The 42,519-nt window shown below is 71.0% G+C and carries 37 protein-coding genes, 2 pseudogenes and 1 riboswitch; of the genes and pseudogenes, 13 read left to right on the top strand and 26 right to left on the bottom strand.

The window, feature by feature from the left end; genetic code table 11:
• Positions 1–137 precede the first annotated feature (137 nt).
• Positions 138–2,288, bottom strand: coding sequence for a SpoIIE family protein phosphatase (locus ACFVXA_RS22285; protein ID WP_390026172.1), 2,151 nt, complete (start codon positions 2,286–2,288; stop codon positions 138–140).
• 118 nt (positions 2,289–2,406) lie between these two features.
• Between ACFVXA_RS22285 and ACFVXA_RS22280 the strand changes: the two are divergent.
• A pseudogene (locus ACFVXA_RS22280) lies at positions 2,407–3,093 on the top strand (LuxR C-terminal-related transcriptional regulator); the annotation flags it as partial.
• Here ACFVXA_RS22280 and ACFVXA_RS22275 read toward each other — a convergent pair.
• From ACFVXA_RS22275 to lanKC, 4 genes are all read right to left on the bottom strand, one after another.
• The gene (locus ACFVXA_RS22275; RefSeq protein WP_390026267.1) at positions 3,016–4,986 is read right to left on the bottom strand and encodes an ATP-binding cassette domain-containing protein; all 1,971 of its coding nucleotides are present in this window, start codon (positions 4,984–4,986) and stop codon (positions 3,016–3,018) included. The pseudogene ACFVXA_RS22280 and the gene ACFVXA_RS22275 overlap by 78 nt on opposite strands.
• Positions 4,987–4,988: 2 nt before the next feature.
• Positions 4,989–6,767: an ABC transporter ATP-binding protein gene (locus ACFVXA_RS22270; RefSeq protein ID WP_390026169.1), complete on the bottom strand. Its 1,779-nt coding sequence runs from the start codon at positions 6,765–6,767 to the stop codon at positions 4,989–4,991.
• A 100-nt stretch (positions 6,768–6,867) separates the two neighbouring features.
• Positions 6,868–6,984 carry a SapB/AmfS family lanthipeptide gene (locus ACFVXA_RS22265; RefSeq protein ID WP_028798592.1) on the bottom strand — a complete coding sequence of 39 codons (117 nt, stop codon included), beginning with the start codon at positions 6,982–6,984 and terminating at the stop codon, positions 6,868–6,870.
• Between the two features lie 40 nt (positions 6,985–7,024).
• Positions 7,025–10,114 carry a class III lanthionine synthetase LanKC gene (gene lanKC, locus ACFVXA_RS22260; RefSeq protein WP_390026166.1) on the bottom strand — a complete coding sequence of 1,030 codons (3,090 nt, stop codon included), beginning with the start codon at positions 10,112–10,114 and terminating at the stop codon, positions 7,025–7,027.
• Between the two features lie 198 nt (positions 10,115–10,312).
• Between lanKC and ACFVXA_RS22255 the strand changes: the two genes are divergently transcribed.
• From ACFVXA_RS22255 to ACFVXA_RS22245, 3 genes and pseudogenes are all read left to right on the top strand, one after another.
• Positions 10,313–12,757: a SpoIIE family protein phosphatase gene (locus tag ACFVXA_RS22255; protein ID WP_390026265.1), complete on the top strand. Its 2,445-nt coding sequence runs from the start codon at positions 10,313–10,315 to the stop codon at positions 12,755–12,757.
• Between the two features lie 87 nt (positions 12,758–12,844).
• Positions 12,845–13,351 (top strand): metallophosphoesterase, encoded by a 507-nt coding sequence (locus ACFVXA_RS22250; protein WP_362023999.1) that lies wholly within the window; start codon positions 12,845–12,847, stop codon positions 13,349–13,351.
• A 33-nt stretch (positions 13,352–13,384) separates the two neighbouring features.
• Positions 13,385–14,301, top strand: a pseudogene (locus tag ACFVXA_RS22245) (aminoglycoside phosphotransferase family protein).
• A gap of 50 nt (positions 14,302–14,351) precedes the next feature.
• On the opposite strand, the gene ACFVXA_RS22240 reads toward ACFVXA_RS22245, so the two are convergent.
• The 7 genes from ACFVXA_RS22240 to ACFVXA_RS22210 form a co-directional block, all read right to left on the bottom strand.
• The gene (locus ACFVXA_RS22240) at positions 14,352–15,275 is read right to left on the bottom strand and encodes an SRPBCC domain-containing protein (protein ID WP_390026164.1); all 924 of its coding nucleotides are present in this window, start codon (positions 15,273–15,275) and stop codon (positions 14,352–14,354) included.
• A complete protein-coding gene (locus tag ACFVXA_RS22235) occupies positions 15,259–16,416 on the bottom strand; it encodes an XdhC family protein (RefSeq protein ID WP_383905466.1) in 1,158 nt (385 codons plus the stop codon). The genes ACFVXA_RS22240 and ACFVXA_RS22235 overlap by 17 nt, the downstream gene beginning before the upstream one ends.
• Positions 16,417–16,579: 163 nt before the next feature.
• On the bottom strand, positions 16,580–17,692 hold the full coding sequence (locus ACFVXA_RS22230) for a VWA domain-containing protein (protein ID WP_389938983.1): 1,113 nt from the start codon (positions 17,690–17,692) through the stop codon (positions 16,580–16,582).
• A 3-nt stretch (positions 17,693–17,695) separates the two neighbouring features.
• The gene (locus tag ACFVXA_RS22225) at positions 17,696–18,553 is read right to left on the bottom strand and encodes an AAA family ATPase (protein ID WP_383747117.1); all 858 of its coding nucleotides are present in this window, start codon (positions 18,551–18,553) and stop codon (positions 17,696–17,698) included.
• Between the two features lie 49 nt (positions 18,554–18,602).
• On the bottom strand, positions 18,603–19,457 hold the full coding sequence (locus tag ACFVXA_RS22220; protein WP_390026162.1) for an FAD binding domain-containing protein: 855 nt from the start codon (positions 19,455–19,457) through the stop codon (positions 18,603–18,605).
• Positions 19,454–21,844, bottom strand: coding sequence for a xanthine dehydrogenase family protein molybdopterin-binding subunit (locus ACFVXA_RS22215; RefSeq protein ID WP_389748763.1), 2,391 nt, complete (start codon positions 21,842–21,844; stop codon positions 19,454–19,456). Before ACFVXA_RS22215 ends, ACFVXA_RS22220 begins: the two co-directional genes overlap by 4 nt.
• Positions 21,841–22,335, bottom strand: a complete 495-nt coding sequence (locus tag ACFVXA_RS22210; RefSeq protein ID WP_390026160.1) for a (2Fe-2S)-binding protein — start codon at positions 22,333–22,335, stop codon at positions 21,841–21,843. The genes ACFVXA_RS22215 and ACFVXA_RS22210 overlap by 4 nt, the downstream gene beginning before the upstream one ends.
• A 247-nt stretch (positions 22,336–22,582) precedes the next feature.
• Here ACFVXA_RS22210 and ACFVXA_RS22205 point away from each other — a divergent pair, with 247 nt between their 5' ends.
• Positions 22,583–24,568, top strand: a complete 1,986-nt coding sequence (locus ACFVXA_RS22205) for a GTP-binding protein (protein WP_390026157.1) — start codon at positions 22,583–22,585, stop codon at positions 24,566–24,568.
• A 67-nt stretch (positions 24,569–24,635) separates the two neighbouring features.
• Positions 24,636–26,507 (top strand): endoglycosylceramidase, encoded by a 1,872-nt coding sequence (locus tag ACFVXA_RS22200; RefSeq protein ID WP_383905452.1) that lies wholly within the window; start codon positions 24,636–24,638, stop codon positions 26,505–26,507.
• Here ACFVXA_RS22200 and ACFVXA_RS22195 read toward each other — a convergent pair.
• Positions 26,500–27,756: a YncE family protein gene (locus ACFVXA_RS22195; RefSeq protein ID WP_383747091.1), complete on the bottom strand. Its 1,257-nt coding sequence runs from the start codon at positions 27,754–27,756 to the stop codon at positions 26,500–26,502. The two genes, ACFVXA_RS22200 and ACFVXA_RS22195, sit on opposite strands and share 8 nt — an antisense overlap.
• Positions 27,757–27,970: 214 nt before the next feature.
• Here ACFVXA_RS22195 and ACFVXA_RS22190 point away from each other — a divergent pair, with 214 nt between their 5' ends.
• Together ACFVXA_RS22190 and ACFVXA_RS22185 are read left to right on the top strand one after the other, a co-directional pair.
• On the top strand, positions 27,971–28,630 hold the full coding sequence (locus ACFVXA_RS22190) for a TetR/AcrR family transcriptional regulator (protein WP_383747089.1): 660 nt from the start codon (positions 27,971–27,973) through the stop codon (positions 28,628–28,630).
• 235 nt (positions 28,631–28,865) lie between these two features.
• Positions 28,866–29,846, top strand: a complete 981-nt coding sequence (locus tag ACFVXA_RS22185; protein ID WP_390026155.1) for a polyprenyl synthetase family protein — start codon at positions 28,866–28,868, stop codon at positions 29,844–29,846.
• Positions 29,847–29,881: 35 nt separating this feature from the next.
• Here ACFVXA_RS22185 and ACFVXA_RS22180 read toward each other — a convergent pair whose 3' ends face one another.
• The 8 genes from ACFVXA_RS22180 to ACFVXA_RS22145 are packed head-to-tail and all read right to left on the bottom strand — an operon-like array spanning position 29,882 to position 33,759.
• Complete coding sequence (locus ACFVXA_RS22180; RefSeq protein WP_390026152.1) at positions 29,882–30,298, bottom strand: gas vesicle protein K; 417 nt, start codon at positions 30,296–30,298, stop codon at positions 29,882–29,884.
• Positions 30,288–30,542, bottom strand: a complete 255-nt coding sequence (locus tag ACFVXA_RS22175; protein ID WP_389470504.1) for a gas vesicle protein — start codon at positions 30,540–30,542, stop codon at positions 30,288–30,290. Before ACFVXA_RS22175 ends, ACFVXA_RS22180 begins: the two co-directional genes overlap by 11 nt.
• Positions 30,539–31,447 carry a GvpL/GvpF family gas vesicle protein gene (locus ACFVXA_RS22170; RefSeq protein ID WP_390026149.1) on the bottom strand — a complete coding sequence of 303 codons (909 nt, stop codon included), beginning with the start codon at positions 31,445–31,447 and terminating at the stop codon, positions 30,539–30,541. The genes ACFVXA_RS22175 and ACFVXA_RS22170 overlap by 4 nt, the downstream gene beginning before the upstream one ends.
• Positions 31,440–31,871 carry a gas vesicle protein gene (locus tag ACFVXA_RS22165; RefSeq protein ID WP_362024046.1) on the bottom strand — a complete coding sequence of 144 codons (432 nt, stop codon included), beginning with the start codon at positions 31,869–31,871 and terminating at the stop codon, positions 31,440–31,442. The genes ACFVXA_RS22170 and ACFVXA_RS22165 overlap by 8 nt, the downstream gene beginning before the upstream one ends.
• 15 nt (positions 31,872–31,886) lie before the next feature.
• On the bottom strand, positions 31,887–32,129 hold the full coding sequence (locus tag ACFVXA_RS22160) for a gas vesicle protein GvpG (protein ID WP_390026146.1): 243 nt from the start codon (positions 32,127–32,129) through the stop codon (positions 31,887–31,889).
• Between the two features lie 29 nt (positions 32,130–32,158).
• A complete protein-coding gene (locus tag ACFVXA_RS22155; RefSeq protein ID WP_362024052.1) occupies positions 32,159–32,872 on the bottom strand; it encodes a GvpL/GvpF family gas vesicle protein in 714 nt (237 codons plus the stop codon).
• 3 nt (positions 32,873–32,875) lie between these two features.
• Positions 32,876–33,379: a gas vesicle protein GvpJ gene (gene gvpJ / locus ACFVXA_RS22150; RefSeq protein ID WP_383905437.1), complete on the bottom strand. Its 504-nt coding sequence runs from the start codon at positions 33,377–33,379 to the stop codon at positions 32,876–32,878.
• Positions 33,380–33,408: 29 nt separating this feature from the next.
• Positions 33,409–33,759: a gas vesicle protein gene (locus ACFVXA_RS22145; protein WP_362024058.1), complete on the bottom strand. Its 351-nt coding sequence runs from the start codon at positions 33,757–33,759 to the stop codon at positions 33,409–33,411.
• Positions 33,760–34,015: 256 nt separating this feature from the next.
• On the opposite strand from ACFVXA_RS22145, the gene ACFVXA_RS22140 reads away from it, so the two are divergent.
• Positions 34,016–34,927, top strand: coding sequence for a histone protein (locus ACFVXA_RS22140; RefSeq protein ID WP_383747078.1), 912 nt, complete (start codon positions 34,016–34,018; stop codon positions 34,925–34,927).
• A gap of 3 nt (positions 34,928–34,930) precedes the next feature.
• Positions 34,931–35,923, top strand: a complete 993-nt coding sequence (locus ACFVXA_RS22135) for an SRPBCC family protein (RefSeq protein WP_390026143.1) — start codon at positions 34,931–34,933, stop codon at positions 35,921–35,923.
• A 160-nt stretch (positions 35,924–36,083) separates the two neighbouring features.
• Here the strand turns inward: ACFVXA_RS22135 and ACFVXA_RS22130 are convergent, their stop codons facing one another.
• The 3 genes from ACFVXA_RS22130 to ctaD all read right to left on the bottom strand — a co-directional run bounded on the left by ACFVXA_RS22130 (position 36,084) and on the right by ctaD (position 38,503).
• Positions 36,084–36,368: a CsbD family protein gene (locus tag ACFVXA_RS22130; protein ID WP_362024066.1), complete on the bottom strand. Its 285-nt coding sequence runs from the start codon at positions 36,366–36,368 to the stop codon at positions 36,084–36,086.
• Between the two features lie 99 nt (positions 36,369–36,467).
• Complete coding sequence (locus ACFVXA_RS22125) at positions 36,468–36,812, bottom strand: hypothetical protein (protein ID WP_384025271.1); 345 nt, start codon at positions 36,810–36,812, stop codon at positions 36,468–36,470.
• 5 nt (positions 36,813–36,817) lie between these two features.
• A complete protein-coding gene (gene ctaD, locus ACFVXA_RS22120; protein WP_390026141.1) occupies positions 36,818–38,503 on the bottom strand; it encodes a cytochrome c oxidase subunit I in 1,686 nt (561 codons plus the stop codon).
• 105 nt (positions 38,504–38,608) lie between these two features.
• On the opposite strand from ctaD, the gene ACFVXA_RS22115 reads away from it, so the two are divergent.
• Complete coding sequence (locus ACFVXA_RS22115; RefSeq protein ID WP_390026138.1) at positions 38,609–39,172, top strand: RNA polymerase sigma factor; 564 nt, start codon at positions 38,609–38,611, stop codon at positions 39,170–39,172.
• A complete protein-coding gene (locus ACFVXA_RS22110) occupies positions 39,165–40,139 on the top strand; it encodes a CU044_5270 family protein (RefSeq protein ID WP_362024074.1) in 975 nt (324 codons plus the stop codon). The genes ACFVXA_RS22115 and ACFVXA_RS22110 overlap by 8 nt, the downstream gene beginning before the upstream one ends.
• 19 nt (positions 40,140–40,158) lie before the next feature.
• Here ACFVXA_RS22110 and ACFVXA_RS22105 read toward each other — a convergent pair whose 3' ends face one another.
• Both ACFVXA_RS22105 and ACFVXA_RS22100 read right to left on the bottom strand, forming a co-directional pair.
• A complete protein-coding gene (locus ACFVXA_RS22105) occupies positions 40,159–41,043 on the bottom strand; it encodes a bifunctional 5,10-methylenetetrahydrofolate dehydrogenase/5,10-methenyltetrahydrofolate cyclohydrolase (RefSeq protein ID WP_383747069.1) in 885 nt (294 codons plus the stop codon).
• Between the two features lie 24 nt (positions 41,044–41,067).
• Positions 41,068–41,154, bottom strand: a riboswitch (ZMP/ZTP riboswitch).
• Positions 41,155–41,628: 474 nt separating this feature from the next.
• Entirely contained in the window at positions 41,629–41,994 is a 366-nt protein-coding gene (locus ACFVXA_RS22100; RefSeq protein WP_362024080.1) for a nuclear transport factor 2 family protein, read from the bottom strand.
• A 173-nt stretch (positions 41,995–42,167) separates the two neighbouring features.
• Here ACFVXA_RS22100 and ACFVXA_RS22095 point away from each other — a divergent pair, with 173 nt between their 5' ends.
• A complete protein-coding gene (locus tag ACFVXA_RS22095) occupies positions 42,168–42,461 on the top strand; it encodes a hypothetical protein (RefSeq protein WP_362024083.1) in 294 nt (97 codons plus the stop codon).
• Positions 42,462–42,519 lie beyond the last annotated feature (58 nt).

The raw sequence follows: 42,519 nt of genomic DNA, 5'->3' as shown, positions 1-42,519 counted from the left end.
GGGCCCTGGTAAACACCCCCCCCTTACAGGTGGTCACCTGGAGCCGCTGCCCGGGCCGGGAACCCCGGGTCCGGGGGGCCCGCGTATGGGACCGCCCCCCCGGGGGGTGGGCCGGACCCTTCCGCTCCCGGTACCCCTCAGCCCCGCACCCGCAGCAGAAGCAGCGCGACATCGTCGAGCCGTTCCCGGGTCGCCGTCTCCCCGTGCTGTACGAGACTGTCGGCGAGCGCGTCCAGGGGCTGGTCGCCGGTCTCGGCGAGCCGTCGCCCCAGGTCGGCGAGGGCATCCTCGATGTCGACGCCCGGCGACTCGATCAGACCGTCGGTGTACAGGGCGAGCACGGACCCGGGGAGCAGCGATACCTCGGTCGTCGGATAGGTGGCCGAGGCGTCGATCCCGAGCAGGGGGCCACCGGCGAGGTCGAGCACACGGACGTTGCCGTCCGGCCGCCGCAGCAGGGGCGGCGGGTGCCCCGCGCGGGACATGACGGCCACCTCGCGTGCCGGGTCGAGGCGCAGATACAGACAGCTGGCGAAGAGATCGGTGCCCAGGTCGATCAACAGCCGGTTGGTGCTCCGCATCACCTCCTCCGGCGCCTGACCGACGGTCGTGTACGCCCGTACGGCGGTCCGCAGCTGACCCATCAGGCCCGCCGCCGTCACGTTGTGCCCCTGCACATCGCCGATCACCGCCACGGCCCGGCCGTGTGAGGGAACCAGGTCGTAGAAGTCCCCGCCGATCTCCATCCCTTGGGTGGCCGGCAGATAGCGCGCGGCCGCCTCGATCAAGGGAAGCGACGGCAGGGAGTGCGGCAGCAGCGCGGCCTGCAGGCCGTGCGCCAGCTGGAACTTGGCGTCGTAGAGGAGGGCACGTTCCAGCGCCTGCGCGATCAGACCGCTCAGACTCGTCAGCACGGCACGCTCGTCCGCGGGGAAGGGATGCGGTTGCGCGTACGCGAGGACGCAGGTGCCCACCGGACGCCCGGAGGCGATGAGCGGCAGATACGCCCACGCGGCCATGCCCTCGGGGGTCGTGCTCCTGGACGGGTAGAGGTGCTCCAACTGCTCACGCGACTCGAAGAAGGCGGGCACACCGGAGTTGAGCGCATGGGTTCCCGGGGTCTGGGCGCTGAGCGGCACCCCGTCGAAGCGCTCCACGATGTGCGCGTCCGGATACCCCCGGTGCCCCAGCACATGGAGGCGCCCGGCCTGTGTGCCGAGGACGACCAAGGCCTGGCTGCCGACGGCGGGCGCGATCTCGTCCGCGACCAGCTGCACCACGTCCTGCACGCCCGCCGCCGTGGTGAGCGCACTCGCCAGGCTCAGTATCTGGGAGATGGTCACCAGGCTCGGGGCGTCGTCGCCCGACCGCGGCTCGGCGCGGGTCATCTCGGACACCGCCCGGGCCCGTGAGATGCGCACACTCAACCCGTTCGTGCTGGGATACAGACGAAACGACAGCCATTCACCCGGTGGCCGCAGCGCCACGAACGAGGTCACGTGCTGGCTGAGCAGCGCCGCTCGGTAGCGGTCCTCGTACAGGGGATCGTTGAGCCAGGGCACCGACGCCCACAGCTGGGTGCCCAGCAGCCTGCTGGCCGGGACGCCGAGCAGCTCCGCCGTCGCCGCGTTGGCGTAGCTGAGCCGGCCGTGCAGATCCAGCGCGCACAGTCCGTACGGCAGCCGCGCCACCATCCGAGCGGCCTCCATCGTGCCCAAGGTGCCGGCCCCCGTAGGCGCTGCGGCCGGGGCGAGCAGGTCCGGCTCGGGGCGGACCGGACGCTGCTCCTCGGAGGCCCGTTCCAGGCGCAGCGCGAGCCGGTCGCAGGCGGCGCTGAGATGTTCGCGTTCCCGGTCGGACAGCTCCGGCGGATGCGCGCCGGGCCAGGTCACATAGACCGCGCCGTACAGCTTGTGCTGGGTCGCCAGGGGGAGCGCGGCCAGTGCGAAGGGATAGGGGAGCACCACTGCGACGCGCGGATAGCGCGCCGCCATCTGCTCCTCCCCGTTGACCCAGATCAGCCGCCTCTCCCGTGCCGCGTCGGCGACCGGGATCGGCGCACTCAGCCCCACCCGCTCCCACGGGGCGGCGAAGGCCCGGGGCAGCCCCGCCGTGACCACCATCTCCAGGACCGGTTCGCGGGGTGCCAGCAGATACACCGCGCCGGAGTGGGCGTGCACCTCGTCGAGCAGCGAGGCCAGCGTCATCGACAGCAGCGGCCGTCCGACCGGCGCGGCGGTGGCGGCCGGTGCCTGAACGTGTCCCTGCCAGTCGGCCACGCCGACCACCTCCTCGCAGGGCCGCGCGACAGCTCCCAGAGATCAAGGCTCTCTCCTGGCCGCCCTTCCCGCACGGCGAGCCCGGCCATGGACCGGGCCGACACGAGTACCCCGCGTGTGCGAAGCCATGCCCCCTAGGTCGAAGCGCGGCGCGGCGCACGGGCGCTGCCCATGCGCCCCCGCGCACCCTCTTGGCCGGTTCTTCGCGCCCAGGAACGGTCGCATGCGCCAACAATGGGCACGCGCTCAGGACCAGAGCGTCATCGAACGGTCACCTGGAGGAGCCGACGTGATCCGGGTACTACTGGTGCACGATGCGTGTCTCGTGCGAAAAGTGCTGGCGGAGTGGCTGCGCGGCACGCCTGACCTCGGGGTGTACGACACCCCGTGGCGTGGCGCGCCCGGCCGCGCCCGGTCGATCGGGCCGGACGTCTGCGCGGTGGACTTGGAGTGCGCCGACTCCTACGGCATCCCGCCGCTCGCCGAGTTGTGCGGCCGGGGCGCGGGCAGTCCGCGGCCCCGGCTTCTCGTGCTTGCCAGTGCGAACAGACCGGGGCTGCTCAGGCGAGCAGCGGAGGCCGGTGCGCTCGGGTACGTCGACAAGGAGGGCTCGCCGGACCGGCTGCTGTTCGGGATACGCCGGGTCGCCCAGGGGGAACGTTTCGTCGACGACTCGCTCGGCTTCGGATTCCTCAAGGCCGCCGAGATGCCGCTGACCCGCCGCGAGCTGAGCGTGTTATCCCTGGCCGCCGGGGGCGCCTCCGTCGCCGAGATCGCCGGCAGCCTCCATCTGTCCCACGGCACCGTGCGCAACTACATGGCGTCGATCACCCGCAAGACCGGGGCCCGCAACCGCGTCGACGCCATCCGCATCTCGCAGGGGGAGGGGTGGCTGTGAACCCACTCGCGACCAGCCGCCGATCAGGTCGCGATAGAGCGACGACCGCTCCACCAGCTCCTCGTGACCTCCGAGGTCGACGCGCTGCCCGTCCATGACCAGGACCTGCGCCGCCCGGCGCGCCGAGCTGATGCGGTGGGCGACGACCACGAGGGTGCCGCCGGGGCGTGCGGCGAAGGCGCGCTCCGCGCGCTCCTCCGCCTCCGGATCGAGGTGACAGGTCGCCTCGTCGAGCAGTGCGAGGGGGGCGGACGAGAGATACGCCCTGGTCAGCGCGATCAGCTGCCGCTCACCTGCGGACAGCGTCCCCGGATCGACCTCCGCCGCCGGGCCGCCCAGCCGGTCCAGCAGCCCGTCGAGTCCGATGGCCTCGGCGGCCGCCCACACCTCCGCCTGCGGTACCGGATCCGGCCGCAGCTGGCCCAGGTTCTCGGCGAGCGTGCCCGTGAAGACGTACGCCTCCTGCGGGATGAGCACCCGGTGCGCGGCGGCCGCGTGGCCGGGCACCGGGTGGCCGTACACCTGGATCACGCCGTTTCCCGGGCGGAGCAGCCCCGCGACGAGTCCCGCGAGCGTGGACTTGCCGATCCCACTGGGGCCCACGACGGCCAGATGGGCGCCCGGGGCGAGGCGCAGGTCGAGACCGCTGATGACCGGGAGGCTGGTGGGTCCGTAGGCGAAGGTGAGACCGGTGACGGAAAGGGCGGGGGGTGCGGGTGGCGGCGCGGCCGTGGGGGTGGTGTCGGGGGTGGGTTGCTGTGCAAGCAGTTGTACGGCGGCTCTTGAGGTGTCGGGCGGGTTCGTGACCGGTCCTCGTACGGTGGCTCTTGGCGGGTCGGGCGCGTGGTCGGTCGGCGTCGCCTCCGTCCACGCGATGCCGGTGGCGGCACTCGGCGCCGTGTCCGGTGCCAGGCGACGCAGGACCACTGCCAGCCGGGCGCCGCTCGTGCCCAGGCCGTGGACCAGGTTCTGCAAGGCGGGGAGCAGGGACTGGGTGACGTAGGCGAGGGCGCCGACCAGCGCGCCCGCGGTGACGCCGTGGTCCAGGAGCCAGGGGGCGGTCGCGAGGAGCAGGACGAGGGGGAGTTGCCCGCCGACGGCGAGGGACGCCACGCGCACGACGCCCCAACGGGCCAGCGAGCGCGCCGCCCGCAGCTCGGCGGCGATGCGTGCTCCCGCGTCGGCGGCCACCCGCTCCTCAGCGCCGCCCGCCGTGATGTCCCGCAACCCCGGGCACACGCGGCCCAGTTGGGCGGCGATGCCCTCGTCGGCGACGAGGAACGCCTCCTGCCTGCGCGCCAACGGCCGCAGCGTCGCGGCGAACAGCGCCACCCCGGCCGCCAGCGGAGGCGCGACCACCAGCAGGAGCAACGGGTCGAGCGAGCACAGCCCGATCAGGGCGCCCGCGGCGGTGAACAGGAACGAGCGCGACACCATCACCAGACCGGCGAAGGTGTCGCGGGCGATCTCCACCTGCTGGGTGAGCCCGGACAGTGCCCCGCCGTCCCCCTCTCGCACTCCGCGCGCGACCACGCGCCGCACCAGCCGGTCCCGCACCGGCTCCACCAGCGCGGCGACAGCCCCGTACACCCGCCCCGTCCCGTACGCCCCGACGGCCACGGCGAGTGCCGCGACTCCGAGCCAGCCGAGGCCGACGTCCGCCCGACCGGCCAGGAACCCCTGGTCCAGGGCCCGCGCCAGGGCGTACCCCATGAGGAAGGTCTGTCCCGTCTCCAGCACCGACCAGGCGGCCAGCGTCACGACCGCACGCCACCGGTCGGCCAGGAAGCGCAGCCCGCGCCGGCGCACCGTCACGAGCCGTCTCCGTCCTCCGCCGTACCGGCGTTCTCCGCCGTACTGCCGTCCTCCTCCGTACCGGCGCCCGCGCCGAACACAGCCCGGTACTCGGCCGTGCGCCACAGCTCCGCGTGCGGCCCGAGGGCCCGCGCCCGCCCTTCGTCCAGCCACAGCACGGCATCGGCCCGCGCCGCCGTGGACACCCGGTGGGCGACGATCAGACGGCTGCTTCCGGGGGTGGGACGAAAGAGGGTTTCGGCGATGTGGTGCTCGGTGACCGTGTCCAGACTGGACAGGGCGTCGTCGAGGATCAGCAGCCGGCCGCCGTGGGCGAATGCCCGTGCGAGACCGAGGCGTTGGGCCTCGCCGCCGGAGAGCGGGGCGCGGGTGCACGGGGTGGCGTACCCCTTGGGCAACCGGCGGACGAAGGTGTCGGCGCGGGCCGTGCGGGCGGCCGCCACGACGCGGTCGTGGGACGGCGCGGCCACACCGAAGCCGATGGTGTCCTCAATGGTGTCACCGAGCAGGGCGGGCCGCTCGAAGGCGCAGCCGATCGCGCGGCGCACCTCGCTCCGCTCCAGCTCGCGCAGCGGCACCCCGTCGAGCAGGACCTCGCCGCCGTCCGGATCGGCCAGGCGTCCCGCGAGTGCCGCGAGCAGTGACTTGCCGGAGCCCGAGCGCCCGACCACGGCGAGCGTGGTGCCGCCAGGGACGACCAGGTCTATTCCGTCGAGCACGGCGCGTCCGCCGCGCCGGACGGTCGCGCCACGCAGCTCCAACCGCCCCTGTCCGGGCGGCAGTCGGCGTGTTCCGTACGACGTCGGCGGCTCGTCCAGCAGTTCGCCGAGCCGCCGGGCCGCCGCCCGCGCGCGGACCAGCCCGGACAACTGCCCGACCAGGACGCCGACACCCGTCGCCAGCACCGCGTACCGGGAGGCCGCGAGGACATCACCGACGGACAGCCGGTGGTGCACGAGCAGGACGCCCGCGACGGACAGGACCCCGATCTGCAGGAGCGGCGCCACGGCGACCGCCTGTGCGGCGGCGCGCCCCTGGACCCGCCACATCCGGTGGCCCTCGCGGGACAGTTCGGGCAGCGGACGCAGGATCCGCGCCACCTCACGGTCGGCGGTCCCGCCGGCCGCGATCGTGCGGAACCCGCCGATCGCCTCCGCCAGCGCGCCCGCGATCCGGCCCTGCGCGTCCTGGTAACGCGCCACGCACCGCGAGGAGTCGCGCGCGAAGGCGCGCAGCAGCAGGGTGAGCACCGGTGCGCCGCCGAGGAACACGGCCGTCAGCCAGGGGTCGACGAGTCCGAGCGCCACGACCGCGCCGACCGGCGTGGCGAGGGCGGCGAGGAGTGCGGCGACGGTGGCGGGCGCGGTGCCGGCCTGCGCGGCGTTGCCGACGAGCCGTGCCACCAGTTCGCCCGGCCCGAACCGACGGACGGCGCGCGGCCCGACGGCCAGCAGATGGCCGACCAGCCGTCGTCTGAGCCATGCGGTGGCCCGGGCGTTCGTGGTCGCGCCGAGGACGCTCTCGCAGGCGTCGAGCACCGCCAGCAGCAGGACGAGGGCGGTGCACACCAGCACCCAGCGGGTGGCGCGCGCCCCACCGGTATCCGTCAGCAGAAGATCGAGGGCCCGGCCCAGGGCGAAGGGCAGGAGCAGGCCGGCTCCCGTCGCCGTGGTCGTCGCGAGGCACAGAGCCACGCAGCGGGAGCCGTTGTGCAAGGTGGCCGCACGCAGCAGAGCCGTTGACCGGGGTGTTCGGATGTCGGCTGGAGTGGTCACGCGGTTCCGTCCCTCGCGTCCCTGGCGTGCTGCGGGACCCCGGGCGGCCCCTCCCCGTGGAGGGGAGTGAGCCGCCCGGAGCCGTGCCTGCGCGGTGCGGTCAGAGACAGAGCAGAACGCTCGCGGCGGAGATGCAGGAGAGCAGGCTCACCGTGCTCGCACCGCCACCGCCGGTGTGCTCGTCGGACTCCATCGTCTGCAGGTCGAGAAGTGCCATCTCGTGTCCTTTCCCTATCAATTGGGGACGGGGTGTTGCGTCACGACTCCGTCGGATTGCGGAGCCGCGTTCGAGGGCCGCCGTCGAGCGGCGGCAGGAACGGCAGGTGGGCCGGGACCGCGCCGCCCAGGGCCGCGCCGAGCGCGAGCAGGCACCCTGCCGTTCCGGTGCCCAGGTCCATGGAGAGGCGCATCATCTGGTGCCCGGGGAAGGCCAGTTGGCCCTGGTAGGCCATCGCGAACCAGCCGAGCCCCGCGACTTGTCCGGCGAGCCGCTCCCCGGTGGCGCCCGGCGCGTGGGTCCTGCTGAGGTGCAGGATCATCCCGGCGCGTCCCTGAAAGAGCCCGGGCTGCGCGTAGAAGCGCGAGGTCGCGGCGGTGAGGATGGCGGAGCGGGCCTGCTCGAACTCCGCGACTTCGGCGCGGTCGTGAGCGCCGGCGGTGGCGCGTGTGGCGTCCGCCCGCTCGGACTCGGGGATCCCGGCCGGGCCGCGAGCGGCGACAGCGGGGTGTGTCCCCTCAGGCTCGCCGATTCCGCTGCCCGCGCGGGTGACGGCGCCACCTGCGAGCGCCAGATGGTCGTCGAGGACCATCCCCAGCCCGACGCTGCCGTCACCGAGATACGGGAGCGTGCGCCAGCCCTCGTCGACCTCCAGGCCTCCGCCCTTCTGGACGACACAGCACGCGAGGTCCCGGCGCAGTGCTTCGGCGGCCGCGTCGAGGAGGCCGGGGGCGCCGTTGGACTCGTACTGGCGGAGCAGGAAGAGCGCGGGGCCGCTCGCGCCGCGCAGCAGGCCGGCACGCCGGCGAGGAGCGCCGGGGCCTGGAGTGGCCGGGCGCGGTTCGGCGAGCCGGGCGACGAGCAGGTGGGCGGCCTCGGCGGCGCGCTCGGCCAGTTCCGCCTCGCCGGTCGCCCACGCCAGGTGCCCGAGGGTCAGACCGAGCCCGGCGAGACCGCCGTGGAGGTCGGACGAGAGCTTCCGCCACTTCTCCTTGAGGATCCCGTCGACCAGGTCGAGCGCCCGCTGCCGGTATCCGAGCTCTTCGAGGACACAGGCGACGCCCGCGAGCCCGTCGTAGAGGCCAAGTGGTGTGCCGACCGGTACCGGATCGGTGTGTTCGAGGAGCCAGCGCTCGCCCTCCTCGTAGCGTTCGGCGCCGGTCGCCGCCAGCGCGTACAGCACGCCCGCGGCCCCGTGCGCGAGTCCGAGCCCGCCGCCGTCGGAGAACTGGGCGATGTCGCCCGGGAAGAGCCGGTCGTCGCGCTCCGGTGTGGCCGAAGCGAGGATCGCCCCGACCATCGAGTCGCGGCTGCGGGGCCAGTCCCCGGGGTCGGGGAGCGAGGAGACCGACCCACGAGGCAGGGACAGGACGGACGCCTGTGCCGGGGACGGGACCGACGCCTGTGGCTTGGACGGGTCCGACGTCTGTGCCGGGGACGGGGCCGACGCCTGAAGCAGGGACGGGTCCGATCCCCGTGGCCTGGACGGATCCGACGCCTGTGCCGGGGGCGGGACCGACGCCTGAGGCAGGGACGGGTCCGACGCCTGAGGCACGGAGGAGACCGACCCCTGAGGCACGGAGGAGACCGACCCCTGAGGCACGGAGGCGACCGACCCCCGAAGGTGAGCGGCGGGCGGGGGCGCGCCCGTCTCTCCCCGCTCGGGGGTCGGCGGACGCCGGCCGGCACCGTCGCCCGTGATCTCGGCGACCGCCTCGGCCAGGAACTCCCCGGGCACGTCCGGGAACTGCCCGGCGATGACCTCGGCCAGATGGGCGGCCTTCCCACGGTCCACCACGAAGAGCGTGGTGACCGGCATGAACAGCGCGAGCCGCAGACACGCCAGCGCGTACCGGTCGACGGCGGGCCCCGTCCGGTCCGGCGGGGCGAAGAAGCCCGGATGGGCGACCACTTGGCGGCCGTTCTCCTCGATCGGTGCCGCCGCCTCGAAGTCGAGCAGGGACACCGACTCGCCGTCGGGCCCGACCATGATGTTGAAGACGTGCAGGTCGTTGAAGACGATCCCGCGTCCGTGCACCGCCTCGACGGCCCTCTCGACCGCACGGTGGACGCGCAGCGCCCAGGCGGTGTACGAGGCGACCGCGGCCGGGTCCGGTTCGGGGGTGAGCAGGGGATGCCGCTCGGCGAAGAAGGAGTTGAGGGGCCGCCCCTCCAGGAAGTCCATGACGAGGAAGCGGTGGTCACCGAGCGTGAACCAGTCCCGTACCTCCGGCACCACGCCCAGCCCCGACACCCGCTCCAGCGCGTACTTCTCGCGCTCGAGACGGGCGATCGCGTCCGCGCCGTCCGCCGCGAGCCCCGCGTGCGGACGCCCCTCCTTGAGGACGACCTTGCGCCCGTCACGGGTGTCCGTGCCGGCGTACACCCCGCCGCCGTTGGAGAAGTGCAGGGCCTTCTCGATGCGGTACGGCAGCTCGCCGACCGTCGTCGCGGCCCGTGCCGCGAGCTGCGGCTCCAGGAACGAGGGAAGCGTCACCCACTCCGGCACCTGGAAGGAGGGCTGCCGCCGGTCCGGCACCAGATTCCCCGCGCCGTCCCGCACGGCCGGGACGAGCGAGCCCCGCTCGTCGACCACGAAGGCACGCGCGAAGGCGCCGTACCGGACGTACAACGGACCCTCGTTCCAGCGCAGGTCGGTGAGGATGTACGGCCCCTCGAAGCCGGCCAGCAGCTCGCCCAGCTCCCGCAGCACCAGCTGGAGCTGGTCCTCGCCGGCCGGATAGATCGTGACGAACTTCCCGCTGGTGTCGCGGGCCGCGTACTTGGTGTTCCGTAAGTGCAGCAGATGCGGGCCCGGCACGAACTTGAACGGGATCAGCCGGGGCACGCAGTAGTCCCACACGATCTCGGCGATCTTCTCCGCGTTCTCCCGGGTGGCCGAGGCGTGGATCTTCCAGCCCTGGGCGGGCCCGGACCACGGGCTGCCGTCGCGGTCGACCGGCGTCAGCGTCAGCCAGTCACCGATCCGCGCCGCGCGCCAGCCCTCGGGCACCTCGCGCAGCGCCGTCCCGTATGCGGGCGGTGCGCTCCGATCGCTTCCGGAGAGCCGGTCCGGCGTCTCGTAGAAGTGTCTGTCGGCCAGCGCGTAGACCTCGTACCGCTTGTCCATGCCATGTCCCCCTCGGCCCTGTGCCACCGAGACTTCCAGCCCGCCAGAGGCACGGACAGTCACGCCTGTCACGAGATCACCGTGCGAAACGCATGAATAAAGATCTGTTCGATTACTTTCGAACGATCGTGCTGCGCCGCAGGCCCGACAGGCCCAGAACGGTCACAGGGGCTGCGCAAGCGCTCCGGAAGCGCTGTAATTGCGGACGTGGTCGGTAAGGGCGCTGCGGAACGCGGAACGAGAACGCTGCGTGCCGAACTTGCCCTCAAGACGCTCGCCACCGACCTGGACCCGCGCGAGCGACTGCGCCGCGTCCTCGAACAGGCACTCGTCTTCAGTGGCGCCACCCTCGCCGCGGTGTACGCACCGAGCGAGAACGGCGACGTACTGCACCTGGCCGAGTCCGCCGGGCTGCCGAGGAAGCTGTACGGGCTGCGTGACAGCTATCCGCTCTCCGGCGGGTCCCCCGCAGCGGACGCCCACCGCTCGGGCCGGCCGCTCTGGCTCGGCCCGGAGGAACTCAGCCGCTGCGCCGACGCCCGTCGGCTGCCGTCCCAGGACTTCTTTCTCGCCGTGCTGCCGCTGCGGGACGGCGGCTGCCTGGCCTCGGTCAGCGAGAACCCGGACGGCTTCGGCTCCGCGGACCGGGAGTGCCTCGCCCTGCTCGCCGAAGCCGTCGTCTGCCCGCCGCGGGCCGAGACGGAGGACACCGACGACCTGCCCGGCAGCTCCTTCAGCCTCGCGATGGACACCGGGCACGTCGAGGTCGGCGACGAGATGCTGGAGCTGTTCGGTCTCGACCCGGACGACTTCGACGGCAAGGTGGAGACGCTGCTGTCGATGACCGTGCCGGAGGACCTGCCGTCGCTGATGTCCACGGTGGAGCCGGACCACATGTCCGTCGACGAGCGCGAGCTGGAGTTCCGGATCCTGGGGCCCACCGGCGGGCAGCGGTGGCTGCGGCTGCGCGCCCGCCTGCTCCCCGGCGGCGAAGGCAGGCCCGCACGGCTCGTGGGCACGGTCTCCGACGCCTCGAAGCTGCGCTCCGGAGTCAACGACGTGGCCCGCGTCCAGCGGCTCGCCAGCGCCCTCGCCACCGCGGGAACCGTCCGCGACGTGGGCCGCGCCGTGGTCGCCGCCCTCCGCCAGCCCCTCCAGGCCGACCGGATCGCCCTCGCCGAACTCGAGGGCGACCGTCTCGTCGTCACCGTCCTCGACCCGCCCGAGCCCGAGGCCTGGCCCGAGCTGTGGCGCACCGAGTGGCGCTCTGAATGGCCCGACGCCCCCGTCCGGGCCATGCCGACGCTCGCCGCCGCCCTCAGCGAGGGGCGCTCCGCCATCTGGCCCGCCGGCGCACCCCTGGAACCCGCGCTCGCCGAGGTCGGCCCCGGCGGCCTCGCCGTCCTGCCGCTGGCCGCCGGCGTCCGGATGGCCGGCGCCTGTCTGATCGGCTGGGACGCCCCGCACGAGTTCGGCCCCGAGGAACGCGCCCTGCTCACCGCCGCCGCGGGCCTCACCGGGCAGGCCCTGGTGCGCGCCCACGCCTTCGACGCCGAGCACGAACTCATCGGCATGCTCCAGCGCTCCCTGCTTCCGCGCCGGCTGCCCCGGCTGCCCGGCGCGGTAGCGGTCGCCCGCTATCTGCCGACCACGTCCGGTCTGGAGGTCGGCGGCGACTGGTACGACGTGATCCCGCTGCCCGAGAACCACGTCGCCCTCGTCATCGGCGACGTCCAGGGACACAACGCCTCGGCCGCGACCCTCATGGGCCAGATGCGCACGGCCCTGCGCGCGTACGCCATCGAAGGGCATCCCCCGGACGTGGTGGTCTCGCACGCCAACCGTCTCCTGATGGACCTGGAGACCGACCTCTTCGTCACCTGCTGCTACGTCGACATCGACATGGAGGAGGGCTCCGCCTGGTACGTCCGTGCCGGACACCTGCCCCCGGTGCTGCGTCACCCGGACGGCCGTACGGAGGTCCCCGATTCGGAAGGCGGTCCTCCGCTGGGTGTCGTCACCCAGGCGGACTTCCCCATGAGCCCCCTGCGCCTCCAGCCCGGCACCATCGTGGCCCTGACCACGGACGGCCTCGTCGAGTCCGTCGAGGTCGACATCGAGGACGGCCTGAACCGGCTCGCCTCCGAGCTGGCCGCCTCCGACCCCGCCCACCTCGGACTCGTGGCCGACGGGCTGCTCACGAGCGCCAACCGCAGCGACGACGTGGCCCTCCTCCTGATGCGCTACGACGGCCTGGCCACCCGCCCGCTCCGCGAGAGCTGGACCGTCTGGCGCGTCCCCGAGGCGGTCCGGCACGCCCGCCGCTTCACCCGGCGCACCCTGCGCACCTGGGGCGTGAGCGACGACGGCATGGACGCCGTACTCCTCGTCGTCTCCGAACTCGTCACCAACGCCCTCGTACACACCGACGGCCAGGTCAGGCTCGACCTCACCCGGATCAACCACCGGCTGCGCATCGCGGTCGCCGACAACTCGCCGCGTACGCCGATCAAGCCCACCAGCATCGGCTGGGAGGCCACCGGCGGCCGCGGCATCCTCCTCGTCGAAGCCATGTCGGCGGCCTGGGGGACGCTGCCGGTGAGCGGCGGGAAACAGGTGTGGTGCGAGTTGGCTCTGGGGTGACTCCGGGTGGCCGTGCCGGGGACGCACGCTGCGGGACTGTAGGGGTGGTGACCCCCTGGGGACCGAGGTGAGTGACACCCTGGGGGAGTGCGTCTCCTGCTGATGTCCGACACCCACCTCCCGAAGCGGGCGAAGGAACTCCCCGCGCAGCTCCTCGCCGAACTCCCGCTCGCCGACGTCGTCATCCACGCGGGCGACTGGGTGGACACCGCCACCCTCGACCTGCTGGAGGACCGCTCCCGCCACGTCGTCGGCGTGTACGGCAACAACGACGGCCCGGATCTGCGCGCCCGCCTCCCCGAGGTGGCCCGCGCCGAACTGGGCGGCCTGCGCTTCGCGGTCGTCCACGAGACCGGCGCCGCCCAGGGCCGCGAACACCGCTGCGCCGAGCGCTTCCCCGACCTCGACGTCCTGGTCTTCGGCCACAGCCACATCCCGTGGGACACGACGACACCGACAGGCCTGCGCCTCCTCAACCCCGGCTCCCCGACCGACCGCCGCCGCGAGCCCCACTGCACATACATGACCGCGACGGTGTCGGACGGCCGGCTGACCGACGTGACACTGCACCGACTGCCGCCGCGTACCGGGTAATTGAGTGGACGGCCGGTGACCGCGCCCGGTGAGATGGACGCCGTGTCGATCGACGCCGATCTCGTACGCCGTCTGCTGGCCGCTCAGTTCCCCCGGTGGGCCGAACTTCCCCTCTCACCCGTCCCGTCGCCGGGCATGGACAACGCCACGTTCCGGCTGGGCGACGAGTTGTCCGTACGTCTGCCGCGCTACCCCCACTGGGTCGGCCAGGTCGAACGGGAGCACACCTGGCTGCCGCGCCTCGCCCCGCATCTGCCGCTGCCCGTGTCGGAACCGCTGGCGAAGGGGGCACCGGGGGAGGGGTACCCCTTCCCCTGGTCCGTCTACCGATGGCTGGAGGGCGGGACGGCCACGACCGAAGGCCTGGCCGATCCGGTCCAAGCGGCCGGCCGGCTCGCCGAGTTCATCACCGCGCTCCACAAACTCGACCCCACCGGTGGCCCCGGGCCCGAGCAGAGCAACGCGTTCCGCGGTGTGCCCATGGGAGACGAGCGGGACTCCCTGGCGGCCGACGCACGCGTCCGTCCCAAGATCGAGGCGCTCAGGGGCGTGGTCGAACCGACGCGGTGACGGAGGTATGGGAAGCGGCGCTCGCGGCGGCCGCCTGGGACGCGCCGCCGGTGTGGATCCACGGCGACCTGGCGACCGGCAATCTCCTGGCCGTCGGGGGCAGGTTGAGCGCGGTCATCGACTTCGGGACGCTCGCCGTGGGCGACCCGGCCGTCGACCTGCTGCCCGCGTGGAAGTTCCTGCCCGCCCGGGCACGCGGCGCGTTCCGTGACGCCGTCGGCCTGGACGACGCGACCTGGGCGCGGGGCCGCGGCTGGGCGCTCGCCGGGTCCCTGCCCGTCCCGGACGACCCCTTCTTCCAGGAGGACCCGGCGCGGGTGACCGTGGCGCTGCACCACCTGGAGCAGGTGATCGCCGACCACCGCGACGAGACCGGCTGAGCGGCTGAGTCTGAGCAGCGGAGCAGCTGACCGGCTGGCGGCTGGGCGGCTCAGTGGTGCCGACGGTGTCGTACGCGCAGGACGCGCCGCAGGCGCGAGAACACCAGCGTCGCCGCGGCGGCCGCGGCGAGCGCCGCCGCCAGCCGTTTGGCGACCGGACCCGCCGCCGTCCTCACCAGGTCGATCGGCTCCGCCGCCGAACGCAGCGGAAGCGTCGGCTTGTTGAGCAGCTCGGACGCTGCGGGCCGGCCCGAGTCCGCGGGCCGGCCGGAAGACTCCGCGCGTCGGCCGGACTCCTCGGCCCGTCCGGAAGATCCCGCGAGCGGGGCGGACTCTCGAGGTTCAAGCGGCCCGGATGATTCCTCGCGCCCCCCGGATTCCTCGGGCCTGCCGGAGGGCTCGGTGGGCCGGTCGGATTCTTCGGGTCGGCCGGAGGGCTCGGTGGGCCGGGCGGATTCTTCGGGTCGGCCGGAAGGCTCGGTGGGCCGGTCGGATTCTTCGGGTCGGCCGGAGGGCTCGGTGGGCCGGTCGGATTCCTTGAGGCGCTCGGACAGACAGTCCGCGAACCGTCCGACCAGCTTGTCTCCGACCTCAGCCATGACCCCGCGCCCGAACTGCGCCGGACGCCCCGTCACGGTCAGGTCGGTCCGCACCGACACCGCCGTGCCGCCGTCGCGTTCGCTGAGCGTGCCGGTGACCGTGGCGCGCGCCGTCCCCTGCCCCCGCGCTTCCCTGCCGCTCGCGACCAGCACCATCCGGTGCGCCGCTTCGTCCTGCTCCTCGAAGACGGCGGTGCCCCGGTACGTCAGCGTGATCGGGCCCACCTTCACCTTGACCGAGCCGGTGATGGTCTTGCCGTCGTAGTCCTCCACCGTCGCGCCCGGCATGCACGGGGCGACCCGCTCGATGTCGAGGAGCACCCGCCAGGCGTCCTGGACCGGGACGGGGACCGTGAACTCATGGTGCAGATCCATCTTCTCCTCCTGGCGCGTCCGGATGCCTCGGATGAATCGCCCCGCCCGTCGCCGTCAGCGGCGCCCCGCTGCCGCCCCACCGCAGGGCGACGATCTCGGCGGCGACGGACACGGCCACCTCCTCGGGCGTACGCGCCCCGAGGTCGAGCCCGACGGGGGAGCGCAGCCGGGACAGTTCGTGGTCCGTCACACCGGCGTCGACCAGCCGTTTCATCCGGTCGTCGTGCGTACGGCGGCTGCCCATCGCCCCGATGTACGCGGCCGGGCGGCGCAGTGCCTCCTCCAGCAGGGGCACGTCGAACTTCGGGTCGTGGGTCAGGACGCAGATCACCGTCCGCGTGTCCGTGGCCGTACCGTTCAGATAGCGGTGCGGCCAGTCGACGACGACCTCCACGCCCTCCGGGAACCGTTTCGGTGTGGCGAAGACGGGGCGGGCGTCGCACACCGTGACCCGGTAGCCGAGGAAGGCACCGATGCGGGCCACCGCGGCCGCGTAGTCGATCGCGCCGAAGACCAGCATGCGGGGCGGGGGCGCGAAGGAGTTGAGGAAGACGCCGACGGCGTCCTCGCGGCGCTCGCCGTGCGGACCGTAGTGCCGCCGGATCGTGGCGCCCTGCGCCAGTTCGCCGCGCGCATCGGCGGTGACGGCGACATCCAGCCCCGTCGACCCGAGGCTGCCCGACACCCCACCCAAGGGCCCCGACTCCTCGTCCGGCCACACGGCGAGCGTGGCCCCGAGCGGCGCCGGTCCGCCGATCACGGTCGCCACGGTCACCGGTCGGCCCGCGGCCACCGACTCGGCCACCGCCCCGAAGACCGGGTCGTCGGCGGGGGACACCCGGCGCACCAGCAGGGTGATCTCGCCGCCGCAGGTGAGCCCGACGGCGAACGCGTCCTCGTCGCTGTACCCGAAGGTCTCCAGCCGTGCCGTGCCGGACTCCACCACCTCTTGGGCCAGCTCGAAGACCGCGCCCTCGACGCAGCCACCGGAGACACTGCCCACAGCCTCGCCGCCGGGGCCCACGGCCATGGCCGCGCCCGGGTCGCGGGGCGCGCTGCGGCTGACCGCGACCACCGTGGCCAGCCCGAACGGGGTCCCCGCCGTGTACCAGGCGTTCAGCGCCGGGAGGATGTCACGCATCGCTCGCTCCCTTCACCGACGGGCGCGTCTTCCCCAAGGATCCGCTGCTCGCTCCTCAAGGGTCCACCGCTCGTGAGGCGCCTGCCGCTCCTAAAGGGGCCCTGGCCCCTGAAGGCTCCGCCGCTCCCCGAGGACGCGGTGCTCCCGAAGGCTCCCGTACTTCTCAAGGCTCCGCTCCTCTCACCACCGCCGCCAGACGCTCCAGCGCGGCCAGGCTGTGCCCTTCGACGAACGCGTCCACGCTCGGCAGCGCCGCCGCCATTCCGGCGGCCAGGGGAGCGTAACCGGGTCGGGCCTTGAGCGGATTGGCCCAGATCACCCGGTGCGCGAGCCGGTGCAAGCGTCGCATCTGGGCGGCGAGCAGCGCCGGATCGCCACACTCCCAGCCGTCCGAGAGCAGCACCACGACCGCGCCGCGCGCCATGCCCCGCCGGCCCCAGCGGTCCAGGAAGCCCCGCAGCAGCTCCCCGAGCCGGGTGCCGCCGCGCCAGTCCGGAACCGCCGCCGCGAGGGCCGCCATCGCCGTGTCGGGGTCGCGGTGCGTGAGCTCGCGGGTCACCCGGGTCAGCCGGGTGCCGATCGTGAACACCTCGGTGGGTGTGCCGTGCGAGGCCGCGTGCGCGAACCGCAGCAGCGCGTCCGCGTACGGGGTCATCGAGCCGCTCACGTCCACGAGCAGCACGATCCGGCGCGGGCGCTCGGCCCGGGTGCGCAGCCGCAGCCGGGCCGGCTCGCCGCCCCGCCGCAGCAACTCCCGTACGGTACGCCGCGGATCCACGCTGCCTCGTCGCGCCGGCCGGCGCCGCGCGGAGCGCCGTACCTCGCCGCGCAGCCGGAACGCGGCCAGCAGCCGCCGCAGTTGTTCCCGCTCGGACGGCGTGAGCGAGGCGAAGTCGCGGTGGCGCAGTACGTCCGTGGAGGCCGCCAGCACCGGGACGGGGACGCCGTCCTCCGTGGCCCGGGCCGCCGCGTGGGGGACGGGACCGGCGTCCCGTACGACCACGCGCGGCCGGGGCGGCGGGTCCGCCCGCGCCGGAGCCAGGGCCCCCCTCGCGCCGAAGTAGGCGGCGAAGACGCGCTCGTACCGTTCCAGATCGTCCTGGCTCCCGCACAGGGTGAGCCGGCCGGCCCAGTAGACGTCGGAGCGGCTGCCCGGATCGAGGAGGTCCAGCGCGCCGAGGAAAGCCTGCACCCGATCGGGCCCTGCGTCGACACCCGCGGCGCGCAGGGCACGGGTGAGACCGACGAGCACGGCGGACGCATCGAGGCCCGGCACCTTTCACACCTCCCGAGCCGCGAGGATCGCCGAGAGATCGAGCCCCCGGGCCCGCTCCGCGTCCTCCCGGTATTTCAGTGCCGCCCCCAGGGTGGCGACCGCAAGCTCGGCATCCACCTCGGTCGCGCCGAGCGCGTGCAGGGCCTCCGCCCAGTCGATGGTCTCCGCGACCCCGGGCGGTTTGAGCAGGTCCTCGGCGCGCAGGGCCTGGACGAGGGCGGTCACCTGCTCGGCGAGCCGGGCGGTCACCTGCGGCAACCTCCTTCGCACGATGGCGAGTTCGCGGGCGAAGCCGGGATGGTCGAACCAGTGGTAGAGACAGCGCCGCTTCAGGGCGTCGTGCACTTCGCGGGTGCGGTTGGAGGTGAGGACCACGACGGGCGGCGACTCGGCCCGCAAGGTGCCCAGTTCGGGGATGGTGACCGCGTACTCCGACAGCAGCTCCAGCAGGTACGCCTCGAACTCGTCGTCCGCGCGGTCCACTTCGTCGACGAGCAGGACGGACGGCTGGGTCTCCAGCGCTTGCAGGAGGGGGCGGGTGATGAGGAACCGCCGGTCGTACAGTTCGTCCTCGAGCCGGTCGGCGTCCGTGACGCCCGCCGCCTCGGCGGCCCGCAGATGCAGCAGCTGGCGCGGGAAGTCCCAGTCGTACAGGGCCTGGGAGGCGTCGATTCCCTCGTAGCACTGCAGCCGGATCAGCGGGGCGCCGGTCGCCTCGGCGAGGGCGGACGCGAGCGCGGTCTTGCCCACGCCCGCGTCGCCCTCGCAGAAGATCGGCCGGTGCAGCCGCAGCGCCAGGAAGCAGGCCACGGCCAGTCCGTCGTCGACGAGGTACCCCGTCTTCTCCAGGCGGGCCCGCAGCTCGTCCGGACCGCTGAAGCCGTCCGCGGCCGTGCCGGTGATGGGCTCCTCACCCCATCCCGGCGGCGGTCAGGACCGCCCGCCGCGTGAGCACCCGGGCGAGGTGCGCGCGGTAGGCGGGCGAGGCCGACGGATCCGACGACGGGTGCGTACCCTCGGCGGCCGACTCGGCGGCCCGCCGCACCGCGTCCACCGCCTCGGCGCCCACGAGCGCCTCCTCGGTCGCCCCGGCGCGCAGCGGGACCGCGCCCATGTTGGTCAGTCCGACGTGTGCCTCGGCGATGTGCCCGTTGTCGCGCCGCACCAGCGCCGCCACGCCGACCACCGCCCAGGCCTGCGCGATCCGCTGGAACTTCTCGTACCGGAAGCCCCAGCCGTCGGCGGCCGGGATCCGCACCTCCACCAGCAGTTCGTCCGGCGCCAGCGCGGTCTGCAGATAGTCCAGGAAGAACTCGCCGGCCGGGATGGCCCGGCGCCCGCGCGGCCCGACCGCGATCAGCGTCGCGTCCAGCGCGAGGATCACGGCGGGCAGGTCACCGGCCGGATCGGCGTGCGCGAGCGCACCTCCGAGGGTGCCGCGATGGCGTACGGCGGGATCGGCGACCGTGGCGGTGGCCGCGGCCAGCAGCCCGGCGTGCCGGCGGATCCGAGGGTCGCGGATGACGTCGTGGTGCGAGGTCATCGCGCCGATCACCAGCGTGCCCTCGTCCTCATGGATCCCGCGCAGTTCGGGGATCCGGCCGACGTCGACCACGAGTTCGGGGAAGGCGAGCCGCAGCCGGAGCAGCGGCAGCAGGCTCTGGCCGCCGGCCAGCACCTTGGCGTCCTCACCCGCGTCCGCGAGCGTCCGCACGGCCTCGTCGACGCTGCCGGGCCGCACGTACTCGAATGCCGGGGGAATCATGCCGACGCCTCCTTCGCGGAGCGGGCCTGTCCGAGGGCGTCCCAGACACGCTGCGGCGTGCAGGGCATCGTCACCTCGGTCACTCCCAGCGGGCGCAGCGCGTCCACGATCGCGTTGACGACCGCGGGCGTGGAGGCGATCGTCCCGGACTCGCCCACTCCCTTGGCGCCCAGGGGATTGGAGGTGGCGGGTGTCTCCGTCCGGTCCGTCACGAACTCGGGCAGATCGACGGCCGTGGGCACGAGATAGTCGGCCATCGTGCCCGACACCAGGTTGCCCTCGTCGTCGTACACCGCCTCCTCGTACAAGGCCTGCGCGATGCCCTGCGCGATCCCGCCGTGCACCTGCCCCTCGACGATCATCGGGTTGATGACCCGGCCGACGTCGTCGACGCAGACGTACGAGCGGATGGTGGTCCGCCCGGTCTCGGTGTCGACCTCGACGGCGCACAGATGGGTGCCGTGCGGGTAGGAGAAGTTCTCCGGGTCGACGAGGTGCTCGGCGTTGATGGTGGGTTCCATGCCGTCGGGCAGGTCGTGCGAGGAGAACGTGGCGAAGGCGATCTCCTGGATGGACTTGCGCGCCTCGGGCGAGCCCTTCACGGAGAACACGCCATGCGTGAACTCCAGGTCGTGCTCGTTGGCTTCGAGGAGATGCGCGGCGACCTTCCGCGCCTTCTCCACCACCTTCTGGGCGGCGTGATGGACGGCCGCCCCGCCGACCACGAGCGAGCGCGAGCCGTACGTGTCCATGCCCTGCGGCGCCGACCGGGTGTCGCCGTGCACCACCTCGACGTCCTCGAAGGGCACCCCGAGCACGTCGGCGGCGATCTGGCTCCAGCAGGTCACATGCCCCTGGCCGTGCGGACTGGTGCCGGTGACCACCTCGACCTTGCCGGTCGGCAGCATCCGGATGCTCGCCGCCTCCCAGCCCCCGGCCGCGTACCGCAGATCCCTGAGCACCCGGCTCGGCGCGAGCCCGCACATCTCGGTGTACGTCGACACACCGATGCCGAGGCGGACGACGTCGCCGCGTTCGTTGCGCCGCTGCTGCTCGGCGCGCAGTTCGTCGTACCCGAAGAGTGCGAGCGCCTTGTCCGTGGCGGCCTCGTAGTTGCCGCTGTCGTACGTCAGCCCCGCGATGGCCGTGTACGGGAACTCCTCGTGCCGGATCCAGTTGCGCCGCCTCAACTCGACGGGATCGAGGCCGAGTTCCGCGGCCAGCTCGTCCATGATCCGTTCGATGGCGTACGTCGCCTCGGGGCGTCCGGCGCCGCGATAGGCGTCCGTCGGCGTCCTGGTCGTGAAGACACCGGTGCAGGTGAAGTCGTACGCGTCCATCTTGTAGATCGCCGGGTACATGAAGGCGCCCAGGATCGGGATGCCCGGCGTGACGAGCATCAGATACGCGCCCATGTCGGCCAGGAGGTCGACCTTGAGGCCGAGGAGCCCGCCCTCGCGGGTGGCGGCGATCTCGATGTCCTGGATCATGCCGCGGCCGTGATGGGTCGCGAGGTATCCCTCGGACCGGGACTCGGTCCACTTCACCGGGCGCCCCAGCCGTTGCGCGACCGCGAGGGCGAGGGCCTCCTCGCCGTACACCTGGAGCTTGGAGCCGAAGCCGCCGCCCACGTCGGGGGCGATCACCCGCAGCTTGTGCTCGGGGACGCCGGTGACCACGGAGAGCATGATCCGCAGGATGTGCGGGATCTGGGTGGAGGAGTAGACGGTGTATTCGCCGGAGGCGGCCAGGGGAGTCACGACCACCGCGCGCGGCTCCATGGCGTTGGGGATGAGCCGCTGCTGGTGGTAGCGCCGCCGGAGGACGACATCGGCGCGCTCCCGCACCGTCTCGTAGCTCTCGCCGGTGGCCAGCGGCCAGACGTAGCAGCGGTTGGTGCCCTTGTCCGCGTGGACCAGCGGGGATCCCTCGGTGAGGGCCGCCTCCAGGTCGAGCACCGGGGGCAGCGGCTCGTAGTCGACCTCGATCGCCTCCAGCGCGTCGGCGGCCGCGTACCGGTCGCGGGCCACCACGACGGCCACCGGATCGCCCGCGTAGCGGACTTCGTCGACCGCGATCGGCGGGTGGTCGGGGAGGACGATGTCCTCGGTGACGGGCCAGGCGCAGGGCAGTGAACCGAGGCCCTCGGCGAGGTCGCGGCCGCTGAACGCGGCGATCACGCCGGGCCGTTCGCGCGCGGGTGCCACGTCCACCCGGTCGATGCGGGCGTGCGCCATGGGGCTGCGCAGGATCGCCAGATGCAGCAGTCCGTTGACGTTGATGTTGTCCGTCCAGTTGGTCTGGCCGGTGACCAGACGGGCGTCCTCCTTGCGGGGGCGCGAACGGCCGACCTCGCGCTCGGTGACCTGGTCGGTCGTGTCGCTCATGTCGTGACCTCCTGTCCGGAGGCGGAGGCGGAGGCGGCGGCGGAGGCGGCCAGGACCGCGCGCACGATGTTCTGATAGCCGGTGCACCGGCAGAGGTTGCCCTCCAGGGCCTCGCGCACCTCGTCCGGGGTCGGGTCGGGGTTCTCGCGGAGCAGATCCCGGGCGGCCATGATCATTCCCGGTGTGCAGTACCCGCACTGCAGGGCGTGGCGCTCGTGGAAGGCGGTCTGCAGCGGATGCCACTCCCCGTCCTGGGCGAGCCCCTGGATGGTCGTCACTTCCCTCCCGTCGGCCTGGACGGCGAGGACCGAGCAGCTCTTGACGCTCTCCCCGTCGAGGTCGACCGTGCAGGCCCCGCAGTTCGATGTGTCGCAGCCGATCGGGGTGCCGGTCAGACCCAGGCGGTCTCGCAGGTAGTGGACCAGGAGGAGGCGGGGTTCGACCTCGTCCTCGTAGGCGGTGCCGTCCACCTTCACCGATATGCGGGTCATGTGCCCTCCCAGAGAGCCAGGTGAGGGGTATCAGCCATTTTACGTGATGTGCGTCACTCTAGGGCGGGGCGCCGAGGGGGGCGAGTGCTGCGGCAGGCATTTGTTGAGCGTTAATCCGTTGCCGTCGCGCGCCGCCGCCTGCTGCACTACGAGGAACGCGTCCACCAAGATCGAGGAGCAGCAATGCGCACACCGCTCATGTCCACCCAGGAAGGAATCACTCCCACTTCAAAGGACATGACGCCCGGTGCATATGCTCAACCTGGGAATTCTGGCGCACGTAGACGCCGGTAAGACAAGTCTGACCGAGCGGCTGCTGCACACGGTCGGGGTCATCGACGAGATCGGCAGCGTCGACGACGGAAACACCCAGACCGATTCCCTCGCTCTGGAACGGCAGCGCGGGATCACCATCAAATCCGCCGTCGTCTCCTTCGCGATCGACGACGTCACCGTCAATCTGCTCGACACTCCCGGCCACCCCGACTTCATCGCCGAGGTGGAGCGGGTGCTCGGCGTGCTCGACGGAGCCGTGCTCGTCGTCTCGGCCGTGGAGGGCGTCCAGGCACAGACCCGGGTACTGATGCGGACGCTCCAGCGGCTGCGGATTCCCACCCTCGTCTTCGTGAACAAGATCGACCGTGCCGGGGCGCAGGACGAGCGGGTCCTGGCGAACATCGCCACCCGGCTCACGCCGGCGATCGTCCCGATGGGATCGGTGGGTGAGCCGGGCACGCGCGACGCCCGCTTCACCCCGTTCGACGACGCCCGCCTCCAGTCGCCTCTCCTCGATCTGCTCGCCGAGCACGACGACGACCTGCTCGCCGCGTACGTCGAGGGCCGCGTGCCGCGCGACCGGCTGCGCGCCGCTCTCGTACGGCAGACCGGGGAGGCACTCGTGCACCCCGTGTTCTTCGGCTCCGCCATGACGGGCGCGGGCGTCTCGGAACTGATCGCCGGAATCAGGGAGTTGCTGCCCGCGGCCGAGGGCGACGTCGACGGGCCGGTCTCGGGAACCGTCTTCAAGGTCGAGCGCGGACCCGCCGGGGAGAAGATCGCGTACGCGCGGATGTTCACCGGGACCCTGCGGACGCGCGACCGGCTGACCTTCCGGGACGGCGAGGAGGGGAAGGTCACCGCGATCAGCGTCTTCGACCAGGGGGCGGCCGTCCGGGAGGGCGCCGTGACCGCCGGGCGGATCGGCAGGCTCTGGGGGCTGGGCGACATCAGGATCGGCGACACCATCGGCGTACCGCGGAAATCGCCGACGGACGAACACCATTTCTCCCCGCCCACGCTCGAAACCGTCGTCGTCCCCTGCCGTGCCGCGGACAAGGGAGCCCTGCATCTCGCGCTCACCCAACTCGCCGAACAGGACCCGCTGATCAATCTGCGCCACGACGACGTACGCAAGGAGATCTCCGTCTCGCTCTACGGCGAGGTGCAGAAAGAGGTCATCCAGGCCACGCTGGCGGACGAATTCGGTATCGACGTCACCTTCCGCGAGACGACTCCTCTTTGCGTCGAACGGCCCATGGGCACCGGCGCGGCGGTCGAGTTCAACAAAAAGGACCCCAATCCGTTTCTCGCGACCGTCGGGCTGCGCATCGATCCGGCGCCGGTCGACTCCGGCGTGGAATTCCGTCTCGAGGTCGAACTCGGAGCGATGCCGTACGCCTTCTTCAAGGCGGTCGAGGACACCGTGCGGGACACCCTGGCGGAGGGCATCCACGGCTGGCAGGTCACCGACTGCACGGTCACGATGACCCACTCCGGCTATTCACCCCGGCAGAGCCACGCGCACCAGGGCTTCGACAAGAGCATGTCCAGCACGGGCGCCGACTTCCGGGGGCTGACACCGCTGGTCGTGATGAGCGCGCTGCGGGAGGCGGGCAGCCAGGTGTACGAGCCGATGCACCGCTTCCGCCTGGAGGTCCCGGCGGACACGCTCGCGGCGGTGCTGCCCGTGCTGGCCAGGCAGCGCGCCGTCGCGCGGACCACGGAGATGCGCGGTGCCGCGTGCGTGCTGGAGGGCGTCGTCCCGGTCGCCCAGGTGCATGAACTGGAACAGCAGCTGCCGGGGCTGACGCGCGGCGAGGGAACGCTGGAATGCGCCTTCGACCACTACGCGCCGGTCGTACGCGGCGTGGTACCGGACCGGCCGCGCACCGACCTCAACCCGCTGGACCGGAAGGAGTACCTGCTGAATGTGACCCGACGGATCGGCGGGTGAAACGAGAAACTTACTCATGAGTCAGGGGGTGTTGACGCTTCCCGATGCGCACGCGACTGTTGTGAACATGTCGAAGTTACGTGCGCGTCTGCTCGGCGTCCTCGTACTCCTCACCGGCTTCCTCACGGCCGCGGGCGGTGCCCAGCCCGCCGCCGCGGGAGGACTCCCCGGCTCCCTGTGGTTCGACGAACCCGCGGCCGCCACCCTCACCGTCACGAACGGCCACTTCACCGATGGCCTCGGCCGCGAGGTCGTGCTGCGCGGCTACAACGTCTCCGGCGAAACCAAGCTGGAGGAGAACAGCGGACTGCCCTTCGCCTCGGTCGCCGACGCCAAGAGGTCAGCGACCGCGCTGCGCGCCCTCGGCGGCGGCAACTCCGTGCGCTTCCTGCTCTCCTGGGCGCACGCCGAACCCGTACGCGGACAGGTCGACACCGCGTATCTCGCCGCGGCCACCGACCAGTTGCGCGCCTTCCTCGACGCGGGAATCCGCGTGTACCCCGACTTCCACCAGGACCTCTATTCCCGTCACCTCTTCAACACGGGCAGCTGGTACAGCGGCGACGGCGCCCCCAAGTGGGCTGTCGACGCGGGTCATTACCCCCAGGAGTCCTGCGGAATCTGCCTGTTCTGGGGCCAGAACATCACGCAGAACGGGGCCGTGAAACAGGCGTCGTACGACTTCTGGCACGACGCGTACGGTGTTCAGGGCGCCTTCCTGGACACGGCGCAGGCCACCATGACCTACGTCGAACAACACCTGACCGCCGCCGAATTCGCGGGCGTCGTCGGCTTCGACCCCGTCAACGAGCCGTACGCGGGCACGTACGACTCCGGACAGAGCAGCCGCACCTGGGAGCGGGACCTCCTGTGGCCCTTCTACGGGAAGTTCCGGGCCCGGATGGACGCGGCCGGCTGGCGGGACAAACCCGCCTTCGTCGAACCGAACCTCTTCTGGAACGCCAACATCGACTCCCAGAGGCAGGCGGGCGGCCTGCTGGACGCGGGCACGCTGGGCCCGCGCTATGTGTTCAACACCCACTTCTACGACCAGAAGGCGATCTCGGGGATCCTCATGTGGGGCAAGGCGGGGGACGGCCAGTACGCCACCGACTTCGGGACGGTACGCGACCGGGCCTCGGCCGCGGGCACGACGGCGATCGTCAGCGAATTCGGCCACCCGCTCAGCGGAACCGTCTCGGACAAGGCCCCGACGGTCCTCAAGGCGATGTACCAGGCCCTCGACTCCCGCCTGCCCGGCTCGGCCTGGTGGTCCGAGCCCGCCTCGTCCGGCCCGGTCCTCTCCGGCACCCAGTGGCAGTGGGACCTCTACAACGGCCGCCATCACGAGCTGATGAACGACAACCCCGACAAGGTCCTGACCACCGGCGACGCCTGGAACGACGAGGACCTCTCCGCCGTACGTCTGGACGGCTCGGGCACCGCCGTGCTGCGCCAGGACGCCCGTCTCCTGGACCGCCTCTACCCCAGCGCCACCGCGGGAAGCGCGGTCGCCTTCACCTACGAGGACCGCTCCCGCGACGGCGACACCACCCTGACCTGGAACCAGGTTCCGTCGTCGCTGCCGCATGTCTCCCAGCTCGTGGGTCCGGGCCAGTACGGGCTGCTGCTCTGGCGCTCGGACGGTACGAGCGCCCCGACGGAACTCCACCTCCCGGCGTCCTTCCCGACCTCGACGACGACCGTGGTGTCCGACCTGGGCGCGACGGTCTCACCTCCCTCGTACACCACGACCACTCCGATCGCCGTGGCCCCCGAGCCGGGCGGCACCGGCAGCCGGCGGCTCCTGCTCACCGCACCGGGCTCGGGGACTGTGCACTACGCGCTGGTCACGAACGGGGCGACGGCGCCGTCCGCCGACCTGTTGAGCGCGGCCCGCGCCGAGCTGGCGTCATGGGCCGCGACGGCGGTCAACTAGCCGACGGACCTGACCAGTTCGCCTGTACATGGCCGAGGCGAACGCGCTGGGGGTGGTCGCCGACCGGTACCGACACCGTCTTCTGCCCGGTGGCGAAGTCGATGGCGGTGACCTGGTCGGCGCCGCTCTCGGAGATGATGCAGTCCTTGCCGTCACCGCTGACGGTCGCCCAGTACGGCTTGGAGGCGGTGACGAGCGGGCCTTCCTGGAGGGTCGCCCGGTCCACGACGGTCGCGTAGTCGTCCATCGTCCCGGCGACGCACAGCTTCGTGCCGGCCGGGTTCATCGATATGCCGTGATGGCGCGAGTCGTTGACCCAGGTGGTGCGGTCGGTGCTGGTCGCGGGGTTCTTCGGCAGGGTCTTGACCCGGGTGATCCTGTCGGTCGCCACGTCGTACTCCAGGAAGCCGTTGAAGAACGACACCTGGAAGTACAGCTTGGACTCGTCGGGGCTGAAGACGGCGGGCCGGACCGCGTCGGAGTAGTCCGTGAGACCGATCGCGTCGAGCCGTTGCCGCATGTCGATCACCTTGACCTGCTTGAACGTGGTCGCGTCGACGACGGTGATGTGCCGGTCGCCCTTCGTCCAGTCCAGCCAGGGGTCGTCGAGAGCGGTGTTGACGTCGCCGATGGCCATGTTCCAGATGTACTTGCCGTCATGCGTGAAGATGTTCTCGTGCGGTTTGTCGCCGGTGGCGAAGGACCCGAGCTGCTTGCCTGTGTCGATGTCCAGGACGTGCACGGTGTTCGCGGTCGACGCCGAGACCGCGACGCGGGTGCCGTCCGGGGAGACGGCCATGTGGTCGGAACGGTAACCGGACACGGGGAAACGCCAGTTGATGGCCCCGGTGGCGAGGTCGATCGAGACGACGTCGGCGAAGCTGGGGCGCGAGACGACCACCGACCTGCCGTCGGGCGTGGAGTACATGTCGTCGGCGAACTGGTCGTGCCCCTCACCGACGCCGTTGCGAATGGCCATGAAGTAGGCCCACTTGATCGGGTCGGCGTTGATCGCGGCCATCCGCGCGTCCTTGTCGGGGATGACATTGATCCGGCCGACCTTCGCGAAGTCACCGGTGGACTTGATGACGTCCGCGGTGCCGTCCCAGTTGTTGCCGACGAACATCACCTCGCGCAGATCGGCGGCGGAGACCCGCGCGGTGGCGGCGGTCGCCGTGCCGCCGAGGGCGACGGTGAGGGCGAGGGCGGCGGCGAGGGACGTGAGGTGTCTGGTTCTGGTGGAAGGCATGGGGGGTCCTTGTGTAGGCGGGGGCGCGGGTACGAGCAGGGGTGCGGATGCCAAGGGCATGACAAGCAGGCGAGAAGCGGGGAATCTGAATACGGGCGCGTTCAGAGTGGACTTACTGGAAAGTAAGGAGGGGGCGGCCCTCTCCACAAGGGTCCGTACACGACAAAATCGTCAGAGGGTCGAACAGTTCGTCGGACCGGCAGGGGAGGAACGTGTGGCGGGCAGGCTCAAACAGCCGACCGGCCGTTACGGGGGCAGGACCGCCGAGGAGCGGCAGGCCGAGCGGCGCCGTCGATTCCTGGACGCCGGGCTCCAACTGTTCGGTGACAGCCCGGGCTTCCGGACCACGACCGTCGCCGCGCTCAGCGAGGCGGCGGGCCTGTCGACCCGCCAGTTCTACGAGGAGTTCCGTACCCTCGAGGACGTGCTGGCCGCCCTGCACCTCCAGGTCAACGACTGGGCCGAGGAGGCCGCCCTCGCCGCGCTCGCCGACGCTCGCGAACGGGATCTGCCGCTCGCCGAGCGCGCGACCGCGATCTTCCGCGCCTATGCCGCGAACGTGACGGGCGACCCGCGGCGGATCCGCATCACCTTCGTCGAAATCATCGGCGTCAGCCCCCGGTTGGAGGAGCAGCGTCTCGCCCGCAGGGCCCGCTGGGTGGAGTTCATCTGCGCCGAGGCGGAGGCCGCCGCCGCCCGGGGCGAGGCGGCGGCACGCGACTACCGGATCGCCGCGACCGCGTTCATCGGCAGCGTGAACGGCCTGCTCCACGACTGGCGTGCCGGATGGGTGGACGCGACGCTCGACGAGGTGGTGGAGGAGCTGGTCCGGCAACTGCTGGCGATCCTGCGACCGGAGGGCTGGCGCACATAGGGACCCCCGATCGAGGAAGCCGAGAGCTTGGGGGAGGGCACGGCGGAAGGGGCGAAATCCCTCCCGGGCCTCAGCTCGTCAATCGCCGCACACCCCCGAGAAACAGGTCCCACCCCGTCCTCGGCACGGATGCGGTCGGCCAGGTGGCCGAGAACCGCTCTGGATCCCCTCTCATCGGAATGATCGAATCGATGCCCGATTGATCTCGACGGTGGGGTGGGGTTACGTGCGTCCGGTGTCGTACCTGGATCTGTATCGTCAGGTGTCCGTGGACATCGATGCGGAGCGGGAAGCCGCTCTCGAACTGCTCGGTCCCCCGGCGGGATCGGTCCGGGTGGCAGTCGCCGAACTCCTGAGGAACCGGACGTTCAAGTATCCACTGTCCGTGCTGCCGATGATCGTCCATGCAGTGGAGACCGGCACGCCAGAACCGGCTGTTCCGCTGGCCGTCGTACATGAGCTGTGGTGGACTTCGGCGTGTTGTCTCGACGACCTCGCCGATGGGCAGGGCGCTTTCGTCGTCGGTGACCTCAGCGAGAGTGAGGCGCAGCTCGCGGCGGTCGTCTGCGGAAATTCCCTGCCGCTGCTCGTCGTTGGGTCGCGGGGTATTCCCGAGCCGGTGCGAGGTGCGCTGGCTGCCGAGATCGTGAAGTGCTGGATCGACGCCACCGAAGGCCAGCTGAGGGACCTTCACGGGGATATGGGCGCTGTGACGCGCGAGCCGGTGATCGCGGCGTACCGCGGGAAATCCGGCGCTCCCTTCAGTATGGTCACGGCGATGGCCGCGCGACTGGCGGGCGTGACGAGCGAGCGCGTGGAACTCTGGCGTGAGTTCGGCAATATCTTCGGCATCCTGTGGCAGATGTTCAACGACCAGGAGGACATTCTCTCCGGCCGCAACGAAGACCTTCTCAACGGTACGGTGACGTACTTGCTCGCGTGCGTCCTCGAGGGCGCGGATCTCCAGTCCACCGAACGTGTCATGGAGTTGCACGCGGCGGCGAGGAATTCCGATCACGCGCGTGCGGAACTCACCGGTGTCCTCCTCGCGCCCGCGGTGCTGCGACGGTACGAGGACGACATCCAGGGTTTCCGCGACGTAGCCCTCGGCATTCTGGACAAACTGGCGGGCGACGCGGCCTATGTGCCCGTCCTGCGCGACCTGGTGGACCGGGCCTCCCGGATGCTTCTGCGGGCCGGCCGCGGAACGGCCTGAGGGACGGGTTCAACCGGAGGGCGGGAAAAGCGCGCTCAGTCGGAGGGCGGGAGCAGCGTGCCCAGTGGTCCGAGGTCCAGGTTGAGGTCCTCCATGGTCAGTCCGTACTGAGCGCACAGGTCGTTCATGCGGTCATGGAGCAGCATGAGGGTCACTCCCAGACGTTCCTCCTGTTCGTCGGTCAGGTCTCCCTGGTCGACGCGGTGCAATGCCTGACGCTCCATCAGCTGACGCAGGAGTTCCACCAGAGTGAGGACCAGTCTGATCAAGTCCCGTTCCACGGTGTCGCGATCGGAGCTGATCCGCCGAGCCGGGGACGGCGGGGAGTCGCCGGACGGCGGCTCCAGGTCGCCCGGTGCGGCAGGCAGCAGACGGAACGCACGTGCGGCGGCCTCCGCGACCTCGTCGAGTGGCCGCGGCGGCTCGCCCCCGTCCGCACCCTCACTCGTCATGATCACCGCCTCGCAGCGGTTGCGCCCCGGCCCACGGCGAGGGATTCTGCGCGCTGACGGAAACGATCAGGGCACGCAGCGAGATGCGTACGAGATCGATGTCCGCGATGGACAGCACGACGTCACCCGTGAGCACGACTCCACCACTCAGCAGCCGGTCCAGCAGATCGATCAGAGCGACCTGCCGCTCCGGCAGGTGCTCCGGCAGGTGCTCCGGCGCGCTCGGCCGCCCAGGCGTGATCACGGGGGCACGCTCTCTGTGGAGTCTGTGGAGTCTGTGGAGTCTGTGGAGTCTGTGGCGTCGGCTGCGTCAGCCGTGTCCGTGGCGTCTGGGGCGTCAGCGGTGTCTGTCACATCTTTGGGGCCGGCGAGGGGCATGGCGAAGGAGTACGGCGCCCAGGGGCCCGTGGCCTCGACCCTGACGCCGGGCAGCCCGTCGGCCGCGTGGTTCACATCGGCCAGGAACGCTTCGCCGTGCTCCAGGGGCACCAGGTACGCGTCATTGACGACGTTCTCGCCCGCACCTCCCGCGTCGGCGAGGACGCCCTGCTGTACCCGGTGCCGGACCCGGTCGACGGCGTACGCGCGCCCCGCGGTCTCCACACGTTCGGCGGCCTGCTGCGCCGCCTGGTACACCGTGTCGCGCACGCTCTGCTGTTGCCGTCGGGTACGGAGATAGGCACGCCCCGGGGGCAGGCCCGCTGCGGGAGCGGCCGGGGACGGGGGGACGGCGGACGGCTCGATATAGATCTTGACCCCCCATTCGACCTGGTCGGCGAGTCGGCTCAGTCGCTCCGCGAACATGGACCGGCCGGTTTCCAGGACGTCCCGAGCCCTGCTGTCGTCGAGGTAGACGGTCGCCAGGCGCAGCGGAAGGACGGTGGTGCGCGCGGCCAGGGCTTCGATGACGCCGTGGTGTGCGCGGGCCACCGCCTCCAGCCAGTCCAGGTCCTCGAGATGGCGTTTGAGGGCGTCCTCCCGGAAGTCCTGTGCGGGCACAGAACTGACCGCGAGCAGCAGCCGGTCGTCGCGGGCGGCGGCGACGAAGCGGACCGGAGCGTCCGCGACGCCCTGGAGGGCGGCGGTGGACTCCCGAAGTCCTTCGGTGTCGTGTGCCACGGCGTACGCGTATGTCATCCGATCACTCATCGCGGGCACTTCCCCGGCGACGGCTGCTCGTGCCTCGGGGCCCTTCCTCGCGCTGGGGGAGCGCCTCGCCCTGCCGGAGGGCTTCGATCTCGGCCCGCAACCGGCGGTTCTCCTCGGCGAGTGAGTGCTCGTCCCGGCTCCGGGAGGACAGCGCGGGGTCGTGCTCCCACCAGTCGATGCCCATTTCCTTCGCCTTGTCGACGGACGCGACCAGCAGGCGCAGTTTGATGGTCAACAGCTCGATGTCGAGAAGGTTGATCTGGATGTCGCCCGCGATGACGATGCCCTTGTCGAGTACCCGTTCCAGAATGTCGGCGAGATTGGCGGAGGAACCCTGCCCGTAGGGCGGTGCCGCTCTGGACGGGTAGGAACCAAGCCTGTCGGCCAGGGGTTCGGTCACGGTGGCTGCCTCACGTTCCTTCATGCCGGATCAGCGGTGTCAGCCCTGCTGATGGGCCCGGATCTCCTCCAACCGGTCGAGCAGTTCGTCCTCGCGCCGGTCGAACGTGTCCTGGTCGATGTCCCCGGCGACGAGCCGCCGTTCGAGCTCCGCGAGTTCGTTGTGCACCGGTGCCGGGTCGTAGTACTCGTTCTCGGCCGCCTCCTTTACGCGGTCCACCACCCAGACGACGCCGCGCACGGGCGCCAGGGGAAGGGTGACGATCTGTGTGAACAGGCCCATGAGGGTTCGCTTCCTTCGGACGAGGTCGTTCAGACGAAGCTGTACGGGGGCAGGGGGCCGTTCAACCGGAAGGTGAAGTCGTCGCCCAGTTGGTGGGCGACACTCAACTCCGCGGTGAGGAATCGCTCCTCCTGCTCCCCGTTCACCAGAAACGACGTGCTGAGAAAATCCGAACCGGTCGGCTGGGAGGATTCGAGCTGCCGGGCGAAGGGACGCAGAGCTTCGACCACGCCGGCCGCCAGCGCCTCCTGCCGTGCCTGCACCTCCTGGGCGACCAGCTCACCGAGTCGCACCGGCGCCTCGGGGGCGGCGGTGCCGCCGCGGATGCTCTCATTGAGCTCTCGTGCCACGTCCGACTCCAGCAGAATCTGCCGCAACAGCGCGTCTTCGTCCTGCGACGCCTTGAGGTGGTACTCGACGCACCCTTCCAGTACGCGGAGCTTGTCCGTGTAGTCCTCGGCGTTCTGCTCCAGCGCGAGCCGCACGTCCTCGTCGTCGGTGGCCAGCAGGCCGAACCGCATGGGCAGCACGGTGCCGTCCGCCATGAGGCGCTGCTGCACCTCCTGGTGCGCGATGATGTCGCGGCGCTTGGGGCGCAGATCCTCCGGGGCATCGCTCACCACGGCGGACAGCGGTCCGGCCGTCACGGTCCGCAGGGCGGCCGGTGGCTCACCGACGCCGTGCAGATCATCGACGTGGAGCGGGTGCTGCTTGCCGGTGATGGAGTAGATGTATACGGCCATGGCTCATTCCTTCTCGCGCGACGAGCCCCTTTCGCGTTCACGTCGGGAGGTGCGCCGAACCGGCCGCCGTCGCCTCTCGACGGGTTCGCTTTCCCGGTCCTCGTCCTCGTCCTCTTCCTCGGCCTCGCCCTCCTCGTCGCTGTCACGGCCGGTGACACCTTTGACGGAATCGGTCACCGCTTCCACCGCGCCGGAGAGGGCCCCCTTGGACTTGCCCTTCGCTCCGCTCTCCACCGAATCTCCGACAATGTCGGTCAACTGGGTGGGTGCTTTTCTCCCGGACTCGAGGTCGAGACGGTTGCATGCCTCGGCGAAACGCAGGTAGGTGTCGACGCTGGCCACGACGATGCGAGCGTCGATCTTGAGGATTTCGATCCCCACCAGCGACACGCGGACGAACACGTCGATGACCAGTCCGCGGTCGAGAATGAGTTCCAGAACGTCATAGAGGCTGCCGGTGCCACCGCCCCGGGCGACACCACCTCCGCTTTGTGGCACCACTGTCATGGTGCCTCCCTTCACCGGCTCTGCCGTTCTCAGCTCAGCCGGTCGATCTGGCCGCGGGTATAGCGGCGGGTCCTTTCGTACCCCACCAGATCGCCTTCCTTGTCGAGCGTCACTCGGTAGGTAGCCATCACGCTGGTGGTTTCCGGGACGCGTTCCAGTTCGAGTACCTCCACATCGGCCTCCCAACCGGTCTCGGTCGGTTTCAGTGCCGAGACGGACTCGGGAGCCCGGCCGAGCAACTCCTGAAGTTGTCCGGCGGCGGAGCGTATGGCCCAGGCGGCGTTGCCCTTGCCGGAGCGGCGACGGGAGCCACCTGCGGTGTCTCCGTCGGAGCTGCGGCTCCTACCGCTGGACCGCCTCCGGGGTTCTGGTGCGGCCATGGTCTCTCCGGTGGTTCGGAGCGGGCGCCATATTCCACTTGCGAACCCTATAATTCCACCATAGAGAGATATATCTCGCCCGGGTGTGGATGACTTCGCGTGGACCTGCCCGGTGGGTTGCGCGGCGTGTCTGTGACACAGCGGGCTGTGAGACACGGCGCGGGCGATCCGCTCTCTGTCTCCAGCGCGGGTTGGGCTACGGAATGTTGGCCCCGATGCGGCGATTTCACCAGCCCTTTCCGAAGGGATCCGGCTCATGAACGACACGACCAAAGTCGGCCTCGCCGCCGCCGTCACAGCTGGCTATGTGCTCGGACGTGCGAAGAAAGGCCGTCTCGCTTTCGCCATGGCAACTTATGTCGCCGGCCGCCGCTTTGGGCTCGACCCTCAGCAGTTGATGACGACAGGACTGCGCAAACTCGGTGATGTTCCGGGGGTCGCCGAGCTGAACGAGCAGGTGCGCGGCGAACTGCTGGACGCCGGACGCAAAGCCCTGGCAGCCACCGCCGATCGGCGCCTCACCGACCTCGCCGACTCCCTCCACGAGCGCACGCTGCGCATAGGCCAGGAAAAGGACGAGGAGGAGGAAGGGGACGAGGACGAGTACGAAGAGGACGAGGAGGAGCCGGAGGAGGGCGAGGACCGCTACGAGGACGAGGAGGAAGAAGAAGAGGCGGAGGGCGAGGAGGAACCGGAGGGGGAACTGGAAGAAGAAGAGCCAGAGGAAGAGGAAGAGCCCGAGGAAGAGGAAGAGCCCGAGGAGGAGGAAGAGCCCGAGGAGGAGGAAGAAGAAGAGGAAGAGGCCGAGGAGGAACCGCCACGACGGCGCCGCCGCCCGACGGGAGCCGGCGCGAAGAAGCGCCCGGAAAAGCCCGCTCCCCGTAAGAAGGCCGCTCCTGCCAAGAAGGCCGCTCCTGCCAAGAAGGCGGCCCCCGCGAAGAAGTCCGCGGCGCACAGGCCCCCCGCCAAGAAGGCTGCCGCCAAGAAGTCGGCTCCGGCCAGGAAGACCGCGAAGAAGTCCTCACCGCCCGCCAAGAAGGCGGCGGCGAAGAGGCCGGCGGCCAAGAAGTCGACGACGAAGCGGGCGGCCGCGAAGAAGGCCCCGGCCAAGAAGGCGGCCCCGGCGAAAAAGACCGCCGCCAAGAAGACGACCGCGCGGCGGAGGTAGGTCATGGCCGAGAAAGAGCGTGACACCAATCGTGAGGAAGGGTCGGGTCTGGACCTGCTGCGGGACGAACTCGTCGACTTCCTCGGTGCGCAGGTGGGACATCTCGTCGACAAGGCGGGGGACAAGTTGGGGGATGTCACCGACGGGCTGCTCGACGTGGCCGAGAACGGGGGAACACTCGCCGGCGTCGGCGGCCGGATCCTCCAAGGCGACTCCCCGCTGAAGGCTTTCGTCGGTGAGAAGGGCAAGGGCCTCAAGGACAATGTGATGGACAAAGTCAAGAACGTCTTCGGCGGGGGAGGCGGGGGCAAGGCCGGCAGCACCAAGGTCATGAACATCATCGAGGTGCTGGACGTGGGTGTCCCGATCCGCGTGGCCTACAACTACTGGACGCAGTACGAGGAGTTCAGCGGCTTCACCAAAGGCGTACGCAGTGTGTCCAAGAACGACGAGACCGCCAGCGACTGGAAGGTGAAGGTCGGTCCCTCGACTCGCGGCTGGAAGGCCACAGTTCAGGAGCAGGTGCCGGACGAGCGCATCGTATGGAATTCCGAGGGCGCGAAAGGCACCACGCACGGCTGTGTCAGCTTCCATGAACTCACCCCCACTCTGACGCGCATCGTGCTCGTCGTCGAGTACCACCCCTCGGGCTTCTTCGAGAAGACCGGCAACCTGTGGCGAGCCCAAGGACGCCGTCTGCGGCTGGACTTCAAGAACTTCCAGCGCTATGTCACGTTCGCCGACGAGGAAGTCGAGGGCTGGCGCGGAGAGATCCGCGACGGCGAGGTGGTCAGGACCCACGAGGAAGCACTGGAAGAGGAGGAAGCGGAAGGGGAGGGCGAGGAGCAGGAGGAGTACGACGAAGAGGACGAGGAGACCCCCGACGAAGAGGAGGAAGGAGAGGAAGGAGAGGAAGGGGAGGAAGGGGAGGAAGAGGAGGAGTACGACGAGGAGGGGCCCGAGGGTGAGTACGACGAGGAGGAGGACGAGGCCTGACGCCGCCGCAATGGGGCGATGACCTCCTCGCCGCAGTGGGGCGATGACCTCTTCGCCCTCCTCCCTTGCCGGCCCCGCCTTTCGCCACAAGGCGCCGGTCACTGCTCAGGGGCTGCGCGTGCAGCGCGAGTTGACCGGCGTTACGGGCGACGGCCCCCGGTCAGTGCCCTGCCCGCCGGTGGAGCCGGTCGGTCGCCTTGTCGGTCATCTCGTGTGCTTTGGCGCGCAGTTGCTCGCGACGGCCGGACCGCTGCATGGATGAGTCACCCAGGCTCTTGCCGAGGGTCTCCTTCAGCTTGCCCTTGATCATGTGCATCTTCGCGTTGCTCTTGGTCATCACCATCGCCGCCCTCTCGAAGACGCCGGGGAACGCGGCCCGTCCAGGACCGATGTCTCTTTCTTCACCGTGCGCCCGTCCCCCGAGCGCCGCAACCGGCACGCCCATCCGCGGCGATGGTGCACGCGGGGATGCCGGCGATGGCACACGCGGGGGATGCCGGCGATGACGCACGCGGGGGTGTCACCCACGTGGTGGAAGGGGGCTCTAGGCCAGTGACACGGTCAGCAGCATGACCGTCGCCACGGCGAGGGCGGCACCGAGCAGACATCCCGCGCAGCACCGTCGTCGCAGCGCGCGATACCGTTCCTCGTACTCGGCCCGCATGTCCCTGCCGCGTCGCGCGGTGCGCTCCCAGGAACGCCGGGTGAGCGCCAGATGGCTCTCCTGGAAGCGAGCCTCCACCTCCTCCCGCTGCGTCTCCGTGAGCCAGGACAGTGATCGCGTGAATCGGACGGCTTCGGCGCGTCCCTCGGCACGAGCGGCCTCGATGAGGAGGTGACCCTCGAGCTCGTTGATCAGGGTGCCCGTATCGATCGGGCGGTCGTCCATGGCCGTCACCGCAGTTCCTTCCCGGCCGTCTCCGGCTGAGCGCCCGCGGCGGTGATGGCGGGGTGGTGCAGATCGAAGGCCGGCGACTCGGAACGGATGCGTGGCAGGGTGAGGAAGTTGTGCCGCGGAGGCGGGCAGGACGTCGCCCACTCCAGCGAACGTCCGTAGCCCCACGGGTCGTCGACCTCGATCTTCTCGCCGTATTTCGCGGTCTTCCAGATGTTGTAGAAGAACGGCAGGAAGGAGAGGCCGAGCACGAAGGAGGAAATGGTCGACACCGTGTTGAGGGCAGTGAGGTCTTCCACCGCCAGGTAGTCGGGGATCCGGCGCTGCATCCCGTTGGCACCCAGCCAGTGCTGGACGAGGAACGTGCCGTGGAAGCCCACGAACAGCGTCCAGAAGGTGATCTTTCCGAGCCGCTCGTCGAGCATTCTGCCGGTGAACTTCGGCCACCAGAAGTGGAATCCGGAGAACATCGCGAACACGACCGTACCGAAGATCACGTAGTGGAAGTGCGCCACCACGAAGTACGAGTCCGAGACGGGGAAGTCCATCGGCGGCGAGGCGAGCATCACGCCGGTCAGACCACCGAAAACGAAGGTGATCAGAAAACCGACCGCCCACAGCATCGGGGTCTCGAAGGACAGGGAACCCTGCCACATCGTGCCGATCCAGTTGAAGAACTTCACGCCCGTCGGGACGGCGATCAGGAACGTCATGAAGGAGAAGAACGGCAGCAGCACACCGCCGGTGACGTACATGTGGTGCGCCCAGACGGTGACCGAGAGCCCTGCGATCGCGATCGTGGCCCCGATGAGGCCCAGGTACCCGAACATCGGCTTGCGCGAGAACACCGGAATCACCTCACTGATGATTCCGAAGAAGGGCAGGGCGATGATGTACACCTCTGGATGGCCGAAGAACCAGAAGAGGTGTTGCCATAGCAGCGCGCCGCCATTCGCCGCGTCGAACACATGGGCACCGAACTTGCGGTCCGCCTCCAGGGCGAACAGCGCGGCCGCGAGGACCGGGAAGGCCAGCAGGACCAGCACACCGGTCAGCAGCACGTTCCACACGAAGATCGGCATGCGGAACATCGTCATGCCGGGAGCGCGCATGCAGATGATGGTGGTGATGAAGTTGATCGAGCCGAGGATCGTGCCGAAGCCGGAGAAGGCCAGACCCATGATCCACATGTCGGCGCCCACGCCCGGCGAATGCGCGGCGTCCGACAGGGGCGCATACGCGAACCATCCGAAGTCGGCGGCCCCCTGTGGCGTCAGAAACCCGCCGACGGCGATCAAAGAGCCGAAGAGATAGAGCCAGTAGGCCAGCATGTTCAGCCGTGGGAACGCCACGTCGGGTGCGCCGATCTGCAGCGGCATGATCCAGTTCGCGAAACCGGCGAACAGCGGCGTCGCGAACATCAGCAGCATGATCGTGCCGTGCATCGTGAACGCCTGGTTGAACTGCTCGTTCGACATGATCTGCAGCCCCGGCCGGGCCAGTTCGGCGCGCATCAGCAGCGCCATGACGCCGCCGACGCAGAAGAAGCCGAACGACGTGACCAGATACAGCGTGCCGATCGTCTTGTGGTCCGTGGTGGTCAGCCACCTCACCGCGGCGAGTCCGGGACGCCGCGCACGCACGGGACGGGGTGCGGGCAGCGCCGTGACAGTGTTGCTCTCCATGCCCCGCCTGTGTCCGGCGGCGCCCCCGCCGTCACACTGGAGCGGAGCGACGAGCGTCACATCGGCGGGTGTGACGATCACGGACCTGCCGGACACCTACGGATCATGAGCAACGACGAGACCTTCGCCGCTGCCTATCGCGAGCACTACTGGGCGGTCAGCCGCTATGTTGCGCGGCGACTGGACGGCCGGAGCAGTGATGTCGAGGAGGTGGTGGCGGAGGTCTTCACCGTCGCCTGGCGGCGCCGGTCCGATCTCCCGCCGGCACCCCTTCCCTGGCTGTACGGGGTGGCCCGGCGCTGTCTGGCCAATGCCGTACGCGGCTACGGGCGCCGCCGCAGGCTCGTCGACCGGCTCGGCAACGACGAGAGCGCGCACGGCACGCAGGTGGTGGCGGCCCCCGACTCCGAGGCACCGGGCGACTGGGTGCACGAGGCGTTGGCCCGGCTCTCCCCGGCCGACCAGGAAGTACTGCGGCTGACGGCGTGGGAGGAACTCGGCATCGACGAGGTCGCCGTCGCCCTCGACTGCGGGATCCGGGCCGCGGCGATGCGGCTGCACCGCGCCCGCCGCCGCCTCAGAGCCGAGATCGACCGCCTCCAGATCACCGTGGCCCCCGGCATCGAAGCGCCCCGCCGCGACACCCCGAAGGAGCACGGCCATGGCTGACGAACTCGAACTGCTGCGCCGCGCCAACCCGGTGTCACCCGGCGACCCCCGCTTCCACGACCGCCCGCTGGACCAGCACGCGGAACGCCGCCTGAGCCACCTGCTGTACGGCGAGCGCCCCCGCCGACTGCGCCGCTGGGTCTGCAGCGTCGGGACCGCGGCGGCCGTCGGCGCGGTCGTCCTCGCCCTCACGCTGTCGGGACCGACCACCACCCCCGCCGTGGCCGCCCCGCGCCCCCTGCTCATCGAGGCCGGCTCCACCGCCGTACCCCTGGACCGGCTCGCCGACCGTGCGGACGCGTCCGACAGCGCGCTTCCACCGCGCCAGGGCACCCACGTCCAGACCTGGAGCCTGAGCATGACCTCGGGACCCGGAGCCCGGCCGCCGGTCACGCTGCCCGAGGAACGCGTCGTGCGCTGGAAGGCCGACGGCAGCCACACGGAGCTCGTCGTGGCGACCGACCCGCGCCACCCGGGGAAACCGGTCATCACCGACGCCGACCCCGTCCCCCGCACGGTGGAGGACGGTCATGTCCTCAGCAGGCTGACGTACCCACCGAGTTGGAGCGATGCCCCGCCGCGGGCGCGGCCGCCGCACGACGCGCGGCGGCTGCGCGCCTACCTGGCGGAGATCGACCGGACCGGGCCGCTGGACACGCCCCACCTCCTGGACGCCGTCTCCCAGTTGCTGGACAACTGGACGCTCGGCACCCGCGAGACCGCCGCGCTCGCCCGCGTCCTCGCCGACGCGAAGGGCCTGCGCCCGGCCGGAGCCGTCACCGACCGGCTGGGCCGCCACGGGCAGGCGTACGTGTACGACGACACGGCCCGCTCCGGCCGCCGGATGCTGATCCTGGATCCGGCGACCGGCGCGGTCCTCGGCCTGGAGGACACCGTCACCAAGGCCGATCCCGAGTACGGCGTCAAGGCCGGCGACGTGATGTCGTACCGCGCGTGGATGCGCTGAGGCGGGGCAAAGTGCCGTCTCAGACGCCGAGTTGGTGCTCGGCCCCGGTCACGGTCTGCTCCAGCAGGACCGCGATCGTCATCGGGCCGACGCCACCCGGCACCGGTGTGATCAGCCCGGCCCGGGTGACGGCGGTGTCGAAGTCGACGTCGCCGACGTTCCCGGGGTTGTAGCCCGCGTCGATCACGACGGCTCCCGGCTTGATGTCCTCGCCGCGGATCAGCCGGGGGCGTCCCACGGCGGCCACCACGATGTCCGCCTCGCGCACGACCGAGGACAGATCCGTCGTCCGCGAGTGGCAGTAGGTCACCGTGGCGTCGCGCCCCAGCAGCAGCATGCCGACCGGCTTGCCGAGGATCGCGCTGCGGCCCACGACGACGGCCCGCTTGCCCGCCGGGTCCACGTCGTACGCGTCCAGGAGCCGCATGATGCCGCCGGGCGTGCAGGACACGAAGCCGGGCAGACCGAAACTCATCGCCGAGTAGGAGCTCAGCGTCACGCCGTCGACGTCCTTCTCCGGGGCGATGGCCTCGAACGCCGCGCGCTCGTCGATGTGCGAGCCGACGGGGTGCTGGAGCAGGATGCCGTGCACGGTCGGGTCGCCGGACAGCGCCTCCAGCGTGGCGACCAGTTCGGCCGTCGTGGTGTCGGCGGGCAGCGTGACGTGGCGGGACTCGATACCGGCCTTGCGGCTGCGGTGCTGCTTCATCCGGACGTAGGTGACCGAGGCGGGATCCTCGCCGACCAGCACCGTCGCGAGACACGGAGCCGCTCCGGTACGGTCCTTGAGGTCGGCCGCGCGCCGGGCGGTCTCCTCGACGACGCGGCGCGCGAGACCTGCGCCGTCCATGAGCCGGGCCTGCGTGTCGGGCTGGGGCTGGGACGTGATGCGGGACTGGGGCATGAGCTCCTCCTGAGCGTCGCTGAAAACAAACGCCCAGGCGCGCGGCAAAGACCCCTTCGTCAGGCCGCTCCCCGGTGGTACTCCACCTCAGCGCCAGTCACGGCCCGCAGACCAGCGTAGCCGGTGCGACCACCTGCGGGAGGGCCCGGCCGGGGTCGTCGTGGCGCGGCCTCAGAAAGCCGAGGCAGCTGCAGCGCGGCCCCAGAAAACCGAGGCAGCTGCAGCGCGGCCCCAGAAAACCGAGGTAGCCGCAGCGCGGCCTCAGAGAGCCGAGGCAGCTGCAGCGCGGCCTCAGAAAGCCGAGTCCCGACGGTCGTGCGGAGTCAGCCCGCCGACCGCCGTCGGGTACGGGCGCGGTTCACCGGCGCCGGATCCGAAGCGTTCGAGGAGTACGCGGAGTCGGAAGACGAGGGCGAGAACGCATCGCTCGCAGTGCTGAGCCCAGCAGAGAGGCGGAAGCTCGCAGACCCGCCGCGGAAACCGGTCGTGGCAGCCGAGTGCGCGGATGCGACCGGCCCATCGCCGCACCCGCCGAGAAGGTCCAGGTCACACGGGACCTGACCTGGACCTTCGGCCAGTTCCTTCCTACTCGTCCCATGCCTGGAGCAGCGTCTGCTCGACGATCTTGCCGTTGCGCAGCGACATCATCGAAGCTGCCAGCACCCGCACACCGTCCGGGTACTCGCAGGACTCGGTGAAGGCGACGTGGTCGCCCTGGATGATGCACTCTTCCAGTTTGTGCGTCATGTCCCGGCTGTAGACGTCGTTGAGCATGTCGCCGATCTCGCCGCGACCGTGTTTGACCATCGGGTGACTGGGCTGGGTGTTGCGGTCGACGATGCGTAGTTCCGCGTCGTCGGCGTAGAGCGACAGCAGATCTGTCGCGCTGTGTCCTTCTATGCCCCGGCGTAGCACTTCGGTGTCGAAGGCGGGGGCTGGCGCGGTGGCCATGGTGACCTCCTTGGCAGGCCGCGGCCCAGCGAGGAGTGGGCCGCGAAGGGCCTCTCCCTTCCGAGACTCCTACGGCGCGGGGCCCACGGCAAGCGGAGCGGCCCGATGCGCCTGACGGGTGAGCGGTGCGGGAGGGCCGTGTCCGCCGGGGGAGCGGAGCCGTTGCTGAAAGCATGATCTCAACACGACGTATGGTCGCCGCCGTTGGTCTCGCCATCGGTGTCACGGGCCTTGCCGCGCCGATGGCGAGCGCGGCGGCCTCCGGGCCCCAGGACGCGGGGAAGCTGAACCCGATGACCCAGCTCGACTCGCTCGCGCTGAGCGGCATCCCGGCGGAGCGTCAGGGCGAATTCCCGCTGCCCTCCCGCCAGCTCGCCGGGCTCACCCGGCTGACCGAACTGGACGAGTTGCGTCCGGTCACCGACTTGGCCGCGCCGGTCACCGGGCTGCTCTCGGGTACGGAGTAGGCGGCGCGCACACGCGCGGTACGGCGGGCCCCGGCGGAACGGCGACGTACCCCCGGGG

The sequence above is a fragment of the Streptomyces sp. NPDC058246 genome, from assembly GCF_042881985.1.
In the GTDB taxonomy this organism is placed as follows: domain Bacteria; phylum Actinomycetota; class Actinomycetes; order Streptomycetales; family Streptomycetaceae; genus Streptomyces.
The sequence above is the reverse complement of the archived record's forward strand: the minus strand, read 5'-3'. Positions and strand labels throughout refer to the sequence as shown.

What these genes read in the sequence shown, in the direction of transcription:
- ACFVXA_RS22265 (WP_028798592.1), bottom strand. Translation starts at nt 6,984, where the DNA reads ATGGCACTTCTCGACCTGCAGACGATGGAGTCCGACGAGCACACCGGC.
- ACFVXA_RS22210 (WP_390026160.1), bottom strand. Translation starts at nt 22,335, where the DNA reads ATGACCCGCATATCGGTGAAGGTGGACGGCACCGCCTACGAGGACGAG.
- ACFVXA_RS22100 (WP_362024080.1), bottom strand. Translation starts at nt 41,994, where the DNA reads ATGGCCACCGCGCCAGCCCCCGCCTTCGACACCGAAGTGCTACGCCGG.
- ACFVXA_RS22220 (WP_390026162.1), bottom strand. Translation starts at nt 19,457, where the DNA reads ATGATTCCCCCGGCATTCGAGTACGTGCGGCCCGGCAGCGTCGACGAG.
- ACFVXA_RS22110 (WP_362024074.1), top strand. Translation starts at nt 39,165, where the DNA reads ATGGCTGACGAACTCGAACTGCTGCGCCGCGCCAACCCGGTGTCACCC.
- ACFVXA_RS22235 (WP_383905466.1), bottom strand. Translation starts at nt 16,416, where the DNA reads ATGCGTGACATCCTCCCGGCGCTGAACGCCTGGTACACGGCGGGGACC.
- ACFVXA_RS22140 (WP_383747078.1), top strand. Translation starts at nt 34,016, where the DNA reads ATGAACGACACGACCAAAGTCGGCCTCGCCGCCGCCGTCACAGCTGGC.
- ACFVXA_RS22200 (WP_383905452.1), top strand. Translation starts at nt 24,636, where the DNA reads ATGTCGAAGTTACGTGCGCGTCTGCTCGGCGTCCTCGTACTCCTCACC.
- ACFVXA_RS22180 (WP_390026152.1), bottom strand. Translation starts at nt 30,298, where the DNA reads ATGACGAGTGAGGGTGCGGACGGGGGCGAGCCGCCGCGGCCACTCGAC.
- ACFVXA_RS22170 (WP_390026149.1), bottom strand. Translation starts at nt 31,447, where the DNA reads ATGAGTGATCGGATGACATACGCGTACGCCGTGGCACACGACACCGAA.
- lanKC (WP_390026166.1), bottom strand. Translation starts at nt 10,114, where the DNA reads ATGGACAAGCGGTACGAGGTCTACGCGCTGGCCGACAGACACTTCTAC.
- ACFVXA_RS22105 (WP_383747069.1), bottom strand. Translation starts at nt 41,043, where the DNA reads ATGCCCCAGTCCCGCATCACGTCCCAGCCCCAGCCCGACACGCAGGCC.
- ACFVXA_RS22095 (WP_362024083.1), top strand. Translation starts at nt 42,168, where the DNA reads ATGATCTCAACACGACGTATGGTCGCCGCCGTTGGTCTCGCCATCGGT.
- ACFVXA_RS22215 (WP_389748763.1), bottom strand. Translation starts at nt 21,844, where the DNA reads ATGAGCGACACGACCGACCAGGTCACCGAGCGCGAGGTCGGCCGTTCG.
- ACFVXA_RS22165 (WP_362024046.1), bottom strand. Translation starts at nt 31,871, where the DNA reads ATGAAGGAACGTGAGGCAGCCACCGTGACCGAACCCCTGGCCGACAGG.
- ctaD (WP_390026141.1), bottom strand. Translation starts at nt 38,503, where the DNA reads ATGGAGAGCAACACTGTCACGGCGCTGCCCGCACCCCGTCCCGTGCGT.
- ACFVXA_RS22115 (WP_390026138.1), top strand. Translation starts at nt 38,609, where the DNA reads ATGAGCAACGACGAGACCTTCGCCGCTGCCTATCGCGAGCACTACTGG.
- ACFVXA_RS22240 (WP_390026164.1), bottom strand. Translation starts at nt 15,275, where the DNA reads ATGGATCTGCACCATGAGTTCACGGTCCCCGTCCCGGTCCAGGACGCC.
- ACFVXA_RS22130 (WP_362024066.1), bottom strand. Translation starts at nt 36,368, where the DNA reads ATGGGCGTGCCGGTTGCGGCGCTCGGGGGACGGGCGCACGGTGAAGAA.
- ACFVXA_RS22135 (WP_390026143.1), top strand. Translation starts at nt 34,931, where the DNA reads ATGGCCGAGAAAGAGCGTGACACCAATCGTGAGGAAGGGTCGGGTCTG.
- ACFVXA_RS22125 (WP_384025271.1), bottom strand. Translation starts at nt 36,812, where the DNA reads ATGGACGACCGCCCGATCGATACGGGCACCCTGATCAACGAGCTCGAG.
- ACFVXA_RS22155 (WP_362024052.1), bottom strand. Translation starts at nt 32,872, where the DNA reads ATGGCCGTATACATCTACTCCATCACCGGCAAGCAGCACCCGCTCCAC.
- ACFVXA_RS22145 (WP_362024058.1), bottom strand. Translation starts at nt 33,759, where the DNA reads ATGGCCGCACCAGAACCCCGGAGGCGGTCCAGCGGTAGGAGCCGCAGC.
- gvpJ (WP_383905437.1), bottom strand. Translation starts at nt 33,379, where the DNA reads ATGACAGTGGTGCCACAAAGCGGAGGTGGTGTCGCCCGGGGCGGTGGC.
- ACFVXA_RS22195 (WP_383747091.1), bottom strand. Translation starts at nt 27,756, where the DNA reads ATGCCTTCCACCAGAACCAGACACCTCACGTCCCTCGCCGCCGCCCTC.
- ACFVXA_RS22160 (WP_390026146.1), bottom strand. Translation starts at nt 32,129, where the DNA reads ATGGGCCTGTTCACACAGATCGTCACCCTTCCCCTGGCGCCCGTGCGC.